Here is a 57671-nt window from a genome sequence, read left to right as displayed (position 1 = left end):
GGCGGCAGCATGACAAAGGAACAGGAACTCGGCGTTATCAAAAGCGGAGGTATACATTACAAGCAAGCCGATATTCACGAAGTGTCGGTAAATTTGATAGGTAACGTCGCCATTCTGTTAAACAAGATTACACTGTTGGCGGTCGTCGGCGGGAACGAAGTAACCAATCCATTTATGGTAACGGAAGTGTATCTGAAAGAAGGGGTAACATGGAAATTAGGCTCTATGTCATTCACCCGATTACTAACGCCTTCCGACCGATAATGAATTTTATAGCATAACAAAAATACCTCATGAAAAGTTTAACATCCATTTTAGCTGTAGCCATGGCATCAATAGCAACAGAGACGGTAAACGCACAATACCATCAAAAAGCCGAACAAAACCCCTATACCTTGGTGTATGACGGAGCAATAACAGCAAATGAAAAAGGAAAAGTAAATATACATCCTGTAACGTACAAACTGAACAATATTGACATTGCCGCTAATGTGTATACACCAGCAGATTACGACGCTTCAAAACACTATCCGGCGGTAGTGGTAGCCCATCCAAATGGTGGTGTCAAAGAACAGACGGCAGGATTATATGGACAGAAGCTCGCCGAAGCTGGATACATCACCCTGGTGGCAGATGCAAGCTATCAGGGCGGAAGTGGCGGCGAGCCACGCCACACCGATAAGCCCCAATACCGAACGGAGGATATTCAAGGTATGGCTGATTTTATCGCACAATACGCAGGGGTGGATGCACAGCGTTTAGGAGTTTTGGGGATTTGCGGCGGTGGAGGCTATACGTTAAAAGCAGCACAAAGCAACAAGCGTTTTAAGGCGGTGGCAACGTTAAGTATGTTCAATTCAGGGCAAGTAAGACGGAATGGCTTCCAAAACACCCAACTGAACACTATTCAAGAACGCTTGCAACAAGCAGCAGAAGCACGTGCACAAGAAGCCGCAGGAGCCAACGTAGCCTATGCCGGGGTGGCGAGCGTAACGGATGAAGAAATTGCAAAAACGTCCATGGATCTCTATCGGGAGGGATATGTATACTACTATAGATCACATGCCCACCCAAATTCAACCTTCCTGTATACGATGAGCAGCTTGATGGATCTAATGACGTGGGATGCAACAGATCAAATTGAACTGATTGACCAACCACTACTTATGATGGCCGGTAGTAAAGCCGATACCAAATATATGACGGATGAGGCGTTTGGCAAAGCGATCCATGCAAAAGATAAAGAACTGTTTGTGCTTGATGGAGCTACACATATCGAAACTTATTGGAAACCCGAATATGTAAAACAGGCCGTCGATAAATTGGTGGAATTCTATCAAACGAACCTATAAGATCTAGCGCAATGAAACATCATCTTAAAAATTTGCTACCTATTGCAGTCGTCCTAGTTGCAGCATGTACCAATAATCAGAAAACGGTGGAAGCAACAAAAAATGATCAACCCGTTTTTCCGAAAGGCGAGCGGGTATCAAATGCCAATTTTACAGGAACGGTGTGGGTTAATTATCTGGCAGAAACAGATACCGTGCATCATGTCAATATCGGTTCTGTTACGTTCGAGCCCGGAGCACGCACGAATTGGCATTACCACAAGGGCGGTCAGATACTTTTAGTTACCGAGGGAAAAGGGTTGTATCAGGAAAAGGGCAAGGCCGTACAGGTAATTAACCATGGCGAAGTCATAAAATGCCCACCCGATGTAGCGCACTGGCACGGCGCCACACCGGATGAAGCTATGACACATATCGCCATCGGTACGAATACAAATATTGGCGGTGCCGTTTGGTTGCAACCTGTTACGGAAGAAGAGTATAAATACCCCGACGAAACGAAATAGTAGCTGCAATCGCATAACGCTCCTGAAGAACGAGGTAACATAAGCATGCCGTCCAGGCTATGGTGGCTATTCGGCTGGACGCGTTTAAGTTTGTACTTAACCGGCGACGATGACCTGTGTCGCCAAATTATATAAAACAGTAGCGTCAATAGCCAAAAGCAGCCACGTGAAGCGGTTGCTAGGTTGGCTTATCAGCTGTTCTTCGAAGAAATTGCTGATTTGCTCGTACAGCTTTTCCGCAGCCAAAGTCGGGTTACCGAGCATGACGTCTTCTTTTACGTCGATAATAAATTTGCTAATGGGTATGCGGCTGAACAATTGTGTGATACCCGATTGAAAGAATACCGGTACGTGCTGGTAATACCTGTAGACCGTTTGCGTCCAATTGACAACGTTCTGAAGCTGCTCCTGTTTGATATCCTTTCGGCCACTAAAAATTTCGGTTGCCCGTTTGATAATATCTTGACTAATCAGAACGCGTTGCGGCTGCGTTGCTTCATACACTTTCCAAAAGACAAGCGCAATCATATATCGATAAGTAAGAAAGCAAGCTATTGCGGTGAAACAAATGCTCATGAAGAGCACAAGTAGAACCGCATACAAATTTGTCCATGAAAAGTCGAAGCTAAAAAAACGGACGAACGTAAAAATGACTAGGACGGTGTTTGTAACCCCATAAGCAAAAAGCACAAAAAAAATGATCTTGACGCCACTAACACCAATATCCCTACTTAGCTTTAGCATAGTTCTTAAAGAAGGATATTTGGGTCTTTTCGAATCGATACGTTCCATTTTACGCTGATAGTTTCTACGGTTTTACTGATCGATAACAGTATTCGACCGCCTGCTTTTGAAGCTTTTCGTGGCAGGGCTATTTGTCACCTTAATATTACTATTACCTTTTTAATAGTTCAAAAATAAAGAAATAATTATACGTTGAAAAGAAAGCATAGCGTGAAAATGAAATTGCTAATTATTTAAAATACGCCTATACGCGGAGAAGTTTAGGCGCAAAATTGAAAGACCATTACATCTTCTTCATATTGCTGTCTCTTTACGGTATAGAAAAACTAGGCATAGATTACCGCATAATTTTTTATATTGTAGTATAAAAAAGAATCTATGCTGTACCCCGCTGGTTAAATCTCTGAATGGATGAAGCCAGCACAAAATCCAAGAAAATGATAAAATCAAGTATGTTGAGTTTTGTATTCACCCTAATTGCCTGTAGCACTTTTGCGGAAGGTGCATTAAAACTTGCTGTCGCCGGATTAAGTCACGGACACGTCGACTGGATTTTCAATAGAAAAAATAAGGACGATGTACAGCTAGTCGGCATTTATGAGACGAATACCGCGTTGATCGATCGCTATGCCAAGCAATACGGCATCAGTAAAAATATGTTTTTTACGGACTTGGGAAAAATGTTAGATGAGGTTAAGCCCGATGCAGTATCCGCTTTCGGCGCCGTCAGCGAGCATGTTTTGGTCGTTCGTGCGTGTGCGCCAAGGAATATCCACGTCATGGTGGAGAAACCGTTGGCGAGTACGCTGGAGGATGCCGTAGAAATAGAGCAACTTGCAGAAAAACATCATGTCCATGTGCTAACCAACTTTGAGACCTCGTGGTACGAAAGCAACCAACAGGTGAAAAGTTTGCTTGATGCTAACAAGTTGGGTGATATTCGGAAGGTCATGGTGAATGATGGACATGAAGGTCCAAAAGAGATTGGCGTGAGCAAGGAGTTTTTCGAGATACTGACCGATCCAGCGAAAAACGGTGCTGGCGCGCTGGTTGATTTTGGCTGTTATGGCGCCAACCTTATGACCTGGTTGATGAAAGGCGAAAAGCCGCTTTCGGTAACCGCCGTAAGCCATCAAAATAAGCCAGATATTTATAAAAACGTCGATGACGAGGCATCTATCATATTGCAATATTCGGGCGTGCAGTGCATTATTCAAGCATCGTGGAACTGGCCTTTTTCTCGAAAAGATATGGAGCTGTATGGAACGAAAGGCTATGCGATAGCTGCTGAAGCGACAACGCTGCGGTATCGTTTGCAGAACCAACAAAGCGAGAAAACCGAAAAACTCGCCAAGCGGAAGGCTCCCTTTGATGACCCATTCTCGGTACTGTCTGCCGTCGTGAAAGGAAAGTTGATACTGGATGAATTTGATTGCTATGGCTTACCAGCCAACGTCATCACGGTGGCGATCCTAGATGCCGCCCGAAAATCTGCTGCGGATCATAAAACAATTTATTTAAGCCAATAAGCAAGGTCCACAAACAACGTTTCGACCAAAGATGCACCAGTCGGGTAACACGGTTCCAAAACCCAAAAGCTGAACGCGATTTCTGAAAATAGCGCGCTTAACATGATATTGATTACAAAATAAAAAACACGGAGCTGCCTTCGGCCTCGCGAACGTTACCTCTTATCGGGGTAACGTTCACTTTTTGCGTTTTAGACAGCCTCGTGTTTTTTAGAAAAAATAACCGCCTCCGTGTATTACCAAGTGCGATCCTTCATGATTTCATCCAGTTGTTTTTCCGTCAATTTAACATCTGCAGGGTTTTCGTGCAGCCATTTTAAGAAGGATGATTTGATTTCAGTGGTCCATTGATTATCAATTTGGCCCGTATTGTACTTCCCATTCTTGATCATTTCGAAACCAAACTTATCGCGCAGTAAAATAAATTCTGCTCGGGTAACTACATGCTCCACCAAGTGTGCCGGGATAAACAACACGCCTTCCCTTTGCGCCAGTACTAGGTCGCCAGGCAGCACAATAGCGCCGCCGATGCGGGTAGGGCCATTGAGCCCCATCAACGTAGACTCTTCGAGATAGGACGGGTGATAATCACGGACAAAGGCGTTAAATCCTTTTATTTCCATAAGTCCCTCCAGATCCCGTACAGAAGCATCAAAAACAACGCCATTGCCCGTTTTGTTGAAAATAGCATTACCCAGTGTCTGCCCGATCAAAGTGCCTCCAGCGATCTTGCCAAAGCCGTCTGCTACGTATACATCGCCTTTGGTTAGCACTTCGATAGGCCAGGTATTGCTGTTGCCCTGCCTACCATTTTCGTGCCCACGCGTTACGATATGTTGGTCTACGTCGGGACGGCTCGGCATGAATGTCGCCGTTACCGCGCGACCAACAATGGGATGGTCAGCATGCAGCGGCTTCCAGCCACCAACAAACTGATTGTTATACCCTTTGTTCTTCAGGATTGTCCAAGCATCGTCAAGTCCAATGGCACGCGCACGATTTATCCAATCATCAGCGATTTTGGGCCGTCCATCTTCAAAGCGATCACCAGTCCAAGACGATGTTAAAAAGGTCAACTCTGCTTTGGGTAATACCTGCGCTTGAACGGCATGGTGCCTTAGTTGCCCACCTAGGCATAGCGTCAGGCACAACAGTGTTCTGGAGAACCTAAACATAGGCTATACAGTCCATCTCCACCAAAGAATCGCCCGGTACCCCGCCGTATGTCGCGACAGTCGTCCTGACGGGAGGTTTTTTGCCAAACCGGCCGCGGTAAGCTTCGTTCATTTTGTCGTAGTCTGCCAGGTCGGCCAAGTAAACATTTACTTTCAGTACCTTCTCCATAGAAGAGCCGGCACTTTTCAGTTCTTTTTCCAACTCATCCAGCACGTGCTTCGTGTGCGCGGCCACATCACCTTTGAAATGCGCGCCTTTACCGGCCACAAATACCAAGTTGCCTTGTTTGGTGTGTCCAGAGAATAGCGGAATTTCCTGATCGGTGCTGATGTTGCCAACCTGTTTTTCCGAAGAGTGGATAGCGGTTTCCGCTTTCGCTAGAAAGCCCATGCCAAAGATGCCTGTCGCTGATGCCGCGATTTTTTTAAGTAAGGAACGACGTCCATTTGTTGTAGTTTTCATATGTATTTAATTTAAATTGTTATACTTTTTTGATTGGTTTCATCGGTTTTTAGGCGGCCTTGCCGCGCAATAAGGAGTGTCAGCACCGTTGCAGCCACTAGGCTCAACGACATGAAAAGATAAGCGCTGCCAAATCCTTGTGTATAGGCATTCAAGATCCCCACCAGATAGGCACCACCAAAAGATCCCAGCGCCCCCATGCTGTTGATCAGGCCGATGGCTCCACCAGAAACATTGCGGGGCAAGACCTCGGTCACTAGCGCGAAGAAGGGGCCGTATGGCGTGTACATGGCGGCACCTGCAATGGACAGTAAAATGTAGGACATCCAAAAATTGGACGAACCCACGACGTAGGATAAGAAAAAGGCCAGCGCAGCAATCAGTAAAAATGGCCATATAAAGCTTTTGCGGCTGCTCGCTTTATCGGCATAGAAAGAGGCAATCAGCATGCCCGCGATGGCAAACACGTAGGGCACAGCCGCCAGCCAGCCCGTTGTGACTATATTCATGTTTGGCGCCGATTTAATAATGCTTGGAAGCCACATAACAAAGCCATACACACCCACATTCCAAAGGAGGTATTGCGCACAAAGTAAAATAACGCTGCGCGAACGGAAGGCCTGCGCGTAGTTGGTCACAGGTTTTATCGCTTTTTGTTCCTCTTGCAGAGCAACCTCTAGATCGCTTTTCTCATCGGCATTTAACCAGTTGGCATCATTCGGTTTTTCATCGACTAATTTCCACCAACAGAAAGCCCAAATAACGCCCGGCAGTCCCTGAATAATGAACATCCAGCGCCAACCCAACGAATCGATCAAATAACCGGATGCCACCGACATCCAGAGTACGGTAGCGGGATTGCCCAAGATCAGAAAAGTGTTGGCCCGCGAGCGCTCGCGCTGGGTAAACCAGTTGCTTAGCAGGATCAACATAGCTGGCATGACTGCACTTTCAACCACGCCCAGCAAAAACCGGATGGCGATAAGGCTGTAGGCGTCGTTAACCATACCTGTGGCCGCCGCCAGCCCACCCCATAAGATAAGGGACCAAAAAATCAATTTTTTTGCCCGCTGTTTCGCAGCGTAATAGGCGCCTGGAATTTGAAAAAAGAAATAGCCCAGGAAAAATAGCGAGCTCAATAGCGAGGATAGCGCCGGCGTAATGCCGATGTCTTCGGCCATGCCGCCGGCGGCGGCAAAGCCAAAATTTGCCCGATCCAAATAAGCTAAACTGTATGTGACAAATGCCACCGGCAATAGCCGATACCAACGTTTTGCGGAGAGTTTGGTGGTCGTGCTCATCCGCTTAACGTTTTACGGCTTGCCGTGCCAGTAAGCGCACCTCCCCATCTTGCTTATACCATACCAGCAGCACATGCAAGTTTACATCCGCTGGCGCCTTGCCTTGGTCTGCGCTGCGCCCTGTTAGTACATGGCGAACGATAGCGGCACGGTCGCTTAGTTCGATAGCTATCTCTGAAAAGTTCAACTGTTCGAATTTAAACCTCCCCGAGCTGAGCGAGGCAATGAAGCTATCGCGGTTCTCCATCATCCCCGAGGAGTGCCCGTAAGATAAGGAAGGTGCAGCTAGCTCAAGAAGCGACTCCCGCTTTGGCGAAAGCAGATTTTGTCGCAATGCTTCCATAGCCGCTGTCACCTCTTGCTGGGTTATACCTTCGCTCGTTGTTGTCGATGTGTCGACCCGCTCTGCACAGCCCTGCTGCACAAACAGGGTGAGCAGGAGAAGATAAATGTTCTTTTTCATACGTAAATACTGTTTATAATGACCATGGAATGTGTCGATGTATCGTTTCAGGTTGCTTTTGACAACTATAGACATCCATTTGGGTTAGCGTGTATTGCGGCATACTAATGTTCGCGCAAGGTTTTTCGTTTGATGTTTTCTTCCCGTAAGTAGTTTCGAAAATCTACGTTTAGCGGATTAGCTAGCCCATTGTAATCATAGACAATGCTGCCGCCCCTGACCGTCACTTGGCACTCCAGCCGCTTTTTTGAAGCCAAGCGATGCCCAATGTAGTCGAACAGTCCGAAATTACCCTCCCGAATACCGAGCACGGCGATGTCTGCTACCGCACCCACCGACAAATTGCCCAGCTCCTCACGTTTGATAAGCTGTGCGGGCTTCCAGGTCGATGCCTCAATCACCGCCTGCAAACCCATGCCCATCGCCAGAAACTTGTCCATCACGGTCAGCATGTCCTTCATGGATCCATTCATGCTTCCGATATGGATATCGGTGCTGATCGCATCCGGGTAAAAACCCTCGCGTATGGCCGGTATGGCCTGAGAAAAGGCAAAGCTGATGCCGCCATAGCCCACGTCGAACTTTATTCCGCGCTTGCGCGCTTCATAGACAAAAGGTTTCACTTTTTCGGTCTGCATATCGACCAGGTATTCACGAGCGCCCAACTGCGCAAAGGCATGCGTAAAAATATCGCCGGGTTGTAGTTTCTCCATAAACAGCTCCCGGATGGGCAGGGGAGGCGTGCTGCCGCCGAAGTCGATCATCGTGGGCAGTCCACCGGCCAGCTTGCCTGCTTGCACGGCCCGTTCTACGGGCGTCCAATCATAGCCCTCGTAGTGCGCGACCTTGAAGCCAACAATGTGTTCGGCATATTGCCGAGCCGTTAATGCCGACATCTTGGCGTCCATATCTTCGGTATTCTGCTCATAGGGGCCACCGCGCATCCCTTGTCCCACAATATTTAAAAAGGCCAAAACCCGCGTTTTGGAGAGGTCTATTGTCTGCTTTTTAAAATCAGGGAATGATGTCCAGCCCGAGCTTCCAGCGTCCACCACGGTGGTAATCCCGTTGCGAAAGGTAAAACCGTCTGGTGGAAAGGCGCTTGGGCCATTCATGTAGTTTTGATCCAGTTTTGTCCCCCAGAAATGATGCGTGTGGATGTCGATGAGTCCGGGTACAACATAAAGTCCACGGGCGTCAACGACCTGCAGCGCTTGAGCCGTGTCAATATTCTTGGCGAGCAGGGCAATGTTGCCCTGGCTGACCGCTACATCCATGACTTCATCGAGCTTATTTTTCGGATCGATCACGTGCCCGCCTTTAATAACCAAATCATATTCCTGCGCGCATAGCGTACCTGTCGAAGCAAGTAGGTAGAGCACACAAATCAGGGATACTATCTTTATTGAATGATGCATAATAATTTTTTTAGGGTTTACGCTTTCGCCTGTTGGAGTTCTTCAACCAGTCTTCCGGCCACAATATCTTCTTCTCCGGGTTTCATCATCCATACGGTGAGCGATACCATATTGCTCTTGACTTCGCCCAGTTCAATAGACGGCGTTCCTTTTCGCAGTCGTTCGGCAAGTGCTTCGCCCGACAGTTTAAAAGCGTCTCCTTTCCAAGAGATCTCCAGATTCGGCGTTACATTCCCCAGTTTCGGTATGAATACACGTGTTTGTATGCCAGGAAGCTTCTCGATACGCTTTGCAATTTTAGCGGTACGCGCCTCCCAATCCTTCCAGGTAGCATCGTGATCCTGATTTACAAATTTTTCGAGCGCGACATACATGCCCAGCACTTCCTCTTTGTTCACTTTCATACCGCGACCAATGTTGAATCCGCGAGGAGGCATACTTAAGCGCGCGGCATCAATAATGTTTTTTCTCCCCATTAAGATCCCCGCGCTCTGCGGTCCGCGCATAGCTTTTCCGCCCGAAATGCAGACAAGGTCAAAGCCCATATCGTTGAAGCGCCAAAGGTTGGACACCGGTGGTACATCCGCTGCGATATCGATCATCGTCGGTATATTGTGCGCTTTCCCTATCTTAACGAATTCCTCGTGCCCAATTTGCCCTTTATCAGCCTCAATATTGAGGAAGAACAAAAGTGCCGTTTTTTCAGTTATGGCATTTTTAAGTTCCTCGGCGCTTTCCACCATAATCATCTTACAGCCCGTATTGGTCAGGGCTTTGTTGTAGACGATATCGTGCGATTTTTGGCAGATCACTTCAGATTTCATGCCGGTGCCTTCCAAGTTCGGAAGCTGGCGAACCTTATATTCATCCATTCCGGTCAAGACGCCGGCTAGACCAAGGGTAAGTGCCGAAAAAGCCCCCGAGGTGACCACTGCCGCTTCAGCGTGGACGATCTTCGCAATGCGCTCCCCAACTTTGTCTTGCACCTCGTCTAGCATGCAAAATGCTTGTGCACCATCTTGTATGGCGTCCAAGACTTCTTGGTGCATCAAGGAACCCGTCATGGCTGTAATGGTACCACGTGCATTGATAAAGGTGCGGATGCCAAGTTCTTCAAATAAATTACGGGATGCTCCCGATGTAATCGCTGTAATACTTTTTTTATCTATAGCGTGCGCTAGTTGTTTTGGACCAAACACGCCACCCAAGATGGAGGCGGCCGATACTAACTTTAAAACTTCTCTTCGTTGCATGTCTTTGTTTCTTATGTAGGTGTAGCCGTTCAAAAGAAGCCCATGACGGCGCATGCTACGCTGCTGCCGCCGGGCTTATAAATAGGTGTGGTTCGCGTTTTATTCCGCATCCCACCACACCCTGGTGGTTAGGTTGTCGCCTGTGAATTCGGAAAAACCTTGGCGTTGTAAGGCCTCCATATAATTTTCACGGTTGGTGAGGTTTTCGTTCAGCGGAATGTAGAAACGCCGGAACATCTTGCCGCCCGTCACATTGCCGGGATAATTTACCGGCATCAATGTCGGATAATTGGTGCGACGCCAGTTCGCAAAAACTTCATAATCGTCACCGAAAAGGCTTACCCATTTCTGTGTGTTGATCTGCCCAAATTGTTGTTCGAAAGATCCTGTCGCAAGGAAAGGGTTCTGGGTGAGGTAGTTGCTGATCTGCTGGTCAGAAATTCGCCCGCTGTGCGGCGCCACATCCGGCCATAAGGCCCATTGCTTCATGGCCATACGCACACCTTGATTGTAGGCTTCGGCAGCGCTGCTGCCCGTGTACCAGCCGCGGATCGCTGCTTCTGCCAAAAGCAAATAGGCTTCCGCCGGACCCAAAATAATAATAGGCGAGGAGGTGTTTAAATAAAGCTGAGAGGGCTCCGAGTAGCTGTCAAAATCACTAGGAAAGGTATTTAGGCTGCCATTGATCATGCCGCGCTGTGTGCCGATGCTGTTATCTGCCCGATAGCTGCCGTCGGCATTTCTAACCCACACGACGGAAAGAACAGGTAAACGCGGATCTGCCGTGTTTTTGAGGTGGTTGATAAAGGTAGCGGCATATTTTCCACCTTCGACATTGTCGCCGCCCGGCGAATTGTAATCGCCATTCACCAAGCTATTGATCTTGTAATTTAGACTGCCAGGCGTCGCTGCATACGATAAATAAGCGATATCGCCTTCCTCGCTCATCGGACCGCCCGCGATAGCCCGTTGTACCCAAGTTTGAGCCGTACCTTGATCCACCTTGGTCAGGCGCATGCCCAAGCGAAGCATCAGGGTGTAAGCAAATTTCTTCCATTTGACGATGTCGCCCGCAAAAAAAAGATCCGCATTTCCAAAACTTGGGCTATTGGCAGTAAGTGCAACAGCAGCCTCATCCAGTTCCTTTAAAAGGTCCTTGTAGATCGCTTCCTGTGTGTCGTATTTGGGGCTTAATGTACCTTGCTCGCCCAGTCGCGCTTCAAAGTACGGGATGTCGCCGGCCACATCGGTCAGTTGATGAAAGAAATAGACCTTTAAAATACGTACCAACGCTAGTTTGTTTGTATTGTCTATTCCCTCTTCAGCCTGACTTTCCAAGGCTTTTTGTATTTGATAGAGTCGGTTGAGTTTTCCGATCCACAAATTGTTCTCCGTGGTGCCGGTATAATAGAAGAAGGGTGCTTCGGTACCGTTAAAGCTGTAGTATTTGTCGCCCACACCGGCAACCTCTTTATAGGTCGAGAAATATTGGACCCCCTGCGCAATGACGGTGTAGCTGTGCTGCGGAAGATCCAGCAAGGCACCGGTAAACATGTATTCGGGTATAACCTCGTCAATGCGGTTGACATCCCGGTTCATTTCAGTCAATGACTCTGGGTTGCAGCTGCTATACAGGAGAACAGCAAATACACCGTAGAAAAGATTTTTGATAGGTTTTATATGCATAGTTTTCATCGTGGTAGCTTTAGAATGTAACACTTAAATTGAATCCGAAATTTCTGGTTCGCGGTTCACCGGTACCGGCGGTACCGGTTGCATTGCCCACCGTTTGCTGCATTTCGGGGTCAAGTCCTGCCGCGCGAACTGCTTTGTCCCGGTAAAGGATGGCAAGGTTACGACCCACGATGCCGATGTTTGCAGATTCAATGCCCTTAATGCCGAGCCTTTTGGCTGGGATGCGGTAGTTGAAGACCAGCTCGCGTAGTTTGACGAAGTCGGTGCTGAACGTCTGCAATTCCGAATACATAGCACCGCGGTTGTTGTAGTAGGTGTCCAATTGTTCTTGGGGCCAGGTTTTACTGAACGGATTTCCGTTTCTATCCACCCCTTCCAGCGTGAGACCGTTCGGATTATCACGGCCGGGTAGTGTGCTTTCCGTTAAACCGAAACGCATAGCGTATGTCCACATGTTGTTGAAAGCCACCGCGCCGAATTTTGCATCAAAAAGAAAGCTGAGGGAAAAATCGCCATATTGAAATTGGTTATTCAACCCCATGGTATGCGGCGGGTTAGCAATACCAAGATCGGCCTCTACGCGTTCTTCGTAGCCACTTGTGGCGTTGTACACCTGTCTGCCCTGCTCGTCTTTCAACAGTTTCCATCCGCGGACAGTACCGTAGGGCAGGCCGACAGCATTCAGTATGCGTACCGCGCCCGAGATACCCGTGCCCACTTCAACAAAATCCAGTCCCGGTGCAAGTTCTATGATTTTACTCTGGTTATAGGCGTAGTTATAGGTAATGTTCCAACGGAATTTGTCTCTCCGGATAGGGGTGCCCGTGATCATCAGTTCCACGCCTTTATTGCTAATCTTACCGGCATTGATAAAGCCGGATAGAAAGCCGCTCGTTTGCGATATATTCGGTTTTAGGATATCGTTTGTGGTGATGCGGCTGTAGTAGGTGGCATCTATCCCTAAGCGGTTGTTGAAGAAATTCATTTCGAAACCGCCTTCGGACGTGGTTACCGTAAGGGGTTTGAGGTTAACGTCTATGAGCTCGCTGCTACCGTCTTGTACAGTCGTGCCGCGAAAACCACCTGTACGGATTTGGTACATGCGGATCACATCGCCAGGCCCCACATTGCTGCTGCCCACCTGCGCCCAGTTCGCCCGGAGCTTCAGGAAATTCATCTTCCAGGGTAGCGTAACCAGATCCGAAAGAATGAAGCTACCACCAACCGAAGGATAGAAGATCGCATTGTTCTGCCTATTCAACGTAGAAAACCAATCCTGACGACCCGTTACGGTTAAATTTAGGAAGGATTTATAGTTAAAATCTGCTTGCCCAAAAGCGGAATTGGTCCCCCAACGCGTATCGATTCGGCTGGGATTGTCTAAGATAGAAAGGTTCGTATAACTGATAAAATTGGGTACGATAAACTCTCTTCCGTTTATCGCACTAAACGTGTAGGCATTCCGATCGGCCTGACCACCCAACAATGCTGTGAAGCCAAAATCTTCAGAGAAATCCGATGTGTAATTGATTATTCCCAAATAGTTTGTTTTGACGTTTTGCTCTTGGTTGGAATTGAACAAGCCGCGCGGTGTGAATGCGGTACCTATAGGACTGTAGTCCATGTAATCGATGGATTCCCAATCACGAGCGATGGTTCCACGTACATACAGATTTTTCATGAGGTCAACCTGAGCCGAAAACTGCCCTATGAAACGATCCCTATCATCGCTATTGCCCGTGTTGTTTACAACAAACCACGGATTGGGTGCTGCAGGCACAGGGTTCCACTGGATTTCATTACCTTCGGCGTTGGCACCCGGCCGAAGCGAATTGATATCAACCGTGTTACCGATCAAGTAAACGGCCCAAGACGGATTGCGCTCGGCATAACCCACCCCCGCAATATTGTTGCGGTCTTCTCGGTTATACTGGATGGTCGATTCCAGTTTCAAAAAATCGTTTTTCCCCAACTTAGACTGCAGGCTCAGGTTACCCGTTTTTCTTTTAAAAGTGGAGTTGGGTGTTTGCGCTTGCGAACGAAGATCCGAGAGCGATACACGGTAGTTTATGGTTTCCGATCCGCCGCTGAAAGCTAAGGAGTTGGTTAGGTCTACACTCGGTCTGTAAAAGCTGTTGATATTGTCGCGTACAGAGACGGCAGAATAAGGGCGAGTGACGCCATCAAACTGCACGACAGGCGAGCCATCGATCGGCGCGCCATAAGAGAGACGCCCGGCGCTCAGTGCCTGCGCTTGCGTAGTGGGCTTCACACCATCGTTTCCAGATCCGTACTGATACTGGTAGTTTGGATAGGCACTTGGTGTACCGATCATAGCATTGGAGCGAAATTCTACACCAATACCTTGACGGGCGGCACCTTTTTTCGTTGTGATCAAGATGACACCATTTGCTGCCTGGCTACCGTATAAGGCTGCGGCGGCTCCACTCTTGAGCACAGTCATCGATTCAATATCGTCCGGGTTGATGCTCGATATCCCGTCGCCACGGTCTATATTCAAGCCGGTTGTATTGGTGCCACCGCCTTTATTGTTATTGTTCATGGGGATACCGTTGATCACATACAGTGGTTGTTGGTTGCTGTTTAGGGATCCATTTCCCCGGATTACGACACGACTGGATCCGCCCGGTCCGGAGGCAACCTGTGTGGCGTCCACACCGGCGATCTTACCGGTCAGTGCGTTGGCAACATTGGTTTCACGGGCCTCATTCAACGCCGATCCACTGATCTCCGCGCTCGAGTATGCCAGTGTCTTGCGCTTACGCTGTATGCCCATCGCCGCCACCACCACCTCTTCCAGCATACTGGAAGAATCGCTAAGCACAATATCATACCACGTTTGCTCACCAACAGCGACCGGCATAGCCTTGTAACCTACATAGGATACCGACAGCGTGGAATTGATGGGCGCGTTGATGGTGAATTTTCCGGTAGCATCCGTAAGGGTGCTTTCCGTTTTTCCTCCCTGTACCGTGATAGATGCCCCGCCTAAGGTGTTGCCATCCGGTGTCTTTACCACACCCGATATTTTTCGGATCGTGCTGTCCTGCTGCATAGTGCCCTTGGCCGTTACAGCACGCCGCTGCACCAACACCATATCATTTTTGATGGTATAGGTGACGGGCTGTTTTTCGAACACAGCTTGTAGTATCGTGTTGATAGGTGAGTTTACAAAAGTCAATGTCACCGGCTTTGTCCCTTTTAAGTCGGCCGATACATACAGAAAATCATATCCTGTTTGTTTGCGCAGGCTGGTGAAGACTTTCTCCAACGACTCGTTTTTCACTTGGATAGTAGCCTTTTGCGCAAATACTGCTGCATGCACGTGCACGACAGAGATGAGCATGGCAATGCATAGTTTCACGGTTATGATCAGATTAGTTAGGTAAAAAGATCCTTGGCTGCCCCTTTTTCGGGCAGTAAAATAATTGTATATTTGCATGAATAGGTTAGTTAAAAATTGTTACCGCAATTGTTTGACCTAATAGCAGCTTTGTGCTGTGTAATGAACCGGGCGTGTTGGAGCACTTCCGGTTTTTACATTTAGGATGATATATTATGACATAATCGTAATCCTCCTTCCTTCTCGCTTCATATAAAATCCACCCAGTGCGCTCAAGTAATCGATTAGCTCATCCAGGCTGCGTTTTCTAGAAAATGTACCGCCAAATTCTTTATCGGTGATCTCGCCTTGATAGTCCACCTCAATATCGTACCAGCGCGATACTTCGTTCATAATTTCGCGGATATTTTGTTTGTCAAAAACGAAATATCCGTCTTTGCTCCCTAGCACATGAGCAACATCGACATGCCGCACGCGAGCGCTCGTACCGGTTTTGGCCATCCATTGCTGATTAGGAGATAGTTTCGCTACGCTAGGGCCGGCATGCACATCTACTTTACCCTCCACCAATGTCGTGCTCAGTTGCTCTTCGTCAAGATAATTGCGCACATTGAATTGGGTGCCCGTAGCGCGTACTTCCATGCCTTTTCCAGCCACAATGAACGGATGGACCTTGTCGGAAGCCACTTCGAAGAAGGCTTCCCCCGATAGATAAAGCATCCGTTCTTTTTTCACGCGGCTGGTAGGAAACCGTAAAACCGTTTTCGTATTGACCCAAACTTTCGAACCATCTGCCAAATAAAGATTTAAATCTTTGCCTGCCGGTACGCTAACCGTATGGTAGCTCAGCTCGTCGGTTTCCATACCATCCGTACGATAATGTAAGTTATTTGCTCCGCGCTTCACCACATACGCGTTGCCAATATGCAGTTCTACATTTTCCGGGAGGTCATCAATGGAGTAATCTCGGTCGATGGTAGCGATTTTAAATGCGGTTGGGTTCTCCGCAGCCGTAGTTACTTCCCGTGTTTGCACCGTTACCACACCGTTTGCCCGTTGTATTTCGCTGCGACGAGGTAGCGCCACGAAAATTAAAACCAGTGCCGCCACGGCGCTCAAAGGAAGTATGTATTTTTTGTAACGGCGAAGACGAACCAAGATAGGCAAGCCTTGATCCGCATCTTGGGGATAAGGCGAGATGCTGTCCACGACATGGATTTTCGCTAAAAGCTGTTGCTTTACGCTGTCGGCATTGCCGATTTCTACCTGCACTTTTTCATCATGCCCACGCTTCAGTAGCCATAAATCTATCCGTTGGCGTTCTTGGCTAGTGCAAGTTCCGTTCACATACTTTTCTAGTAAGTCATCTATATCAGGGCGGTGCATCGGCAAATAGTGTGTTAGTATGCCAGTAAGTGTTCGTTTCGCGAGGGAAGTAGTAGTGCGAAAGTGAATAAAAATGTAACTATCTGTAAATCAGATAAAAAAAAATTAAAGAGCGTCCATCAACGTGAGCGCTTTACAAATACTTACCGCGCTAACAGACTTTGTTAAATACACGGCGTCGATTTTTTGTTTAAGCTGTTTTATAGACGAGCTCACTTGTTTCTTTACGGTATTCTCGGATATAGACAGTTGTTCCGCGATCTGGCGGTATGACAAATATTCGTTTCTGCTTAACAAAAAGATCTCGCGCATACGGGGAGGAAGATTCTGAATCTCTTCGTTGATCAAAACGGCTAATTCGCGTGCATTTACTTCTTGCGCTAGCTTATCGTCGTGATGTGGGAAATATTGGCTCAGTTCGTCTTTTAAGTTCCGAAGTTTGATGTTGTTTTTTATGCTTTTGACAGCCTTGTGGTGAATTATGGTATAAACATACGCTTTGATAGACTGTACATCGGTTAATCTCTCGCGCTGTTCCCATATTGCGGCGAACGTATCCTGCAAAATATCCGTACTTTCTTCCTGATCATGAAGGATGCGGTATACGTATGCATAAAATTCTTCCCAATAGGTGTCAAAAAATAGGGAGAAAGCACGTTGCTTGCCGCATATTATTCCTTCGAGTAGTTCTCTTTCATTCATGCCGATCGAACTTGCTGGTTAGTTAGTTTAGTGGCTGCCTGAGCAGCTGGTTTTTTGTGTTGACCCATGTAAATCTAAAAAAATAAAACGAAAATGTAAATCCTTGAGCTTTTTTTAAACTTTCGAGGAATGGAAACAGCTAAATTGTTTTATGAATAGGGGATTCGTATATCATTTTGAATAGTCGGCACTTTTTTAAGCAAATAATCTCAGGATTGAAGCCTCTGTTTATGTGGAGGGGCGCTTCCTCTCAATGCACGGAATGCAGGTAGCTGCTAAGGGTTTTTGGTTTGCGGTATTACCGGTGGAAATAGATGTTGCTGATAGATGCAGAACAAGTTGAAACGGGGTATCCTACGAATGATGGCAAAAATAGTCATGTAAATTTCCACTATTTGAAGAATAAATCCTGTAACTTAATCGTCCAAGCGAAAGATAACTATAGCAAATTGATGTCGAGAAAAATTTCCAGTCTTATTTATGTTTTGTTGTGCGCAACGTGTTCATTCAGTCAGATTAAACCAACGTTATCCGTATCCGGCTGTGGTTTCGAGGGGTGTGTTAGCATTTTCGATTACAACAACAATAAATGGTTGGTAAATGAAGAGGTCGAATCGTTTAAACAGATGGTTCCCGCCTCGACGTTTAAAATTATCCATCTATTAATTGCGTTAGAGACAGGTACTATAGCTGATGAACATACCGTAATAAAATGGCCGGGATCCATTGATACTGCCCTTTATGGCTATCGACCTTCGACATATAGAGATATGACCGTCAAGGAAGCTTTTGAGGTTTCCGCTGGCTGGGTATTTATGGAATTAGCGAAGAAGATTGGGCGGGAAGAATATGTCGAATATTTAGAAGCTTGTAACTACGGCAATCTCAAGGTTTCAAACGAACCCGATTTTTGGAATTTTGGGCCATTGGCAATTTCGACGCGTAATCAGGTCGAATTTCTAGTAAAGATTTACGAAGGGAATGTTCCCTTTTCTAAGAGGAATCTTGAGATCTTAAAAAGGGTAATGGTCATGGAAAAAAATTACGATTATACACTACGTGCAAAAACGGGTTGGGGCTGGAAGGACGGTAAAGATGTGGGGTGGTGGGTTGGCTATGTGGAGAAGCACAATCATGTGTATTTTTTTGCCACTAGACTCGCTAAGGATAGGAACGATAAAGATCCAAGTTTCTCGCAGTGTAGGATTGCTGTTACCCTTGAGGCTCTCAGAAATATTGGTGCCTTCTAAACTTGCGAAACACCATATAATGCTCGCTTGAGCCTGAAATTTCGTTCCAGCCTACCTATGTTGCCCAGTAACTTTAAAATGTAAGGTTTTGCTGCCCCAATCAAGCCGTCAATGTTTTTAAATACATCTTGATAGTATTTCGTGGGAGAGCGATACTTTTCGATAAAATAGCAAATGGTACACGGCACGTTTTTTAGCGCTCTTATTCCTGTTGCATGAACCTCAAAAAGTCCCGGTTAGCAGCAGGCTCAAACTTTCAAATAAATGTATTTTGTTTGCAAAATTTTAAAATTAAAGTAAACCTTATTTGGGAAATGGTGTCATGCCGTTTTTAAAAGAAAACGAATGCGAGTGTATTAAAATTAATATTTTGTTGATGTATACTTTGTTTATTAACTTAAGATTTTTATATACATTTGTTAAGTTGTCAAAATCACAAAGATGTTAGTATACCAAATACAAGGTAACCTAAGAGAAAACGAGGAGATTCAGCAGATGGCATTGGGGGTTGTGTCTGCTTTTAACTGGCTATACAATCATTATCATCAAAATGTCTATCGTAATATTTTTAAATTGGTAAAATCCGAGGAACTGGCCACGGAATTGCTGCAAGATGTCTTCCTCTCGCTGTGGCAAAACCGCCATAAATTTGCCGGTAAAGACACGGTAGGCGGATGGCTGTTCATGGTGAGCTACAATAAATCGTTGAATGTGTTACGCGGTAAGCTCAAAGAATCGGTTCACTACGTGGCAGAATACCCTACAGAGCCAATCGAATGCGGTGAGGATAGTATACAACAGTTTGACTTGTACGACAAGCAGTTATCGGTTTTAAAAGAGGCGGTTGACATTTTGCCTGCCCGTAAAAAACAGGTTTTTATACTGTGTCGGTACGAAGGCCGTACAAAAGAAGATGTGGCAGCAATGTTGGGCATCAGTAAGCAGTCGGTGTCCGATTACCTCAAGCAATCCAATAAAGCAATTCGGGACTATGTGCGGCATAACTACCCATCTTGTATCAGTCAATTGGTGCTGCTATTTGCTATCCTCAAAAGCTAAAAGTTAACGCGATGGTTTATTTTTAATTTTTTTAACCCGAAAACATCCCCTTTTTTCGTTTCTGGTGTATTTACCAGTAATGAAAGAGCAACTTAAAAAGCGTATAGCCGATTTTTGGGACGGTCGTTTAGATACGGTGCAGCAGAAGCGCCTATTGTCTGATCTGGAAAATGATGATGGCGATTTGCGCACGCAATTGAAACATGAATTTCAGAAAGGCGACGAGGATAAGGCCGATCGTCTAGCCGACGCTGATGCGCAATCTATACTGGAAGTGTTGCATCGCAAAATGGGTCTTGTAACTGCGCTTCCTGTTAAACGTCGATTGAAGACGTACTGGATGATCGCGGTAGTCATGCTCGCTGTCGTTGGCTTCGGTCTTTCCATTATGCGCTGGCGAAGCAGTGCTCCTGTAGCACATGATATCAACGGCAATTTTCTTGTAGCAGAAGACACCGTACGCTTAATAAACCGCAACGCAACCTCGAGGAAAACACAGTTGCCTGATGGTTCGACAGTGATTCTTTCCCCCGGCAGCGAGCTGGTCTTTATTAAGAGTACGGTCAAAAATGACCGCGTTTTTCACCTCCGTGGGCAAGGGCAGTTTCAGGTCGCGCATGACCCTTTGCACCCATTTGTGGTTTGGGCCAATGGTTTCACCACGACCGCGGTCGGTACAGCGTTTGCCATCAATGCGCACGCCTCCGAAAAAATTGAAGTAGAGCTCCTATCTGGAAAAATAATCGTAAAATCTACAGCCCGTTCAGCCATGCAAATTGCTGACCAATACCTCATGCCCGGGGATAAGTTGCGCATAGATCCACAGGTGCAATCCCTAACCTTGAATGGCACGTCTGCGACAATTTCAGGATCTGCTACGCACACGAAGGTGATGAAGGTGCAAAAGCACGATCTACCTTTCGTTTTTGTCGAAACACCACTAACCGAAGTCTTTGCCGATATCGCATCGCGAAAACACGTGCAGATCGTGATTGATTCGCTCGATCTTAAAGGCCTGTCTTTTACAGGAGAATTTAGTAATACTGAGCCCACATTAACCATGATCCAGATTGTTTGCCAAATGAACAACTTGGATTATATAGAGCAGGAAAATCAAATTATTATCAAACATGAAGAACATATAGATACAGTCTCGCCAATAGAAGAAAAATCAGATACACCTAATTAAATTCAATGAGAAAGAGAAGCATTTTTAGTAATGTTCGGTTAGCCTTGAGTGGGCTAGCTCTTTTCGTCGCGGTCAATGTTCATGCACAAACTAGTGGACAGCTCCGAGGCACGATTATGGACAGCAAGGGGACATCTATCCCGGGGGCAACGATACAACTGATCGATGCCAATGGTAAGACGGTGACGCAAGTTTCAACCGATCAAAAAGGCATGTTCGTCTTAGCGGGGTTGGACGCTGCCGGTCAATACCGCATTAAAGTCAGTATGGTGGGCTATGTACCCTATGAGACGGCGGCCACAGCGATAAAGTCGGGTGAAAGTAATTCGATGTTAATCCGTCTAGAAGAACAAAGTTCGGCTTTGGATGAAGTTGTTGTGGTGGGCTATGGAGAGCAAAAGCGCGGTGATTTGACTACCGCGGTTAGCTCCTTGCCTAATGTGTCCGATCAGGTCAATAGGCCGGTATCAAATCTTGAAGGTATGATGCAGGGCAACGTGGCCGGCGTGACGGTCATTTCTTCCGGAGGGAACCCTGGCGCTGGTCCGCGAGTGATGATTCGCGGCATGGGAACGCTAAATGGGGAATCACCGCTGTATGTGGTGGATGGAATGCCAAACTACGGCGGCCCTATCAACCCGAACGATATTGAAACGGTAGACATCCTGAAGGATGCAGCTGCAGCAGCCATCTATGGCGCGCAGGCCTCGTCTGGCGTTATCGTCATCACAACAAAGAGCGGGAAATCCGGTGCGCCAAAATTAAATGCCGATGTATACCGTGGCTGGCAAACGGCGAGCAATTTACCGTCTGCCTTGAACGCGGAACAGTATGCGCAGGCCTATAACACGGCGGCAAGAACCGACGGAGTACCCTTGAGTGCAGGACATGATGCGGCTCAAAATCCTTGGGGACAGGTAACACGCACCAACTGGATGGATGAAATTTTCCAAACCGGAACTATCCTCAATGCAAATGTGCAGTTGTCAGGGGGAGGTGAAAAATCCCGATATAGCTCGTCTTTCGGTTACCACGATAGCAAAGGTTCGTTGCTTAATACCGATTACAAAAGATTTACCTATCGCTTGAAATCGGATTTTGACTTTTTCGACCGTGTAACCGTTGGTCAAAATTTTTATGTAACGCACACCACAGCGCGTGGTGCGAACACGAGCGACAGCTATAGCGGCACGATCATTAATGCCATTTACATGAATCCCGCTGCTCCAGTCTATGACCAGAATGGCAATTTTCACGGTACGGTACCTCCCGAACTTGCAGGCTTTTCCGGGACATATGGCGATACCTACAATCCTGTAGCCTTGTTGCTAAGACCTACGGTAAGAAATCCTTCGTTAAGCTTAAACGGTAACGTTTTCGCTAATGTCAATATTTTCGACGGCTTGACGTTTAAGTCTAACTTTGCTCTTAGTTTGGTACGTTCATCCAGCAAGCGCTTTGAACCTAGAGTTCCGGAAATTGGTCGCGCGAACCTTAACAATTACCTTTACCATGAGGAATCTCAAGGAGATCGCTGGATTTGGGATCAGCAGTTGAACTACACGAAAAGTTTTGGCGAGCATAATCTTGATGTAGTTGCGGTTTATTCGGCTCAAAAAATGCGTGATGAAGGATATTCAGTGCGAGGGGTGGGATTCGAGCGCGAAGATCCGTGGTATCAATATATCGGAAATGCAGCATCCGTCCCGACTCTGCCCGGCAGTAGCGTATCAGAAGAATCGCTGACTTCTGCTATCGCACGAGTAAACTATAATTATGCAAACCGCTATTATATTGGCGCCAGTATCCGCAAGGATCGCTCATCGCGTTTACCGGTAGAAAATCGCTCCGATGTCTTCCCTTCCATTTCCGGTGCCTGGAAGATCTCATCTGAACCTTTCTTTGACAAAACTGTCGTCAACGACTTGAAACTGCGGGCTTCTTGGGGGCAAATTGGCAATATGCAGTCCATTCCTAGGTATGCCTACAATATTCCACTATCCACAGGGACATCTACGCCGCTTGGTTCAGATTTCGGGCTGGTCAGGCATTTTTCGGTCAACAAACAATACAACCCTAATATTATTTGGGAAAGATCGCAATCTTTTGATATTGGTGTGGATATGACTGTTTTAAATAAACTCACCTTAGCAGCGGATTACTATGAAAAGAAGACTATTGGTATGGTGTTTACCAATGATCCTGATCCGCATGTTGGTTTTGAAAGTGGGCCAACGACCAATATTGGCGATATCATGAACAAGGGCGTGGAAGCCACCATAAGATATAATGATACCTTTGGTGATTGGCGTATTGCAGCACAGGCCAATATCGGTGTCAATGACAATAAAGTCTTGCACCTCGACGACTATTCGAATGCCTTCATTCAGCATGGCGATAACGTGCGCAATGCATTGGTGCCTTATCGTACTGCACCCGGGCAGCGCCTCTATTCTTACTACTTAATTCCCAGTGATGGGATCTTTCAATCGCAGGAAGAAGTAGCTGCGCACGGCGTTCAGCCACGAGCCCGCCCTGGCGATTTGCGTTTTGTGGATACCAATGGCGACGGTAGAATTTCGGATGAGGATCGGGTGTACATGGGTAGTGCCATTCCGAGATTTACTTACGGCTTTTCCTTGAATGTAGATTACAAGAACTTTGATCTGAGTGTGCTAACCTACGGGGTGTCTGGTGTGAAGATCTTCAATGGCTATAAATTTACCGCGTATAATGCGGGTTCCAATGGTTATAACTTAGACAGCCGCGTATTAAACGCATGGACACCACAGAACACCAATACGGATATTCCCTTGCTGTCTAGACAAGATCCCAATAATAACTTTGGAACAGCCTCCGATTGGTACTTGGAAAACGGCGATTATTTCCGTATCAAGAATGTAACCCTAGGATACAATCTGCGCAATCTTTTTGGAAAATTACAAACGAGGGTGTATTTCTCGGCAGAAAATCCATTTACTTTCACTTCGTACTCGGGTATAGACCCTGAGGTAGGCAGTACGGGGTTGGATATGGCCAACTATCCACTGCCAAAAACCTACACGTTAGGGCTTAACCTTAATTTTTAACTGTAAACACTATAGAAATGTATTTAAAAGTAACTAAATATATCGCATTCGTTCTGCTCGCTGCAGGATTGTGTGCACAATCATGCAGTAAAAGTTTTACAGACTTAACACCGCAAGGTTCTATAACCGATGCTAACTATTGGAAAACCGAGTCTGATGCCATTTTTGCGGCAAACGGCCTCTACCAGCATTTTAGTTATGACAATATGTTTGGCCGCGGTCTCTTTTGGTTTATCAACGCCTCAGACGATATGGTAACTGGGCGCACGGATGCGGGTTCCGCAGCCGTACGTAACTTTACCGCTACCGGCAACGAAAACCGTATCAATAGCATGTATAGAATCTTTTATCAAATCATCCAGCGCGCCAATACGATCATACATAAGGTGCCGGCAATGCAGATTAATGAAAGCATCAAGCGGCGCGTGCTTGGGGAAGCATATTTTATGCGGGGATATGCCTACTTCTATTTGGCGCAGTATTACGGCGATCAACGCGCTGGTGTGCCAATCGTCACGGAAGAAAATATGCTGGAAACATCGTTTGTTAGACCACCGCACGTACGGGAAAATTTTCTGCAGATCGAAAAAGATCTTCTGGCAGCAGCCGACTTGTTGCCCTTGTTAACGACTTACGATGCTAATGATCTCGGACGTGCCAATAAGGATGCCGCTTACGCATATTTAGCGAAAACAAATATACAGTGGGCACGCTACGACAATGCTCGCTGGGCAGAGGTCGTTAAGTACTGCGATATGGTGACGAATTCTGGGTCGGGTCGTAAGCTTATCGATACGGATAGGCCCGAAGAAGATTTTGCCAGTGTCTTCTATATTGCGAACAACTATTCTTCGGAATATATATTCTCTGTCGTCTCCAATAAAGTGAATGGCTGTATTCTTCCGGCGGTTGTTTTTGAAAACACCGGTTACGGTCTTTACAATGGCTGGGGATATTTCCATCCCTCTTTAGAACTCTATAACTCCTTTGAAGCGGGCGATGCGCGAAAAAAGGCAACAATACTGGAATTCAACGATAGCTACACCCTATTTGGCGAGGAACGCAGGTATTATTCGGCCAATTCGCAGACTGGCTTTCAGTTTAAGAAGTATATGGAGCCTTTTCGCTACCCAATCGCGCAGCATCTAAATCCAATTGGGGATTATCCCACCTCGGATCTGAACGTTCCTTTGGTGCGTTATGCGGATATACTCCTGATGAAAGCCGAGGCAAGCATCATGTTGGGCCAAAGTGGCGATATGGAAATCAACTTGGTGCGCAATAGAGCGGGCTTACCCGCGCTTCAGGGCGCCACGCTCGCCGATTTAAAACGAGAAAGAAGATCGGAGTTTGCGGCAGAGTATACCGATAGGCATTCCGATTTAGTGCGTTGGGGTGATGCACAGGCAGCCTACGCACGTCCTGCAACAGGTAGACAGCATGCCAACAAAACGGATCCGACTTCTTCTTATACCATAGTAGAGGTTTGGAGTGGGCGCAGATTTGATCCCTCCGTTCACCATGTTTGGCCGATCCCGCCACCGGATCTAAGCAATTCTGGAATAGCGCAAAATAACGGCTGGTAACAAATTTTCTGAAAAGAAAGCGTATAAGCTGTTTCCCTAATCTGTACTTGGGGAAGCAGCTTATTTTTTTACAGCGAACGGTAAGGTGTTAAAGATTTTAGTGTTCAAGAAACAGCGGTAAAGCTCTATATGCTGTGCATGGATCTTGTTTAGACAAAAATTAGACCGGGTTGCCCAACGTGGATGATCTGTAGATCAATTTTGCGTCGAGTGTAACCGATTGACATGGAGCCACTGCGTTATTGATTTTTTCCATAACCAATGTTGCTGCCGTTTCGCCCATTTCCACCAGCGGCTGTTGCACATTGGATAGTGGCGGGTGAACGATTGTGGCCATTTCTGTTCCGGAAAAACTTGCAATCGCAATCTGCTCGGGAATCCGGTATCCTTGTTCCAATAAATAGTTCATCGCGCCAATGGCTAAGGTATCGGTAAATGCGAAAATACTATCGAAAGCAATGTTTTTTTCGATAAGCTCCTTGGCTGCATCGCGTCCGTGCTGAAACAGCATCCCTTGCGGCTCCACAAGAAGCTGCGGATCAAACAACTGATGCTTGGTCAAAATCCGACGGTAGCCACTAGCGCGTTCCTCTGCATTACGTATGCTGGAAGGGCCTTTTAAATGTACGATCCTTTTTCTTCCGATACTGATGAGGTGCTCTACCATAAGCGAGGCTTTGATGTTGTCGTTGACCAACACTTTTGAAACATCCAACGTGCGCGGTGGGATACGGTCGAAAAAAACCATAGGGATGCCCTTTTCCATTACCTGTTGATAGGTTGCTTGATTAAATGTTTCATGACACAGGTTGATGATGATGCCGTCTACATTAAATTCCTCCAAAAGCAACAGGTTCTTTCGTTCAATTTCAGGATTTTCGTCAGATTGCATAATGATAACCCTATAGCCCAATGGGTACAATACGTTTTGCACACCGCGTAAAACCGTGGAAGAGAATGGTGTCGTCATTTCGGGTACAACAAAGCCAATGTTTTTTGACTTACCATACTTTAAACTCAGTGCCATGGGGTTGGGGCGATAACCCAGCTTTTGAGCACCTTCAAGCACGATACGCTTGGTTTCTGGATGGATATGTTTATCGTCTACAAACGCTCGTGATATCGTAGAGGTTGATAGTGCCAGGTATTTGGACAAATCTTTAATAGTTACGCGCTTCATAACCTTTCTCTCTGTTTAATTATTTTCTCAAAGGTAAGTATAAGAAAGTTACTTTGGGATCGTTCCCTTAACTTTGGGATCGATCCCATATGTATAATATTGATTTTCAATTTTTAATAAACATGCTATTCGGTAGTTTTGGTTAACCAGTAAGATTTTATTATAAACCGGTAAATTGTTATACGATGGGAAATCAACATAATTTTGATGGCGAGCGCATGAATTGCGGAATTTTGCATATCGGTGTAGGAAACTTTCACCGTGCACACCAAGCTTTTTTTATTAATCAGCTGTTAAGGGATGAAGACCAAGCGAATTGGGGTATCTGTGGGGTTTGTTTATTAGCTTCAGACAAAAATACCTTTCAAAACTTGACAGCGCAAAATTTACGTTATACCCTTACGGTATGCGGAAGGGACGGGCGGGATGAACTGCATGAAATTGAGGCTATAAAAGAATTGCTGTGGGCGGTTGAACAGCCTGATGCTGTTCTGGATAAGATTGCGGATCCTGCTATTAAAATCATTACCCTGACCATCACGGAGGGTGGGTATAACCTCGATAAATCGACGCAAAGCTTCATCTGGGATAATGAAACGGTAGAACATGACCTAAAACGTCCTTCAGCGCCAAAAACGATTTTTGGTTTTATTGCAGAGGGATTGCGGCGCCGTCGTGAAAAGCAGGTCGGTGGCCTCACTATTTTATCCTGCGATAATTTACAGCACAATGGTGATGCCGCGAAACAGGCTTTCACCACATTCATTGCCGAGCAGGACGAGGATCTATTCCATTGGGTTCGCGACCATGTCAGTTTCCCGAACAGTATGGTCGACCGTATCACGCCGACAACCACTGCGCAAGATGTAGAGCGATTGAACAAGAAAAGTGGCATAGCCGATAAAGCGCCCGTGTATTGCGAAGATTTTATACAATGGGTAATCGAAGATAATTTTATTGCAGGAAGGCCGGCACTGGAAAGAGTAGGGGTAGAGTTTACCGATAATGTCGAGCCTTTTGAAAACATGAAACTAAGTTTATTGAATGCTTCTCACACACTGTTGTCGTATCCGTCTATGCTCAAAGGTTACCGTAAGGTTGACCAAGCGATGCAGGATGAGGATATACGGGCATTCATAAAAACATTTATGGATTTGGATATCACGCCGCATGTGCCAGCGCCAAAGGGAACGGATTTGGAAGAATACAAACAAACATTAGTCGAGCGTTTCGGAAACAAATCGGTAAGCGACCAAGTGAGCCGTTTATGTGGCGATGGGCTTTCTAAATTTCCAGTCTATATCGTTCCGAATCTTAAAAAGATGATCGCAGCAGGCCAAGATCTCAGCCGTGTCGCTATACTCATTGCAGCTTATCGACATTACCTAGCCTATCTAAAGGATGATACGGGATCAAGCTATGAAATTAATGAACCATGGCTAACACAACAGGACTTAGATCTTATAAAGGATGAAAATCCACTTGCCTTTTTGGCAATACCTCCATTCAAACATCTGAATTTAGCAGATGAAAAAGGGTTTGCCGAACACTATGTCAATTATGTAAAACGCATAAAAAATGAAGGGATGGGGACTGTGCTAGCGAATCAATCTTTATCTCATTAATCCATTTAAATCATTCAAATAAATCTAAAGGTTATGACATCCAATACACGTAATAGCATATTGCCATTTGCTACAGTAACTTTTATATATTTTATTGTAGGGTTTCTGACAACTGTAAACGAACAGTTGCAGGCGCCATTAAAAATCACATTTCTTGCTGATGCGGGTCAGTTAAAAAATACATTCACCACGTTGATCACCTTCTTTTTCTTCTTAGGTTACCTGTTAAATGGCACAGTAGCCAGTAAGTGGGTGAACCGTTTGGGCTACAAAAGTACCATCTTGCGGGGACTGTTCTTTATGATATCGGGTTTGGTGATGTATTTTATTTCCTCTTGGATCGGATCACAACACACGCATCTCGTACTGCAGCTGGGCGATACGATTGTACCTTATGGCTTTATTATCTTTGTGATGGGATCGTATTTAATGGGGACCTCGGCAGCCGTTATTCAGGTGGTTGTGAACCCTTATGTGGCGTCTTATGAATTGCCTGGAACGCAACCCGTGCAACGTCTCAATATCACGACGGCAATTAATTCTATCGGTACAACATCTGCACCTTTCTTTGTAACGGCAGTGATGTTTGGCGGGGTTTCCATCGCAGGTATTGAAATTAAGCAATTACTATTGCCCATCGCTGGGCTTGTGCTCTGCGTATTGCTGGTGACACTTGTTACCAAAAACCTCAACATTCCTGATATTGCGCATACGCGTGCTGTCGACGGTGAAAAATTGGAACGTAGCATATGGTCTTTCCGGCACTTCGTGCTTGGTGTACTGGCTATTTTCTTTTATGTGGGCACAGAAGTTGCCATTGGCGCCAATATAAATCTGCACGCTTTTGAGCTGATGGAATCGGGGCATCCGCTTACTTTCTTCGGAAAAACAGATATCATTATTGGTGGCATGGATCTCGGTATACATGCTTTACTGTCCACCTTATATTGGGGCGGTTTCCTGGTTGGACGCGCGATATCCAGTTTCTTCAATAAGATATCCGCCAAAACACAGTTGATAACCACAACTATTTTAGCAACGGTGCTCGCTATCATCGCCATGGTTACCCAGAATTTATGGTTTCTAGTAGCTATTGGTCTGTTGCACTCTTCGATGTAGAGCTGTATCTACTCGCTATCGATAAAAGGCTTAAAGAAATACACCTCCAAAGCGTCCGGCGTGTTTATTTCTGCCGTTTTCGGTGGTGCCGTGTTCACCCTTATCCAAGGCGGCTTGGCCGATCTGCTAGGCTCTTGGCGTTGGACTTGGATGTTGACCGTGGTCTGTGAATTGTTAATGCTGGCCTACGCTTTATTTGGATCGCGCATTCGCGCCAAAGATATACTTGACTAAAGCAGGTTATTGATTCGAGCGCCCTTCGGCAACGATATACTAACAAATTTTATTATCAAACTCTATTGCAATGAGACAAGCTAAATTATTGGCCATGCTATGCCTATGGCTTGTGGGGTCAGGGATGCTTTTTGGGCAGGAATTACACTCATCCTTACAGCTTCGGAATAACCACCTGTGGCGAGGTATTGAAGTGGCATCTGGGCTCGTTTACACCGGGGATATAAAGTTGGCCTACAAAAATGTTTACGGTGGGTTTTGGGCTGCCGGCAATACCAGTGGCTCCTATAAGGAATTTAATAATTTTGTAGGCTACAAGCATAAACGCTTCGCCGTTGAGCTATGGGATATCTACAATTTTTCCCCCGATGCCACCTATAATAACACCGAGTTTTTTAATTACCGAAACAACGAAACCGGGCGATTCTTTGATTTTCGAACATTTTATACGTTAAGTGAAACTGTACCGTTAATAATAAGCTGGAATACGGTGCTGTTTGGACGAGACAGAGATCTCCAAAATTCCAAAAATAAATTTTCTACATTCGTATCTGGGGAGTATCCGATTGTAAAAAATGAGCAGATTGAAGTGCGAGGACGCTTAGGGTATAGCTTTGCATTAAATAACGGCGAAGGGGAGCAAGCGAACTTTTTTTCAAGGAATGCGGGCTTTAATGAGATTAGTTTGATGCTAAGCAGAAACCTGAAAGTGGGAGATATTGTGTTGCCATTAGGTCTATGGGGGATGTGGAATCCGGTAGATAACCGGGCCTTTCTTCAGTTTTCGGTACAGGCCTATTCTTTCTAACCAAAAATTCGGAAGGCTTTAGCAGAGGCTTAGCAGGATAAATAGATCGAAATAATAATCACGTAAAAAGTATATCAAAATAGTATGATGCAGGAAAATAAGATTAAAGTAGCATGTTTCGGAGAGTTGTTGTGGGATATTTTTCCTGGCGACAAACGGAGAATTGGCGGGGCGCCGTTTAATGTCGCTTACCATCTATTTAAAATGGGCATCGATGCCACGATGATCAGTGCGATTGGAAGCGATGATTTGGGGCTGGAAGTGCTGAATCAGCTTAAGGCCTGGAACATGTCAACCGAAGGGCTGCAAATTCATGAAAGCTATCCCACAAGCACGGTCGTTGCCCACATGGATGAAAATAACGATGCTCATTATGATATTGTGGAAAATGTCGCCTGGGATTTTATTGAAAAAACCATTGCAAACCAAACCATTGTTCACGAGGTAGATGCGTTAGTGTTTGGTACGCTATCCACCCGCAATGAGGTGTCTCGGTACACCTTATTTGATTTCTTGGAACGAAGTAACTATAACGTGTTTGACATCAATCTACGGGAACCATTTTACCAGGTAAACACGATCAAGGATTTGTTGTATAAGACAGATCTGGCGAAGTTTAACAAGGCAGAACTGCGTATGATGCTCGATTTTATGGGCAAGTCCTACAGCAGCGAAAAAGACAGTATCAACTATCTACAAGACACTTTTGATTTGCGGGAAGTCATTATTTCTAAGGGAAGTAAAGGCGCCTTGTATGCTCGGGAAGATAATTTCTATTTGTATCCTACGGTTCCCGTTGCGATAAAAGATACGGTTGGCAGTGGTGATTCCTTTTTGGCTGGTTTCTTGTCAAAGCGGTTAGAAAAGGACGCCACAGCTGAGCAGACTATGCGGCGGGCGGTTACCCTGGGCGCATTTGTCACGGCCAAAGAAGGCGCCTGCCCGGAATATTCACTCAACGAGTTTGTGGATTTTCATGATCAGCATGCTGTGGCCCCACTAGATTTTACCGATAACTAATGTTTGCAAGTACGGTGTATAAACAATAAAATTGATCATGATGAAAATTGATTTGCGTAGTGATACCGTAACGTTGCCCACAGCGGGCATGCGTGCGGCGATGGAAATGGCTGAACTGGGCGATGATGTCTATGGTGAAGACGTCACAGTTAATAAGTTGGAGGCAAAAGTAGCCGATATGTTTGGCCGGGAGGCCGCTTTGTTTTGTCCTACTGGAACCATGACCAACCAATTGGCGATACGGGTGCATGTACAGCCCGGAGATGAGGTGATTTGTGACAAGCTAGCCCATATCTACCTGTATGAAGGTGGCGGAATTGCGTTGAACGCTTTTGCTTCGGTGAGGCCGTTGGATGGCGACCTCGGGAGGCTTACCGCGGAAATGGTCGAGCGATCGATCAACAATCCACATGATATACACCAGCCGATCACAAAACTTGTATGCCTCGAGAATACGGTTAATAAGGGCGGGGGCAGCATGTATGATTTTGACGAAATAAAGCGGATCAAACAAGTTTGCAAAAAGAATGGACTTATCTTACACCTAGACGGAGCGCGACTCTTTAACGCCTTGGTCGAGACGGAGCAAACACCGCAAGACTATGGGAAAGATTTTGATAGCATCTCCATTTGTCTGTCAAAAGGGTTGGGCTGCCCGGTAGGGTCGGTGTTGATCGGTTCCCAAGAGTTGGTAAGCAAGGCACGGCGTTTTCGTAAAGTGATGGGCGGAGGATGGAGGCAAGCCGGTGCACTAGCTGCTGCAGGGATTTATGCCTTGACCATCATGTCGACCGCCTAAAGGATGACCATCGAAGAGCAAAAGACCTAGCCGATATATTGACGCAAAACTCCCATGTAAAGGGCTGTTATCCGGTGTCAACAAATATCGTAATGGCCGAACTGGACGGCAAGATGAATGCTGCAACCTTCGTGTCTAAATTAAAAGATGTGGGCATATACGCTGTGGCATTCGATACCTATTTAGTTCGCTTTGTCACACACTTGGACATCACCGATCAACATTTGGATGTGCTAAAAAGCAAATTGAGATTTTAGTAGTCCGAGAATGAAGACCATGTCAGGAGAAGAGTTTCGATTAAATATTTATTTTAAATAATGATCATTGGAAATATTGCGGCTACATTAGCGCTTCTGGAGGTAATAAATGTAAGTAGATTGAGCGTCGAATATGTTTATGTGTTTTGAATATTTCATTTAGATAGAATAAATACTCTTTTTATGCTATTTAATGTAATTATTTTGTTATATTTAAATCGCTTTATGATGATTGATTAATGAAGGAGGGTTTGCTAATGGCGAACATCTGTTGTGGGATAAATATTTGCTGATATTGGCCATTTTGGGCTGCTAGAAAGGTTTGGGAGCGTACGTTTGTCGCGTAGTAATTTGTATATGCTTTCGAGAGTAATGTTTCAAGCGGATGATAGTTGGGATTTAGGTTTGGTAATTTGTTTTTACTGGTTTACAGGTTTTGTAGCGACTATGATAAGCTGACATAGGTAGCAAGCCGGCACATGTCTTCAGTCTATGCTGATGAAAATTAATTTTCTCGTGAAAATACGTGACGCCATCTATTGTCGTGGCTGAAACACGGGAATGCGTTTTAAGAAATTAAAAGTCAAGACTATGAGCTATTTAATCATGCAAAAAACTGCAAAATTTAGAAACCTCGTTTTAGGTCTATCGGCCTTATTGTTTTTATCCTGCAAGCAAGAGGTACTCGACGTGGCACCCGCGGAAGAGGCGCTTATCACATCCAACCAAGATCAGCTACCGGTGGCTTCTGCGGAGAAATCTACCGGGATTAAGATCGTCAGTTGTATGGAAGTAAATGACACGAACCCCCTTAACAACTTGAGCTTGACCTTAAAAAATAGCGGCAAGCCGTTAGTTGACATGGTCATTTTATTTTCTTCCAATATTAATTACGATCAGCAAACTGGGAAAGTGCGTGTTACACACAATGATAACGTTACGCACCTGTTGGAAAATAAGGATAAATATTTAAAGCCGCTGAAGGATAGGGGCATGAAGGTCATCCTTAGTATTCTTGGCAATCACGATCGTGCAGGTGTGGCCAATCTGGATGAGCAAACAGCGCGTGACTTTGCCAGTGAAATTCGGAATGTTTGCGCAACATATGATCTGGATGGGGTTTTCTTCGATGACGAGTACTCTAGGTACGAAAATCCACCGCCCCCGGGTTTTGTCACACCTTCCTATCGGGCTGCAGCACGCTTATGTTACGAGACAAAAATGGCGATGCCCGAAAAGCTTGTCATGGTGTATGTTTATAGTTTGACCGGAGACTTCGGAGGTGCAAATGCAATACCACAGGCGCAAGCCGGCGCGTACATCGATTATGCACTGCATGATTACTTAGCATCGTTTGATTTAAGCACTAGATACCCAGGCCTGCCTCGGTCAGGTTGGGGGATGTCATCTGGTGAATATGCCCTGAACAGATATCCAACCACGGCAGCGCTACAAAATCTTAGGTCTGGCGGATATGGCGCACACCTGATATTTGCCTTTGATCCAAATCGGGCAAACTTCTCCAGCCGCCAAATGCCCGCCTTGCAAAATATAGCTTCTATTTTATTTGATGACGAGTTGGTTTTTGACACCACGCATCGATATACAAAAGACTGGTAACCGGTAAATTGTTTTTCTTTTGAGTAAGTGGTCATTTCGATTGTGTAAATGGCCGCTTCTCTAAAAGAAGTAATGAGTAATAGGGTTATACGTGTGCATCAATGCCCTATCTAAACCTAGTATCGGCAGCTCTAGACTACATTTCTGGATGAAAATATGCCGTTAATTTTTCATTATTTTTTGAGAAATAATACCTTTCCGCTTGACGAATATCTTTTGTTTTACTATTATTGATAACTGCTCATCAAACGACCGTCTTTATTAAACATCATCTCGCATGGAAGAAAAACAAAAGTTTAAAATCTGTCTGACGATGGCGGGAGCCGTCTCTGCTGGCGCTTTCACTGCCGGTGTTATGGACTACCTTTTGGAAACCTTGGATCTGTGGGAAAAGGCAAAACAGAAAAACATAGCACGTGGGGTTACACATGCAGATTATGACCATTCCATCCCGATGCACGAGGTAGAAATTGACGTGATCAGTGGGGCGTCAGCCGGTGGGATAACGGGCGCGCTGACGATGCTCAATTTGGTTGACAAAGATTATCGGCCTGTCAATAAGGATAACCCGCAGGGCAAAATGAACCGATTTTATCAAAGTTGGGTTGAAATGGCAGATGACGATCAGTCGGATACTTTCGAGAAGATGCTGGCGAAAGACGACCTTAAGAAGCTTAAAAAGGGGGAAAAGCCTGAAGCGCTTTTGAATGCAGATCCTATTGATGCCATAGCAAACAATATGTTGCAACTTAATCAGCTGCAAGAATACCCATCCTATATTTCACCAGATCTCGATCTCGTATTAACCACCACAAACTTACGCGGCATCAATTTTCAGCTGGATTTTGGAGGCTACGGAAAAACCGGCCCTATGATCACAAGCCACGCGGGTTTTTTTCGATACAAATTAGCGCATAAAGATTTGCCCGAAGGGATTCCTCCCGGGAATGAGCTGTACTATGTCCTCAATCTCCGTAATCCAAGAGATATGAATTACCTAAAGGAAGCTACGCTCAGTACAGCGGCGTTTCCAATAGGTTTGAAATCGCGTGAAGTAGCCATATCGCAAGAATTTATAAGCCGTTATCCAAACTATCTTTTCGGGCAGCAAAAAGGCATCCGACCGCTGATTAAAGAAAGCTCGGTATATAAATTCAATTCAATCGACGGTGGTCTGATCAACAATGAACCCTTTGCAGTAGGTCTAAAAGTGCTTAGGGAGAAAAACCCAGCCAATTTAAGCGATCGATACGCCGTCGTGATGATTGATCCTTTCCCCAATAGTGATCACGATGTGGAAGACGAAAACCCGCGCCCGGATATTATTACGGTAGCGAAAGGGATGTTTAAGGCGCTGCGCAATCAGGCGATGTTCAACCAAGATGGGATATTGGATGCCATCGAAGGGCGCGACCACACCAAGTTTCTGATTCAACCCGTTCGTAAACTTAAAGTGGGCAAGGTGATGACTCCCGTGAAAAAGCAGCTAGCCTCAGCCCCCTTCAGTGGCTTTGGAGGCTTTATGGATAAATCGTTCCGATTACACGATTATCATTTGGGAAGGTTGAATTGTCAAGCGTTTTTACGATACTATTTTGCGCTGCCAGAAGGCGAAGTGGCAAGCAGGCTGGGGCGCGAACCGCACGATTTGGCCAAGGTGAGATTCGCATTTAATGAAAAGCAATTTGATGTGCAAAGCCGAAATCTCTTTCCAATCATACCTGACCTGCGGGTGATTAAAGCACGAACCAACGAGATGGATCACGAAAAGTTCGGAGCAGACGCCCAGTTAGATTTTATGGACTTTCCGGTAATTGCCGAAGCCGATTTTAACAAGCGCTACAAACAAAAGATTAAGCAACGATTGGAAGCGGTTTTAAATGCCACCATTGGAAATTTCTGGTTTAAGGCACTCAATCGTTTATTTATCCGTAAGTCGGTCTCGAACATCATTATCGATGCTATTTTGAAGGATTTTCGCGAGAGCGGACAAATCCGTTAATGCAGCTCTTTAGCGTCGTTTCTGCCCGATGCACAACTAAAAACAAATACTATCGTCGGCTGTTCATAGCGTATGGCAGCGCTGGAGAAATACAATCAAAAACGAAACTTTGAAAAAACAAAGGAGCCGAAGGGTGCCCTCTCCGGCAAAGGGAAGAAGCTGCGCTTTGTCGTGCAGCGGCACCATGCCTCCCGCTTGCATTACGACTTTCGTCTGGAAATGGAGGGTGTGCTTAAGAGCTGGGCCGTGCCCAAAGGCCCTTCGCTAGATCCTAAAGACAAGCGTTTGGCCGTTATGGTGGAAGACCATCCCCTAAGCTATCGCACGTTTGAAGGCGAGATTCCAAAGGGTAACTACGGCTTTGGGACCGTTTCTATATTCGACGAAGGGTACTACACCGCGCTAGAAAGAGGCGAGGGGGAGCAAGAACTCTTGGAGGCACTTGAAAAGGGAAGTATTAAGATTGTGCTGCAGGGTAAAAAGTTAAAAGGCGAGTTCGCGCTTGTGCGTATAAAAAATCCACAAGAGGATAATGCTTGGCTCCTTATTAAACATCAGGATAAATATGCGATGGCCGATGGATACAATGCGGAAGACGAAATACCGGCAGCGATCAAAGAGCAGGGTAAGTTATTCCGAAAATCGCAACATGGAGGTTCGGGACGCGGCGGAAAGAGGTCTGCCGATAAGCCTGCTGCCACGGATAAAAAAAGCGCAGAAACGAATGATAAGGAAGCCCGCGGAGCGATATTCGAACCGATGCTTGCTGTACTTTCCGAAAATGTTAATGAGGACGAGGAATGGATCTTCGAGCAAAAATTGGATGGCTTCCGGACTATTGCCCAAGTAACGGACAAGACCGTGAAGCTAACCTCCCGCAACGGCATCAATTTTAATAGCAAATTCCCGTCCATAGTCCAGGCGCTCCAACAGCTAGGAAAATCAGTCATCCTAGACGGCGAAGTCGTAGCGGAGGATCCAAAAGGCCAGTCCAATTTCCAGCTCCTGCAACATGGCGAACCGCTACCTGCGAAATTTAAATTGCGGTACTATATTTTCGATATACTCATGTTAGATGGGAATGATCTTCGGGATTTTCCCTTGTCAGACCGTAAGGATTTATTGCGCCGGTTATTTTCGAAGCTTTCGTTGGCCAACGTGTTGATGGTGCCCGAATTAAAAGAAGATCTGGAACACGCCATGCAGCGTGCCCATAAGAAGAATTGGGAAGGTGTTATTGCCAAACAGGCCGATAGTCGCTACGTATCTGGCAAGCGATCAGCCTTATGGCGGAAACTCAAGCTGCAACAATCGCAAGAGGCTATTATCGTAGGTTTTACCAAGCCAAGCGGAAGCCGAGTAGGTTTTGGCGCATTGGTTCTCGCGGTGCAAGGTGAGCAAGGTTTGGTCTATATTGGTAATGTAGGTACCGGCTTCCCCGACGATGTGTTACGCGAGATGAAACATGAGCTGGATAACGATATTGTTGAGAAAAAGCCATTTTCAAAGGATGTTGCGGTGGCTAACGAGAAAAGTGTGGCCTGGGTAAAACCTAAACTGATCGCTGAAATAGTATATAGTGAATGGACCGCTGACGGCCATCTCCGCCACCCTGTGTTCAAGGCACTTCGCGACGACAAGGCCTTGGCAGACATCAAGCGCGTTATTCCGATAAAAGATATCCAGAATGAAAGAGAGCTTACCTTTGGACGCAAAAAGTTGAAGCTTTCCAATCAAAAAAAAATATATTGGCCAGCGGAGCAGATAACGAAAGGTGACCTGCTGGATTACTACGAGCAAATGGGCGATTTCATCTTGCCTTATTTGAAGGATAAGCCTATCTCTATGAATCGCTTTCCCAATGGCGTAGAGGCATCCAGCTTTTTTCAAAAAGATGTCGATAAGGGTACAGGACCGAGCTGGCTAAAAACCGTGGAGCTGGAATCGGAATCTACAGGAAACGTTGTCAATTACCTACTTTGTAACGACCTGCCCACGTTGCTTTGGATTGCCAATATGGGGTCTATAGAAATTAATCCCTGGCTTGCCAGTTATCGAAAAAAGACGAACCCGACGTTCGCAGTACTGGATCTCGATCCAAACGGAGCAGATTTTGCCGAGGTCGTCGCTGTAGCGAATACAGCCCACGATATTTTGGAAGAAGCGGGCGTGAAAAATTTTGTAAAAACTTCAGGTTCCACGGGTCTACATATTTACATTCATGTTGCCGGGCAGTATGATTTTGACGTGGCACGAGATTTCGTGCAGATGGTTGCCGAACTTGTGCATGAGCAGCATCCACAGACCACAAGCCTAGAACGGTCGCCCACGAAGCGAAAGAATAAAATATACCTGGATTATATGCAGAATAAACGCGCGCAAACGGTGGTAGCGCCATACTCCGTAAGGCCTAAACCCGGCGCAACGGTCTCTACTCCGTTGGAATGGTCGGAGGTCAACGATGAATTGACCATTCAGCAATTCACCATGCAGACCGTGCTCGAGCGAATGGCTTCAAAGCCTGATCCCTGGAAAGACATTTTTCAAGAGAAGGCAAACCTTAAAAAAGCGATTGCCTCTTTTTAACAGGATAGCGCACGCACATCCCGCGACTTCGTTGTATGACCTGTCGTGCTAGCGCTAGCCTAAACTCGCTTTTAGTTTGGCCAAGAGCTCTGATGCCTTGGTATTTTCTTTGTCCACATTGATCTTGCGAATCGTTGCGCGTTTTCCCTGCGCTTTCTTCTTGATAATTTTCAAAAGTTCTTTGCTATATTCATTGCGATAGCCGGATATGTCAAAGTCCGAGCTGTTTTGTTTAATCAGTTTTACAGCCATATCCATCTCTCCTTTTGAAATACGGCTGTTGGGCACATTCAAATCTCCGGTATCACGAATTTCTTCTTCAAATCGTAATTTGTTGAGCAGCAACATACCGTCGCGCGGACGGACGATTGCCAGGTTTTCTGTGGTGCGCATGACAAATGTGCTCAGACCCACATGCCCGGTTTTTTCCAGCGATTTATACAGCAGCGAATATGCCTTTTCGCCACCTTTTTGCGGTTCCAGATAGTACGGCGTATCAAAATAGATACTGTCGATATCTCTTTCTTTGACAAAAGTCTGTAGATTGATCATCTTGTTTTTCTCGGGCAGGGCATCCTCAAAATCCGCCTCCTCCAACACGACATACTTATCTTTCAAAAAGTAACCCTTCACAATGTTGTCCCAGGGCACTTCCTTACCCGATTTGTCATTTACCCGTTTAAAACGGATGTTGGACAGGTCCTTTCTGTCTAACATATCTAGATCCAGCTGGCTAGTCTGGATCGCGCTAAATATCTTAATCGGTATATTCACCAGGCCGAAGCCAATTGCCCCTGTCCAAATTGCGCGCATAGTAAAACGTTTTTGTTGTTAGAACGACGCAGATTGCTAAATGTTTTTCAATAAATACGGCTAATCAATCGATTGCGGTACGTAATTTGTCCTATATTTAGCCTTTGTAAAAAAATTAAACGCAATTATTTATGTGTGGAATTGTTGGCTACGTAGGTAGCAACTTAGCCTATCCGATCCTTATTGACGGATTAAAAAAATTAGAATATCGTGGCTATGACAGCGCCGGCGTAGCGCTTCATACAGGAAACGCCCTGGAGGTGTATAAAAAAGAGGGCAAGGTCGCTGCGCTGGAAGACTTTGTTTATGGAAAAAATATTCAGGCGACCGTGGGAATTGGCCACACGCGCTGGGCCACGCACGGGGTGCCTTCAGACAGAAATGCACACCCACACTATTCCAACTCGGGTAATATTGCCATGATCCATAACGGCATTATTGAAAACTATGCGCAGCTCAAAAGCGAACTGCAGCAGAAAGGGTATACCTTCGCCAGTGATACGGATTCGGAAGTGTTGTTGAACTTTATCGAAGATATCAAGATTAATAATGATTGCTCGCTCGAAGAAGCCGTTCGTGTAGCGTTGAAGCGCGTCGTTGGGGCCTATGTCATTTTATTGATTGATAAAGATCTGCCGGACACAATAATCGCTGCAAGGAAAGGTAGCCCGTTGGTCATTGGTATTGGGAACAATGCCCATTACCTAGGCTCTGATGCCTCGCCCATGCTCGCTTATACCAAAGAAGTGGTGTATATCAACGATTATGAACTGGCGATCGTAAGACCCGATGAATTGATCTTGAAAAACTTAGGTAATGAGCGAATTACCCCTTTTGTGCAAAAGTTGGATATCGAACTGGCTGCGATAGAAAAAGGCGGTTATGACCATTTTATGCTTAAAGAAATATTTGAACAGCCACAAACCATTTTCGATTCGCTCCGCGGGCGTCTGGATGCGGAGCATCAGCACATCACATTGAGCGGAGTGGACAAGATCAAGGAGAAGCTTATCCATGCAAACCGCGTCATTATCGTTGCTTGTGGTACAAGCTGGCATGCCGGGCTGCTTGCCGAGTATGTCATCGAAGAGCTTTGCCGCATAAACGTTGAAGTAGAGTACGCCTCGGAGTTCCGGTATAGAAACCCGATCATCACGGACAAGGACGTGATCATTGCCGTATCTCAAAGTGGAGAAACGGCGGATACATTGGTCGCCATTGAAAATGCAAAAAAACAAGGAGCAACGATTTTTGGATTGGTCAATGTGGTTGGATCGTCTATCGCTAGGATGTCTGATGCAGGAGCCTATACGCATGCGGGACCAGAAATTGGAGTCGCCAGCACAAAAGCGTTTACGGCGCAGTTGGCTTTATTGTACCTCATCGCATTGAAAGTGGCGTACGAGAAACAGACGATCGATCAGACCTTGTTTAACAAATTGTTGGGGGATTTGGCCAAGGTTCCACAATATGTTCAGGATATATTGGAAGAGCAAGATGCTGCCATTCAAGAAATCGCCCGTAAATATGCGGATGCGAATGACTTTTTGTATTTAGGCAGAGGATTCAATTTTCCTATCGCCTTGGAAGGAGCTTTGAAGTTAAAAGAGGTATCGTACATACATGCCGAAGGATATCCTGCGGCTGAAATGAAGCACGGGCCTATCGCACTGGTTGATGAAAATCTTCCTGTCGTTTTTGTGGCTACCAAAGATAGCTATCACGAGAAAATAGTGAGCAATATACAAGAAATCAAAGCGCGAAAAGGACAAGTAATTGCTGTTGTTTCGCAAGGGGACAACGTGGTAGCCGGCTTGGCCGATGATGTAATGGTTGTACCGCAGATACATGAAATCATTGCACCTATCTTGTCCGTAGTACCGCTCCAATTGTTATCATATTACATCGGAATTAACCGCGGGCTGGATGTCGATAAACCGCGAAACCTCGCCAAATCGGTAACCGTTGAATAGCGCATATGTCGAAAATTTTAAAAAAGAAACTCACTGATTTAGGGTATGGTTTCGTGCCAGAAGCCTACCTGCAAAACGGCGACGAATACGTTTACCGAAACCAACAGTTTCAATCGACAGCTACGTTTAGACCGCTGCGTGAGGATGAGATAAAAGTCCTGCTGCGCAATGATAATTTTGCCAGCAACTGGAAGGATATCTGGGTTACCGATCGATTTTTACCAGAACAGATACAAAACAGCAAGTTTTATGGTATGGTACGCATCGGTGATATGGATGATGTGTATCTCGATTTCCGGGACCTGCGCCTACCGTGTGGTATTTACAATTCGACCATCATCAGCTGCGACTTCGGCACTACGGTCGCGGTGCACAACGTTCGGTATATGTCACATTTTATTATCGGTAACGATGTGATGCTGGCCAATATCAGTGAAATGGAAACCAGCAGCTCGGCGAAGTTTGGAAACGGTATACTGAAACGGGGCGATGTAGAAGAACGAAGAATACGGTTAGAGCTGTGTAATGAAAATGGGGGAAGGTCTGTATTGCCCTTTGATGGGATGCAGGCTGGCGACGTGTTTCTGTGGTCACGCTACCGCGATGATCATAAACTACAACGCCGTTTTCAGGAGATGGCAGAAGCACAATTTTGTGTCGAGCATGGCTACTACAGCGAGATTGGCGAACGCTCCGTCATCAAAAATACCCATACCATAAAAGATGTCAAGATTGGTGGGCATGCCTATATCAAAGGGGTTAACAAACTGAAAAACCTAACGATTAACTCGTCTTCGGAATCCTATACACAGATCGGAGAGGGCTGCGAACTCGTCAACGGCGTTATCGGTTATGGTTGTCGTATTTTTTATGGTGTCAAAGCTGTCCGGTTCATTCTGTCATCCAATTCGCAATTAAAATATGGCGCTCGTTTAATCAACTCTTTTCTTGGCGATAACTCAACGATTTCGTGTTGTGAAGTATTGAATTCATTGATTTTCCCTGCGCACGAACAGCACCATAACAATTCTTTCCTTTGTGCAGCAGTTGTCAAAGGCCAAAGCAATATGGCCGCTGGCGCAACGGTGGGATCCAACCATAATTCGCGCGCCGCCGACGGTGAGATCGTCGCCGGAAGAGGTTTTTGGCCAGGCTTATGTGTCAGTCTAAAGCACAATTCGCGCTTCGCTTCGTATACCTTGATTGTCAAAGGAGATTTTTTGCATGAGTTGGATATTAAATTCCCGTTCTGCTTAGTGAGTAATGAAGTCGATACCAATCGGTTGGTCATTTTGCCCGGCTACTGGTTTTTGTATAATATGTATGCGCTGATGCGTAATACCTCGAAATTCGCAGCTCGAGATAAACGCAAATTCAAAAACCAATATATTGAGTACGACGTCTTGGCACCGGACACAATCAATGAAATGTTTGATGCTTTGCGCGAGATCGAGACTGCGGTAGGAAAGACATGCGCAGCGGAAGGAACGTCGAAAGAAGACTGGACAGCTTTAGGTCGCCGCATGCTCAACGCCAACGATCCGCTTGCCGGAAACTCCGTATTACTCGATAACGTGGAATTCTCCAAGCGAAAAGTTGTGTTGGCAAAACCCCGCGAATCGTACCATGTCTATAAGCGCATGATTCGCTATTACGCATCATTAGAAATTATCGCTGCACTGGAAACGAGCGATTCCATCGCTTCTTTCTGGACACTTATAAAAGGCATTGACCAAGACAGAAAGAGATTTGAGAACATCGGAGGGCAACTCATTCCTGCCGCGAAGTTGAACCAGCTTTTAGATGATGTGCGTGCTGGCGGGCTTTCTTCCTGGCATGATGTGCATGACCATTATCACGCTTGGAGTAGGGATTACCTAAGCGATCGTTTTGAACACGCGGTGTCATCATTGGCCGAGGTGCATGAAAGCGAGTTGTCGGATTGGGATGATCTGTTCCTCCGCGATCTATTGACGGACGCGCTCGAAACCAAAAGATGGATATGTTCCGAAATTGAACACGCACGTGCAAAAGATTATCAAAACCCGTTTAAGCAGATGATTTACAATTCTTATGAAGAAATGGAGGAAGTTGTGGGTAAATTGGCAGACAACGACTTCATCAATAAGGAGAAAAGTGCGCTAGCAACATTTGAAGCTACTGTCGATAAGCTTATCAATAAGCTCTAGGAACAATTCCTAGAGCTTTATTTTAGATACTTTGTAAGGTTTTTTTACAGCGGCATGTGCCGCTTTTTTTGCTATGGTAGCCTGTAGATCGGTTATTGACGCTGGCTTGTAGCTGTTGTTGCGCACATCCTCGTGGAAAAGCTTTTCAAACCAGGTGCAGGCGGCAGTGAAGCGGCCATAGCCCAGCTCTAAGTGATAGCCGTCGCGCGTATAATGGTCACCGATGGAGCTGCTACGCGCGTTTTGAATCGCGGTGCCCGCTGGAACAATTTCTCTGAAATACCCAAGTTTTTTCACCTTTTTCGAGGTGTTTGCAATCGCACGATACATCAGCCGCTGATCGCTATTGTAGTTTTTAAAGCCATCATGCTGCGCATCGTTCTGGTACGCCCAGGTTTGATGATAAACAAAATTTGGCCGAGGGCCAACCTTATTGCGGACATAAGCGACCAACTCGGGCAAACTCGCTACTATGTTTTCATATTTTCCGGATAGGGGGCTCGCTTGTTGGAAACTGATGTAGTCCCACTGTTCGTCGTGAAGCGCCTCGGCTATACTAACATCGGCTGTTGTCTTCTTTGTGCCATCTAGGGAGATCTTGCGATAGCTATAACTTTTCGCATCGTTACGCACATGTTGCACATGCAAGGAAAGCGGCGCACCGCCAATGTACAAGTTCCCAATAATGATGTTCTTGTCGGCAGCGGCGGCCAGCTCATGAAGATAATTCTCAATACCATCTTCAGAAAAGCTATTGCCTATGGCTAAAATGCGCAAAACTGTATCTCGTACCGTAGCCTGCTGCGCATGGCCGAAGAGATGAAAAAACAGTGTTATAAAGACAATAAATAAGGATTTTCTAGTCATATGAATGTTTTCTTATCGGTGTAAAGCTAGCAGGCCAAGCCAACGGATACGAAGCATGTTAAGCCTTCATTGAAACAGTTTTAGCGTTAATCGCCGGAAAAACTACTTCGCTACGAAGGTAAGGAAACCCTGCGGCTTATAGCACGTTGACCTTAAACATTTTGCAATTTAATGTCTCGAATGTGCCTTAACAATGGTATTTTTGAGGTCTAATGGCGTATAAGTTTGTAGATAATTACCGGGAAAAAGGCGCGCGAAAGCAGCTTGTGAACAACTTGGAAAAACGGGGGATAGCGGATAAGCGTGTCTTACAGGCCATCGGTAAAGTGCCTCGCCATTTTTTCTTTGATGAAACATTTTGGAATCAGGCATACCGTGACATCGCCTTTCCCATAGGCGATGGGCAAACGATATCGCAGCCCTATACCGTAGCCTATCAATCAGAATTACTCCATGTTAGCAAAGGCGACAAGGTGTTAGAAATCGGAACAGGATCGGGCTATCAAACCTGTATTTTGTTGGAACTGGGGGCGCAGGTTTTCACCATTGAGCGTCAAGAAAGTCTTTACCAGCGAACCATTCAGGTATTACCTTACATGGGGTATCAACCCCACTTTTTTCTGGGCGATGGTTCGAAAGGTATTCCAGAGCATGCCCCTTACGATAAAATTATTGTGACTGCGGGAGCGCCATTTGTTCCGGAGCTGATGTTGAAGCAACTCCGGTATGGAGGACTTCTGGTCATACCCGTGGGCGACGAGAAATCGCAGAAGATGGTCACGATCCTGCGTGTTGGCGAGAATGATTTTGAACGAATTGAACTTGATACCTTTCGCTTTGTGCCATTGGTGGGCGATCAAGCGTGGTGAGGACGATAATTAATTTACATATAAAAGCTCGGTACTGCCGAGCTTTTCCTATTTTTATCGCATGATATATCAGCAATACCAGGAGCATATTCAAAAGACTGGTGAAGAGATTCAACAAGTAAACAAACACATCAATCAAAATAGCTTTGCCCGCCTATTTGTTATCCTCGGCGGTGGAGCACTGCTGTTTTATAGTTTTCAACTGAACAGTATTCTCTTGGTACTGTTGTTAACAATCGGGATTATCTTGCTCTTTGCTTTTCTCATTGGTAGGCAAGCCAAGCTGGAGCGGAAGCGGGACGATATGATGTCTTTTTTGAAGATTAATGAAAACGAAATCCAGCTAAAAAATACCCGGCAGGGCGTATACGATAATGGCCAGACATTTGAAAACAATGAGCATCCGTACACGGCTGACCTGGATATCTTCGGCCCGTTTTCTTTGTTCGCTATGCTCAATAGAGCAGCAACAGCACTCGGTAAGTCAACGTTGGCCACTTGGCTGACGGCCGCTGGCAGCAAACCAGCTATTGAAGAACGTCAGCAGGCTGTGGCCGAATTGGAAGCAGACTTGGACTGGAGTCAACATTTTCAATCCAGGCTTGTTTTTAATCTGACGCAAAAAACCGAGGTTAAATCATTTCTGGCTCGATACTTTGAAGATTCGGGGCTGTCCTTTGGTACACCGCTTTTAAAGATTTATGTCACCATCGTCCCCTTTATCATGGTGGTGCTTGTTGCGCTCTCGGTATTTGTGTATCCCTTGTGGCCTTACGTGGGTGGCCTCGCACTCATCCATTTGCTGTGGACACTGGGTATGGCGGGCAAAGTAAGCCTGTTTTCCAGTAAAATTGATAAGGTCGGACATGTTTTAGCCGCCTATGCCGATGGGCTTGCACTCGTTGAAGGAAAACAATTCCAGACAGCACTTACAAAGCGCTTACAAAATCAGTTGCGCATGAATGATACGCAGCTTTCCACCGCTTTTAAACAACTATCGCGTCTTATCAATAATTTGGATGCCCGCAATAACATGCTGGTTGGAAGTCTGCTGAATATGTTTTTCCTGTGGGATTTTAAGTATGTCATGAAAATCGTCCATTGGAAAAGTCAATACGAAGCCAATATTTTGGTCGCTTTTGATGTGATTGCGGAATTTGAAGCGTTGAATTCGTTGGCGGTTTTGAAGCGAAACCATCCGGAATGGACGCTTCCACAGATTCTAGATAATCAGCCGGACGCGTCCTTGAGCACAACAGGTATAGCGCATCCATTAATTCCGGTGAACACATCTGTGCTGAATAATTACACAAATCAAGGGCATCACATTGCCTTGATTACGGGATCCAACATGGCCGGGAAAAGTACGTTTCTGCGCACGGTAGGAATTAATGCGGTATTGGCTTATGCCGGAGCGGTCTGTTGTGCTAGCTCCTTTCGCTTGCCTATTTACCATCTAATTTCTTACATGCGGATCAAAGATTCGCTTAACGAAAGCACCTCTACCTTTAAAGCAGAACTAAATCGAATGCGTTTTATCCTCCAAACTGTCGAAACAGATAAGCAGAGCTTTTTTCTTATTGACGAGATGTTGCGCGGTACAAATTCCGTGGATAAATATTTAGGATCCCGCGCCATCATTCAGAAGTTGATGCAGATGGAAGGGCGTGGGATGGTCGCAACGCACGATTTACAATTGGCTAGCCTCGAAGAGGAGCATCCTGGAAAAGTGCAAAATTATCACTTTGACATTCAGGTAGTAGGAGGAGAGATGCTATTCGATTACAAACTGAAAAACGGGCGATGTACAATTTTTAATGCATCGATGCTGTTGAAAGGCATCGGAATCGATGTCGAAAAAACAAAAGAAATTACCTAAAACCGATAAAGAATGACACTAGAGGAACGGATACAGCTTGCTGAAACACGTGTGTGCACGACTGTTTTCCCATTTTTGACCAACCATCACGATACCCTTTTCGGAGGAAAAGCTATGGCCATCATGGATGAAGTATCTTTTATGGCCGGAACGCGGTTTTGTCGCAAGCGCCTAGTCACTGTCTCAACGGATCGCATTGACTTCGAAAAAGCGATACCATCGGGCAGTATCATCGAAGCCGTGGCGAAGGTGGCGAGTGTAGGCCGCACCAGCCTTAAGGTAAAAGTGGAGATCTACCTGGAAAAGATGTATGAAGAAGGACGGGAATTAGCCATTCAAGGGATGTTCACTTTCGTCGCTTTAGATGATGATAAGAAGCCCATCCCCGTACTAGAAGGTTTGGATATCGAAGCATAGCATAAAGAGGGGAGTTAACCCCTCTTTATTGTTTCTTTTGCGCGAGCATATTGATCGGCCCAAGCTAGGTTTACATCCAGCTCTTGCGCCGCATGATAGGCCAAATGTGGATCGTCCAGAAAGGCGCGTGCTACCAGTATCAAATCAGCGTGTTGCTTTTGCAAGATCTCTTCGGCCTGAGCCCCGGAAGTGATGATGCCCACCGCAGCCGTAGTGAGACCAGTACCCTCTTTGATCGTTTGCGCGAACCCTACTTGGTAATTGGGGCCCACATCAATTTGCTGATGGCGCACTGCACCACCGGATGAGACGTCGATAACCTCTACACCTTTTTCTTTTAATATGTTGGTAAGGGCGACACTCTGTGCTACATCCCAGCCGCCATCAGCCCAATCGCTAGCCGAAATCCTGACCCATAGCGATTGGTCGGTAGTCACTTCTGCAACCACCTCGACGATCTCCAGCAAGAAGCGAATCCTGTTTTCAAAACTTCCGCCATATGCATCTGTTCGTTGGTTAACCAATGGCGATAAAAATTGGTGGATAAGATAGCCGTGCGCAGCATGAATCTCAATAATGTCATAGCCGGCTTTTACGGCACGCTCTGCTGCTTCACGAAAGCGTACGACAAGGTCGCGAATCTCGGTTATCGTGAGTGCTATCGGTGTGTGGTCTTTCTCGTGAAATGGAATTGCCGATGGCGCGACCGTTTGCCAGCCATATTCGCTGTCTGGCGCAAATTGTGCGCGACCCTGCCAAGGTTTATTGTCACTGCCCTTGCGTCCGGCATGCGCCAGTTGTATACCCGGAATGCTGCCTTGGGCCTTGATAAAGGCTGTGATCTGCCGATATTTTTCGATGTGGTCATCTTTCCAGATGCCCAGATCCCAAAAGGAAATCCGACCCTCCGGAACAACAGCCGTGGCCTCTTGTATCACGGCACCGGCCTTACCGATCGCAAACTGGCCCAGGTGCACCAAGTGCCAATCGTTAGCAAAACCATCGTGCCCGGAATATTGGCACATGGGAGATACCACAAGTCTGTTGGGGAGGGTAATCCGTGGAAGAGAAAATTCGTTAAATAGTATTGCCATATAATTGTTTTTCGTAAATAGTCTTTATTCGCTTCGCGATACAGGTTCGAGATCAGCAAGTTCGTCCTCGCTGAATAAGCGGTAATGCACCTTAAAGGTTTTCCCTAAAGGTGTCTCCAAAGAAAAGCCCCCTGGGCCAAAGCCATCGAGTACATCCAATGTAAAATGAGCGTGCTTCCAGTATTCAAAAAGGTCACGATCCACCCAAAACGGGAAGCCTTCCGCATAGCCGATCAGCGCATCGTTCATGCGTGGATAGTATCCTCCCATTTCAAAGCACTGCGGCTGTGTACCTTCACAGCATCCGCCGGCTTGGTAAAACATTAAATCGCCATGTTTCTCGACCAATTCTTTTATAAGTTCTTTGGCCTTATCTGTTACATCTAATCTACGTATTGCCATAGCTGTCTTTCATTAATACAAATGGGATTACTCTCATAACCCCATTTGCACCGTTTATGTTTATGTTCTTTAGAAAAATCCGAGTTTCTCTTTGTTGTATGAGATCAACATATTTTTTGTTTGACGATAATGATCCAACATCATCTTGTGATTTTCTCTACCAATACCGGACTGCTTGTAGCCACCGAATGGTGCTCCAGCCGGGTAGGAGTGGTATTGATTCACCCACACTCGTCCTGCTTGAATGGCACGCGGCACCTGATACAGCTGATGTGCATCTCTTGTCCACACCCCGGCGCCAAGTCCATAGATCGTGTCATTAGCGATTTTTATTGCCTCTTGCTCATCTTTAAACGTCGTGACGGCAAGCACCGGTCCAAATATTTCTTCTTGAAAGATGCGCATTTTATTGTTTCCTTTAAATAGGGTAGGCTTGATATAATACCCCTCTTCAAAACCCTCGCCGATAATGTTCTCATCGCCCCCTGTCAAAACTTCAGCACCCTCTTCCTTTCCTAATTTGATGTAAGACATAATCTTATCTTTTTGAATTTTGGAGGCTTGTGCACCCATCATGGTATTTGGGTCTAATGGGTCACCGACTTGGATTTGGTTAACACGGTCTATTACTTTTGCAATAAAACGATCGTAGATGTCTTCTTGAATCAGCAGCCGCGATGGGCAGGTACAAATTTCACCTTGGTTGAGCGCGAAAAGAACAGCACCCTCGATAGCTTTATCCAAAAAGGCATCGTCATGGTCCATAACGGAGCTGAAAAATATGTTGGGAGATTTACCGCCCAGTTCCAAAGTCACGGGAATAATATTTTCCGTAGCATATTGCATGACCATCCTACCGGTAGCTGTAGAGCCCGTAAAGGCGGCCTTCGCAACTTTTGGATTGGTCACCAGCGTTCTGCCCAGCTCGGATCCGAAACCATTCACAATATTAACAACGCCCTCCGGTATAAGATCGCCGATAATTTCCATCAACACCATAATGGATGTGGGGGTACTTTCCGCAGGTTTTAGCACTACGCAGTTTCCAGCAGCTAGCGCTGGCGCTAATTTCCATACGGCCATTAATATCGGGAAGTTCCACGGGATAATCTGTGCAACCACCCCCAACGGCTCGTTGACGATGATAGAAACGGTATCTTTGTCTAACTCATTTATGGAACCCTCTTCAGCACGAATGACACTGGCAAAATACCTGAAGTGATCAATAGCCAGTGGAATGTCTGCATTTAGGGTCTCGCGTACTGCTTTGCCATTGTCTATCGTTTCCACAGCAGCGATGTATTCCAAATTTTCCTCGATGCGGTCTGCAATTTTGTTGAGCATGATGCTGCGTTCCGTTGCGGATGTCTCCCGGAAACTCGCAAACGCTTTATTTGCTGTGTCAACCGCCAGTTCGATATCTTCTTTCGTAGAATGGGCTACTTGCGTAAATACTTTCCCATCTAAGGGCGAGATATTGTCAAAATATTTTCCCAATGCGGGCGCTACAAATTTCCCGCCGATGTAATTGTCATAACGCTCTTTGAACGTTGGTTTTTTAATTGCACTCATGATACTTAATTTTTAAAGTGGTTTTGTTAGCAAAACAAATATATCCTTCCCCATGTTGTAACAGTAGCATTATCTGCTCAAATAATAGCATTATACAGACAGTATGGATTTGCAGATGGTCTTGAAATCGCTAAATTTGATTGTAAACCGTAAACAGTGAAAGGTCGTAACATGTCTAAAAACCATTCGTTAAAAATGCTTCCCTTGTCCCGTAGCGAGGAGTTAACAACCTTGGTAGAAAACCGTCGAGCCTACACATTGCCGCATTATGAACTTAATGTGTTCGAAACATACGAAGCGAGTGCGCTGGTGCCACTGGAATTCGATGACTTGGTGATCATCAATATGATCGAAGGAAAGAAGGTAATGCATCTGCAGGAAAAGGTATCATTTGATTACTTTCCTGGCGAAACCCTTTTGCTTCCTGCGTACACCAAAATGCAGATTGACTTTCCCGATGCTCGACTGGAGGCGCCTACACAATGCACCGCCATCACCGTTGATGGCGCGAAAATTAAGGAGGTCGTCAACTACCTCAATGAGTTTTATCCAAAGGATGGTAAAGCTAGCAACTGGCGCTTCCAACTGGATAAATTCCATTTTTCAAATAGCGAGGAGCTGGCGCGATTGACGAACAAACTTTTTCAGGTAAGCCTAAGTGGTGATTTGCATAAAGAGGCTATTGCCGACCTTGTCTTGAAGGAGCTTATGATTCGTATTATGCAGATGCAGGGTCTACTCGTTTTGGAGGAAACTACGGTTGGTCAGGATGATTCCGCTTTCTACGGGGTGAAGCAGTATATTCTCGAAAACCTCACCGAGAAGCTTTCCGTTGATAAAATATCGGCGAAGGTTGGGATGAGTAAAAGTGCGCTGTCTAGGTTTTTCAGAAACGAATTGGGCGTAAGCCCTATGGAATTTGTTATCCGCATGCGCATTCAATACGCAAAGAAATTGTTAAAGGAAGTTAATAGTGTGAAAGAAGCCTGTTTTGGTGCTGGATTCTCTGATGTCAACTATTTTATCCGGCTTTTCAAACAACGGGAAGGGGTAACGCCGGGGCAATACATGCAGCCATAATTGCAGCATAGCATTAATATTTCATCACCCGATCAAGCTCCCGTTTGCTTTCTCTTTCCTTGATCGTTTCGCGCTTGTCAAAATCTTTCTTTCCTTGTGCTAAAGCAATCTCCACTTTTGCAAATCCGCGTTCACTAATGAAAATTCGCAGCGGAACAATGGTGAAACCCTTTTCTTCCCCTTTCTCCTTCAGCTTCTTTAGCTCGCGTTTGGTCAGTAATAATTGCCGGTCTCTCTTTGCCTCGTGGTTATAAAATGAACCAAATGAATATTCTGCAATATGCATATTGCGGATATACAAGCCATCGTCAAGGAAACTGCAAAAGCTATCGTTGATATTGGCTTTGGCCTCCCGAATAGATTTGATTTCAGTACCCAGCAAGCGAATACCCGCAGTATACCTATCCAATAAATGATACTCAAAAGAAGCGCGTTTGTTTTTAATATTAATATTTCCTGATATGCCCATTTTATCCTTGCAAACAGCAAAAATAGTGAAATTAAGCTTCGGTCGAAATTTTAATTGCAAACTGTTGTTAATCTCTTAACAATAATTTAATTTTATGATATTCATATGGTTTTTAGATGTGGTTAAGTCAATCGAGTTTCGTATGTTTGCAGCGGTTTTTTTTAGGCTGAATGTATACAATATTTATTTTTAATCGCTAATCCAGATAATCTTATGGACAGTTGGCATCATTAAAAATTTTAAATTGTATATTTTTGTTTATAATTATATTTTTGACGATTAATACGTGAAAGTCAAAAGTTAAGTCAGCTTTCATTAATGAAATTATATCACAATAAATAGAATACCTACAGCATGAGCAAGGGAAAGTTAAGTGAAAGAACATCGAAGTTCCTACAAAGTGAACTGGAGCCCATCAAGTCTAATAATCTATATGCTTATTTTAGACCCATTCAGTCTAAACAGGATACCGAGGTTATCATAGATGGGAAACGCGTGTTGATGTTCGGCTCAAACTCGTATTTAGGACTAACAACAGATGTTCGAATCATCGAAGCTGCACAACAAGCCCTCGCGAAGTATGGCACAGGTTGCGCCGGCTCTCGGTTTTTGAATGGTACGCTTGATATTCATGTTGAACTCGAAGAGCGACTAGCTAGCTATGTAGGTAAAGAAGCTGCGATCCTTTTTAGTACGGGTTTTCAATCGAATTTAGGTCCGCTATCCTGTCTGACAGGTCGCAATGACTATATCCTTTTGGATGAGCGTAATCACGCATCCATAATAGACGGAAGCCGATTGTCCTTTTCCAAAGTGATCAAGTATGCACACAATGATATGGAAGATTTGCGTGCAAAAATAGCAAGATTACCAGAAGATAGCTTGAAGTTGATAGCAACGGATGGGATATTCAGTATGGAAGGTGATATCGTAAATCTTCCGGCGATGGTGGCTATTGCGGAAGAATATGATGCTGCAATTTTATGTGATGATGCACACAGCTTAGGTGTCATCGGAGATAGAGGTGCAGGTACGTCCTCACACTTCGGTCTTACGGATAATGTAGACTTAATCATGGGGACATTTAGTAAGTCTCTTGCCTCTTTAGGCGGTTTCGTCGCAGCAGATGCACAAACCATAGAGTATTTAAAACACCGTGCGCGTTCGCTTATGTTCAGCGCGAGTATGACACCGGCTTCTGTAGCTTCTACGTTAAAAGCATTAGAAATTATCCAGACAGAGCCGGAGCATATCGAACGTTTGTGGGCGAACACCAACTACGCTAAAAAGTTGTTGTTGGACAATGGATTCGATTTGGGGTCTACAGAAAGTCCGATTCTTCCAATTTTTGTACGCAATAACGATAAGACATATTATGTTACGAAGATGCTTCAAGATAGCGGTGTTTTCGTAAACCCGGTGGTAGCACCTGCAGTTCCAGCCGAGGAATCGTTGATCAGGTTCTCCTTGATGGCAACACATACATTCGATCAGATTGATGAAGCTGTGGACAAAATGGCCAAAGTTTTCAAAACGGTGGAAGTCGAATCTTTTATGAATGAGTAACATGGTCACGATTGTTCCTGTTGAAACCAAAAAGCAACTTGCTGCTTTTATTGATCTGCCGCATGATCTCTATGCACATGATCCGAATTATGTGCCAGAGCTGTTTCTTGGGCAGCAGGATCTACTGACGCCTACCAAGCACCCTTTTTATAAGCACTCATCTGCGCAAGCATTTCTGGCCTATAAGCAAGATCGTCTTGTAGGACGTATATTGGCCATTTGGAATGCAAATCATAATGCGTTCAACAACGTCTCCGAAGGCCAGTTTGGCTTTTTTGAAAGTGTAAACGACCAAGAGGTCGCTGATAAACTTTTGAATACGGCGACAGCTTGGGTAAAAGAAAGAGGTGGAAACAACATTGTTGGGCCAATTAATTTGACAACAAATGATACTTGCGGCCTGCTTGTTGATGGTTTTGATCGGCCGCCGATGGCCATGATGCCCTACAACCCGCCCTATTACATCGACCTCATAAAAAACGCAGGATTCAACAATAAGGTGGATTTACGCGCTTATTTGGTAACGACGGAAACAGCTAGCCGGCGTTCGGTCATGCTGTTGGATCGGTTGGAAGAGCGCTTGAGGCGGTCTGGCATTACACTACGGCAAATCAATCTAAAAGATTTCGATAACGAAGCAAAAAAGATAAAAGCAATTTACAACAAAGCTTGGGACAAAAACTTAGGTTTCGTTCCGATGACGGACGAAGAGTTTCATCATACCGCGAAAGACCTGAAAATGATTGTCGATCCAAAGTATTGTATCGTGGCGGAGAAAAATGGAGAATTGGTTGGTTTTTCGCTAGGCGTGCCCAATGTCAATGAAGTCTTAATTAAAATTAAACGCGGAAGATTATTGCCTTTTGGTATTTTTAAACTGCTTTTTGGTTTGAAAAAGATTAAGACCGTTCGCGTGTTAATGTTGGGTGTGCTGGAGAATTATCGGAAGCTCGGTATTGAAGCTTGTTTGTACGGACGAATTATAAAGAACGCTATTCCATCTGGCATAGTTGCCGCGGAATGTTCGTGGATGCTAGATCATAATTATATGATGAACCATGCGATAGAACAGATTAACGCTGATCTTTATAAGCGTTATCGTCTGTACGATAAAGCCGTATGAAAATGAAACTTTTAGTAACAGGAGCAAGTGGTTTTGTTGGCTCTCACCTCGTAGAGCTCGCTAGCAAAGAGGGGTATGAAGTGCACGCTGCTGTTAGAAAATCAAGTGATATCTCTTCTATAAAACCCTACGTATATAAATTTCATGACATCGATTTAGCGCCTGACAAACTAAGCAGCTTTTTTGAAACCGAACGCTACGACTACGTTATTCATGCAGCCGCGATGACAAAAGCAAAATCGGAATCGCACATCATGGCTGCCAACGTCGCGCTTACAGAACGCTTGCTGGGTGCCGCATTCGGATGTAGCGTCCCTCCACAGCGCTTTGTGTTTGTGAGCAGCTTGGCCGCGATAGGTCCCGTTGGCTATAATGACGAGGATATAACTGACGATGCCGATTACAGACCTGTGACGCTTTATGGCCGCAGTAAGCGAGCCGCCGAAGAAATGATCAAACAGAAGTTTACGGATAAGCCAATCTCGATCATCAGACCTACCGCTGTATACGGCCCTCGGGAAAAAGACTTGTTTATCCTTTTTGATACGATGAATAAAGGACTTGACGCTTACATTGGTCGTGCACCTCAGAAACTATCATTCGTATATGTGAAAGACCTTATTCAGGTTTTGTTGAATGCGTGTACGGCTCCACAGCCTGTTTCAGCATCTTTCAACATCACCGATGGTCATGTCTATTCTCGCTACGCGATGGCTGAAATTTTCAAACAAACGTTTACCAAAAAGCTGGTTCGACTGCATGTGCCATACGCACTTGTAAAACGTGCTGCCCAATTGTCTGCATGGATATTTCGAAATTCAACAAAAACCCCGGTGATCTATCCCGAAAGGCTAGGCGAGCTTACCGCACAAAATTGGAGCTGTGATATCTCCAAAGCAAAGCATATTTTACATTATCAACCAAAATACGATTTGGCCGAAGGACTGCGAGAAAGTTTACTTTGGTACAAAGATAATAAGTGGTTTTAAACAAAGTCCCCATCCCCATGAGTCAAGAGATTAATAAAAAACTTTTTGAAGATCGAAAAAGAACAAATGTACTGAGTGTCCCCGAGCAGAAATTTATTTCCTACCTCGTGCCTCGTATTCCAAAATGGGTGTCTTCAGATGGTTTGACGGCGATAGGTTTTGTAGGTTCCGTAATGATTTTAGGAAGCTTCCTTTTGGCAGAATATGTGGCAAGACCGCTATTGCTATTGGGAATTGTTGGGTTTTTCGTGCAATGGTATGGCGATTCATTAGACGGACGCATTGCATTCTATAGAAATAAATCACGCAAGTGGTACGGTTTCGCTTTAGATATCGTGATGGATTGGATCAGTACCGTGATGATCGGTTTGGGGTACGTTTTTTATGCCCCTGATGATTTTAAATACTCAGGCTTCGCATTGGTCTCCCTATACGGTTGGGCCATGATTATCTCGCAGCTCCGGTACCGTATTACCGATAAATATACCATTGATGCAGGCCTTATGGGGCCTACAGAGATTCGGGTTGTCCTCTGTGCGGTACTACTGGCAGAAGTGGTTTTTCCAGGCAGCATTAACTACCTCGTTATAGGTATTTGTGCTATACTCTTTGTCATCAATTGCGTGGATACCAAAAATTTACTTCACCTCGGTGACTTGAAAGATTGGGAGGAAAAAGCGAAGAAGAACGAAAAAACACCTGCCCATGAATCCGAAGTATAACTATCCGAAACGTGATTTTATACTTTCTTTCGGTAAAGCACAAGTGTCAGCCTTCTTAGGTGGTCTTGCTGATTTTGCCATTTATACTTTTTGCTTGCAGGTTTTAGGTTTTTCCGCCCACGGCTCTAATATCGTTAGCGGCTCGTTAGGCGCTGTCGTCAATTTTCTTCTCAACAGATATTGGGCTTTTGAAAGCAAAACAGTGCCTTTAGGCAACCAGTTATGGAAATTTATCCTGGTCGTAGTAGGCAGTATTACACTCAAATCTTCCGGCATCTATCTTTTGGTCGATCATTTTTACCTGAACCCTTTTTATTCTAAGCTTATCTTGGAATTGGTGGTGTCGCTGGGCTTTAATTTTACCATGCAGAAGTATTGGGTTTTTAGAAAATAGTTCCCATCATGGCATAAGCTAATAAAGGCTCCATTTTTTATGCCATGCTGAAAAGACGGGAGTATGCTTTCTTTTGTTTCTAATCAAGCGGAGATTGCGGCGATTGTTGTTCGACTGTTGCCGCTCAAGCGTCCTTTATGAGTGTGTGGCGCTGGAGAAAAGTTAAAGCTGCCTGATGATGGCGCGTTTTTCACATTGATTTTATGCTTGCCATTATTTTCTGTCCCACAAAAAAATCCGAAAAGACGACAATAATTGGTTAGGTCTTTTCGTTATTCTTATCCGAGCAAAGGTAAAGCTTTTGGTTTTTGAAAAATATCCCACAGATCCCCAGTGTCTTGCGGTGTTTTGGTAGGAAATAAGCGGGGATTGTTTGCGGGGATCGTGCCAAAGTTCTATCTTTGCACCACTCCGCAAGGGAGGGACGATTGAAAAGCGAACACGTGGAGATGGAAAAGCCTGTATACAAGGGGCGTTCC

At 45.4% G+C, this 57671-nt stretch carries 49 protein-coding genes (1 of these 49 running past the window's edge); 30 read left to right on the top strand and 19 right to left on the bottom strand.

The genetic code is table 11. From position 1 onward, the window contains the following. The 3 genes in view from B0I21_RS17550 to B0I21_RS17540 are tightly spaced (at most 29 nt apart) and all read left to right on the top strand, a layout consistent with a single transcriptional unit that may run on beyond the window. Positions 1 to 264, top strand: partial view of a nuclear transport factor 2 family protein gene (locus B0I21_RS17550; RefSeq protein ID WP_133641794.1) — the 3' portion only. It extends 183 nt beyond the left edge of the window; only the last 264 of its 447 coding nucleotides appear in the window; its start codon lies off the left edge, out of view; its stop codon occupies positions 262 to 264. A 29-nt stretch (positions 265 to 293) separates the two neighbouring features. After that, on the top strand, positions 294 to 1352 hold the full coding sequence (locus B0I21_RS17545) for an alpha/beta hydrolase (RefSeq protein ID WP_133641793.1): 1059 nt from the start codon (positions 294 to 296) through the stop codon (positions 1350 to 1352). An 11-nt stretch (positions 1353 to 1363) separates the two neighbouring features. Next, positions 1364 to 1858 carry a (R)-mandelonitrile lyase gene (locus tag B0I21_RS17540; RefSeq protein ID WP_133641792.1) on the top strand — a complete coding sequence of 165 codons (495 nt, stop codon included), beginning with the start codon at positions 1364 to 1366 and terminating at the stop codon, positions 1856 to 1858. A 96-nt stretch (positions 1859 to 1954) separates the two neighbouring features. Here B0I21_RS17540 and B0I21_RS17535 read toward each other — a convergent pair whose 3' ends face one another. Beyond that, positions 1955 to 2386 (bottom strand): hypothetical protein, encoded by a 432-nt coding sequence (locus tag B0I21_RS17535; protein WP_133641791.1) that lies wholly within the window; start codon positions 2384 to 2386, stop codon positions 1955 to 1957. Positions 2387 to 3039: 653 nt separating this feature from the next. On the opposite strand from B0I21_RS17535, the gene B0I21_RS17530 reads away from it, so the two are divergent. Further along, positions 3040 to 4131: a Gfo/Idh/MocA family protein gene (locus tag B0I21_RS17530; RefSeq protein WP_133641790.1), complete on the top strand. Its 1092-nt coding sequence runs from the start codon at positions 3040 to 3042 to the stop codon at positions 4129 to 4131. 236 nt (positions 4132 to 4367) lie between these two features. Here B0I21_RS17530 and B0I21_RS17525 read toward each other — a convergent pair whose 3' ends face one another. The 10 genes from B0I21_RS17525 to B0I21_RS17480 form a co-directional block, all read right to left on the bottom strand. Beyond that, on the bottom strand, positions 4368 to 5306 hold the full coding sequence (locus tag B0I21_RS17525; RefSeq protein ID WP_133641789.1) for an RraA family protein: 939 nt from the start codon (positions 5304 to 5306) through the stop codon (positions 4368 to 4370). Further along, positions 5299 to 5769 (bottom strand): RidA family protein, encoded by a 471-nt coding sequence (locus tag B0I21_RS17520; protein ID WP_133641788.1) that lies wholly within the window; start codon positions 5767 to 5769, stop codon positions 5299 to 5301. The genes B0I21_RS17525 and B0I21_RS17520 overlap by 8 nt, the downstream gene beginning before the upstream one ends. 11 nt (positions 5770 to 5780) lie before the next feature. Further along, the gene (locus B0I21_RS17515; protein ID WP_133641787.1) at positions 5781 to 7070 is read right to left on the bottom strand and encodes an MFS transporter; all 1290 of its coding nucleotides are present in this window, start codon (positions 7068 to 7070) and stop codon (positions 5781 to 5783) included. A gap of 4 nt (positions 7071 to 7074) precedes the next feature. Then, positions 7075 to 7533, bottom strand: a complete 459-nt coding sequence (locus tag B0I21_RS17510) for a nuclear transport factor 2 family protein (protein ID WP_166637891.1) — start codon at positions 7531 to 7533, stop codon at positions 7075 to 7077. Between the two features lie 104 nt (positions 7534 to 7637). Further along, complete coding sequence (locus B0I21_RS17505; RefSeq protein ID WP_133641785.1) at positions 7638 to 8951, bottom strand: amidohydrolase/deacetylase family metallohydrolase; 1314 nt, start codon at positions 8949 to 8951, stop codon at positions 7638 to 7640. 17 nt (positions 8952 to 8968) lie between these two features. Further along, entirely contained in the window at positions 8969 to 10204 is a 1236-nt protein-coding gene (locus tag B0I21_RS17500; RefSeq protein WP_133641784.1) for an aminotransferase class V-fold PLP-dependent enzyme, read from the bottom strand. Between the two features lie 99 nt (positions 10205 to 10303). Beyond that, on the bottom strand, positions 10304 to 11899 hold the full coding sequence (locus B0I21_RS17495) for a SusD/RagB family nutrient-binding outer membrane lipoprotein (protein ID WP_243836221.1): 1596 nt from the start codon (positions 11897 to 11899) through the stop codon (positions 10304 to 10306). 10 nt (positions 11900 to 11909) lie between these two features. Further along, entirely contained in the window at positions 11910 to 15362 is a 3453-nt protein-coding gene (locus B0I21_RS17490) for a SusC/RagA family TonB-linked outer membrane protein (RefSeq protein WP_133641783.1), read from the bottom strand. A 114-nt stretch (positions 15363 to 15476) separates the two neighbouring features. Then, positions 15477 to 16610, bottom strand: a complete 1134-nt coding sequence (locus B0I21_RS17485) for a FecR family protein (RefSeq protein ID WP_166637890.1) — start codon at positions 16608 to 16610, stop codon at positions 15477 to 15479. 144 nt (positions 16611 to 16754) lie between these two features. After that, positions 16755 to 17351 (bottom strand): RNA polymerase sigma factor, encoded by a 597-nt coding sequence (locus B0I21_RS17480; protein WP_133641781.1) that lies wholly within the window; start codon positions 17349 to 17351, stop codon positions 16755 to 16757. A gap of 314 nt (positions 17352 to 17665) precedes the next feature. Between B0I21_RS17480 and B0I21_RS17475 the strand changes: the two genes are divergently transcribed. The 5 genes from B0I21_RS17475 to B0I21_RS17455 all read left to right on the top strand — a co-directional run bounded on the left by B0I21_RS17475 (position 17666) and on the right by B0I21_RS17455 (position 25524). Further along, a complete protein-coding gene (locus tag B0I21_RS17475) occupies positions 17666 to 18601 on the top strand; it encodes a class D beta-lactamase (RefSeq protein WP_208292385.1) in 936 nt (311 codons plus the stop codon). 441 nt (positions 18602 to 19042) lie between these two features. Further along, positions 19043 to 19660: an RNA polymerase sigma factor gene (locus tag B0I21_RS17470; RefSeq protein WP_133641780.1), complete on the top strand. Its 618-nt coding sequence runs from the start codon at positions 19043 to 19045 to the stop codon at positions 19658 to 19660. Positions 19661 to 19739: 79 nt separating this feature from the next. After that, on the top strand, positions 19740 to 20849 hold the full coding sequence (locus B0I21_RS17465) for a FecR family protein (RefSeq protein WP_133641779.1): 1110 nt from the start codon (positions 19740 to 19742) through the stop codon (positions 20847 to 20849). A 5-nt stretch (positions 20850 to 20854) separates the two neighbouring features. Continuing rightward, on the top strand, positions 20855 to 23938 hold the full coding sequence (locus B0I21_RS17460) for a SusC/RagA family TonB-linked outer membrane protein (protein WP_133641778.1): 3084 nt from the start codon (positions 20855 to 20857) through the stop codon (positions 23936 to 23938). Between the two features lie 17 nt (positions 23939 to 23955). Further along, the gene (locus B0I21_RS17455) at positions 23956 to 25524 is read left to right on the top strand and encodes a RagB/SusD family nutrient uptake outer membrane protein (protein ID WP_208292384.1); all 1569 of its coding nucleotides are present in this window, start codon (positions 23956 to 23958) and stop codon (positions 25522 to 25524) included. 160 nt (positions 25525 to 25684) lie between these two features. On the opposite strand, the gene B0I21_RS17450 is transcribed toward B0I21_RS17455, so the two are convergent. Beyond that, on the bottom strand, positions 25685 to 26704 hold the full coding sequence (locus B0I21_RS17450; protein WP_133641776.1) for a LacI family DNA-binding transcriptional regulator: 1020 nt from the start codon (positions 26702 to 26704) through the stop codon (positions 25685 to 25687). 185 nt (positions 26705 to 26889) lie between these two features. Here B0I21_RS17450 and B0I21_RS17445 point away from each other — a divergent pair, with 185 nt between their 5' ends. From B0I21_RS17445 to ligD, 10 genes are all read left to right on the top strand, one after another. Further along, the gene (locus B0I21_RS17445; RefSeq protein WP_133641775.1) at positions 26890 to 28329 is read left to right on the top strand and encodes a mannitol dehydrogenase family protein; all 1440 of its coding nucleotides are present in this window, start codon (positions 26890 to 26892) and stop codon (positions 28327 to 28329) included. A gap of 33 nt (positions 28330 to 28362) precedes the next feature. Then, positions 28363 to 29448 (top strand): MFS transporter, encoded by a 1086-nt coding sequence (locus B0I21_RS17440; protein ID WP_243836219.1) that lies wholly within the window; start codon positions 28363 to 28365, stop codon positions 29446 to 29448. A 60-nt stretch (positions 29449 to 29508) separates the two neighbouring features. Then, positions 29509 to 29682: a hypothetical protein gene (locus B0I21_RS20430; RefSeq protein WP_243836217.1), complete on the top strand. Its 174-nt coding sequence runs from the start codon at positions 29509 to 29511 to the stop codon at positions 29680 to 29682. Positions 29683 to 29752: 70 nt separating this feature from the next. Continuing rightward, positions 29753 to 30490, top strand: a complete 738-nt coding sequence (locus tag B0I21_RS17435; protein ID WP_133641774.1) for a hypothetical protein — start codon at positions 29753 to 29755, stop codon at positions 30488 to 30490. A gap of 84 nt (positions 30491 to 30574) precedes the next feature. Further along, positions 30575 to 31510 (top strand): carbohydrate kinase family protein, encoded by a 936-nt coding sequence (locus B0I21_RS17430; protein WP_243836215.1) that lies wholly within the window; start codon positions 30575 to 30577, stop codon positions 31508 to 31510. A gap of 37 nt (positions 31511 to 31547) precedes the next feature. After that, entirely contained in the window at positions 31548 to 32309 is a 762-nt protein-coding gene (locus tag B0I21_RS17425; RefSeq protein WP_317130195.1) for a threonine aldolase family protein, read from the top strand. A gap of 92 nt (positions 32310 to 32401) precedes the next feature. Further along, positions 32402 to 32566 (top strand): hypothetical protein, encoded by a 165-nt coding sequence (locus B0I21_RS20500; RefSeq protein ID WP_317130194.1) that lies wholly within the window; start codon positions 32402 to 32404, stop codon positions 32564 to 32566. A gap of 591 nt (positions 32567 to 33157) precedes the next feature. Continuing rightward, positions 33158 to 34186: a glycoside hydrolase family 18 protein gene (locus B0I21_RS17420; RefSeq protein WP_133641773.1), complete on the top strand. Its 1029-nt coding sequence runs from the start codon at positions 33158 to 33160 to the stop codon at positions 34184 to 34186. A 277-nt stretch (positions 34187 to 34463) separates the two neighbouring features. Next, complete coding sequence (locus B0I21_RS17415; RefSeq protein WP_133641772.1) at positions 34464 to 36188, top strand: patatin-like phospholipase domain-containing protein; 1725 nt, start codon at positions 34464 to 34466, stop codon at positions 36186 to 36188. Between the two features lie 72 nt (positions 36189 to 36260). Further along, positions 36261 to 38774, top strand: coding sequence for a DNA ligase D (ligD, locus tag B0I21_RS17410; RefSeq protein WP_133641771.1), 2514 nt, complete (start codon positions 36261 to 36263; stop codon positions 38772 to 38774). Between the two features lie 54 nt (positions 38775 to 38828). Here ligD and ku read toward each other — a convergent pair whose 3' ends face one another. Then, entirely contained in the window at positions 38829 to 39587 is a 759-nt protein-coding gene (gene ku / locus B0I21_RS17405; protein WP_133641770.1) for a non-homologous end joining protein Ku, read from the bottom strand. 131 nt (positions 39588 to 39718) lie between these two features. Between ku and glmS the strand changes: the two genes are divergently transcribed. Continuing rightward, complete coding sequence (gene glmS, locus B0I21_RS17400) at positions 39719 to 41560, top strand: glutamine--fructose-6-phosphate transaminase (isomerizing) (RefSeq protein WP_133641769.1); 1842 nt, start codon at positions 39719 to 39721, stop codon at positions 41558 to 41560. Between the two features lie 5 nt (positions 41561 to 41565). Beyond that, complete coding sequence (locus B0I21_RS17395) at positions 41566 to 43749, top strand: DUF4954 family protein (RefSeq protein ID WP_133641768.1); 2184 nt, start codon at positions 41566 to 41568, stop codon at positions 43747 to 43749. Between the two features lie 9 nt (positions 43750 to 43758). On the opposite strand, the gene B0I21_RS17390 is transcribed toward B0I21_RS17395, so the two are convergent. Continuing rightward, positions 43759 to 44616: a DUF4886 domain-containing protein gene (locus B0I21_RS17390; protein ID WP_133641767.1), complete on the bottom strand. Its 858-nt coding sequence runs from the start codon at positions 44614 to 44616 to the stop codon at positions 43759 to 43761. 212 nt (positions 44617 to 44828) lie between these two features. On the opposite strand from B0I21_RS17390, the gene B0I21_RS17385 reads away from it, so the two are divergent. The 3 genes from B0I21_RS17385 (at position 44829) to B0I21_RS17375 (ending at position 47781) form a co-directional block, all read left to right on the top strand. Beyond that, a complete protein-coding gene (locus B0I21_RS17385; RefSeq protein WP_133641766.1) occupies positions 44829 to 45485 on the top strand; it encodes a protein-L-isoaspartate(D-aspartate) O-methyltransferase in 657 nt (218 codons plus the stop codon). A gap of 61 nt (positions 45486 to 45546) precedes the next feature. Next, positions 45547 to 47364 carry a MutS-related protein gene (locus B0I21_RS17380; protein ID WP_133641765.1) on the top strand — a complete coding sequence of 606 codons (1818 nt, stop codon included), beginning with the start codon at positions 45547 to 45549 and terminating at the stop codon, positions 47362 to 47364. A 12-nt stretch (positions 47365 to 47376) separates the two neighbouring features. After that, entirely contained in the window at positions 47377 to 47781 is a 405-nt protein-coding gene (locus B0I21_RS17375) for an acyl-CoA thioesterase (RefSeq protein ID WP_133641764.1), read from the top strand. 14 nt (positions 47782 to 47795) lie between these two features. On the opposite strand, the gene B0I21_RS17370 is transcribed toward B0I21_RS17375, so the two are convergent. From B0I21_RS17370 to B0I21_RS17360, 3 genes are all read right to left on the bottom strand, one after another. Then, complete coding sequence (locus B0I21_RS17370) at positions 47796 to 48875, bottom strand: NADH:flavin oxidoreductase/NADH oxidase (protein ID WP_133641763.1); 1080 nt, start codon at positions 48873 to 48875, stop codon at positions 47796 to 47798. A gap of 24 nt (positions 48876 to 48899) precedes the next feature. Next, entirely contained in the window at positions 48900 to 49277 is a 378-nt protein-coding gene (locus B0I21_RS17365; protein ID WP_133641762.1) for a DUF779 domain-containing protein, read from the bottom strand. 69 nt (positions 49278 to 49346) lie between these two features. Beyond that, positions 49347 to 50849, bottom strand: coding sequence for an aldehyde dehydrogenase family protein (locus B0I21_RS17360; protein ID WP_133641761.1), 1503 nt, complete (start codon positions 50847 to 50849; stop codon positions 49347 to 49349). Positions 50850 to 51020: 171 nt separating this feature from the next. On the opposite strand from B0I21_RS17360, the gene B0I21_RS17355 reads away from it, so the two are divergent. Further along, positions 51021 to 51929, top strand: a complete 909-nt coding sequence (locus B0I21_RS17355; protein WP_243836213.1) for a helix-turn-helix domain-containing protein — start codon at positions 51021 to 51023, stop codon at positions 51927 to 51929. Positions 51930 to 51942: 13 nt separating this feature from the next. On the opposite strand, the gene smpB is transcribed toward B0I21_RS17355, so the two are convergent. After that, a complete protein-coding gene (smpB, locus tag B0I21_RS17350; protein ID WP_133641760.1) occupies positions 51943 to 52398 on the bottom strand; it encodes an SsrA-binding protein SmpB in 456 nt (151 codons plus the stop codon). Between the two features lie 354 nt (positions 52399 to 52752). Here smpB and spt point away from each other — a divergent pair, with 354 nt between their 5' ends. The 5 genes from spt to B0I21_RS17325 are packed head-to-tail and all read left to right on the top strand — an operon-like array spanning position 52753 to position 57192. Continuing rightward, positions 52753 to 53964, top strand: a complete 1212-nt coding sequence (gene spt / locus B0I21_RS17345; protein WP_133641759.1) for a serine palmitoyltransferase — start codon at positions 52753 to 52755, stop codon at positions 53962 to 53964. After that, positions 53957 to 55087 carry a hypothetical protein gene (locus B0I21_RS17340; RefSeq protein WP_317130193.1) on the top strand — a complete coding sequence of 377 codons (1131 nt, stop codon included), beginning with the start codon at positions 53957 to 53959 and terminating at the stop codon, positions 55085 to 55087. The genes spt and B0I21_RS17340 overlap by 8 nt, the downstream gene beginning before the upstream one ends. 2 nt (positions 55088 to 55089) lie before the next feature. After that, entirely contained in the window at positions 55090 to 56076 is a 987-nt protein-coding gene (locus tag B0I21_RS17335) for an NAD-dependent epimerase/dehydratase family protein (protein WP_243836211.1), read from the top strand. Positions 56077 to 56093: 17 nt separating this feature from the next. Continuing rightward, positions 56094 to 56798: a CDP-alcohol phosphatidyltransferase family protein gene (locus B0I21_RS17330; RefSeq protein WP_133641757.1), complete on the top strand. Its 705-nt coding sequence runs from the start codon at positions 56094 to 56096 to the stop codon at positions 56796 to 56798. Then, complete coding sequence (locus B0I21_RS17325) at positions 56782 to 57192, top strand: GtrA family protein (protein WP_133641756.1); 411 nt, start codon at positions 56782 to 56784, stop codon at positions 57190 to 57192. The genes B0I21_RS17330 and B0I21_RS17325 overlap by 17 nt, the downstream gene beginning before the upstream one ends. Before the next feature lie 259 nt (positions 57193 to 57451). Here B0I21_RS17325 and B0I21_RS20330 read toward each other — a convergent pair. Further along, positions 57452 to 57671 (bottom strand): hypothetical protein (locus tag B0I21_RS20330; RefSeq protein ID WP_208292382.1); only part of this gene is annotated, 220 nt, incomplete at its 5' end.

The sequence above is a fragment of the Sphingobacterium paludis genome (assembly GCF_004364125.1).
Taxonomy (GTDB): Bacteria; Bacteroidota; Bacteroidia; order Sphingobacteriales; family Sphingobacteriaceae; genus Sphingobacterium; species Sphingobacterium paludis.
Note: the sequence above shows the minus strand (reverse complement) of the source record. Positions and strands in the feature narration are given on the sequence as shown.

Excerpts from the sequence above, each read along its gene's own strand:
- B0I21_RS17495 (WP_243836221.1), bottom strand. The coding sequence starts at position 11,899 with ATGAAAACTATGCATATAAAACCTATCAAAAATCTTTTCTACGGTGTA.
- B0I21_RS17415 (WP_133641772.1), top strand. The coding sequence starts at position 34,464 with ATGGAAGAAAAACAAAAGTTTAAAATCTGTCTGACGATGGCGGGAGCC.
- B0I21_RS17520 (WP_133641788.1), bottom strand. The coding sequence starts at position 5,769 with ATGAAAACTACAACAAATGGACGTCGTTCCTTACTTAAAAAAATCGCG.
- B0I21_RS17360 (WP_133641761.1), bottom strand. The coding sequence starts at position 50,849 with ATGAGTGCAATTAAAAAACCAACGTTCAAAGAGCGTTATGACAATTAC.
- B0I21_RS17340 (WP_317130193.1), top strand. The coding sequence starts at position 53,957 with ATGAGTAACATGGTCACGATTGTTCCTGTTGAAACCAAAAAGCAACTT.
- B0I21_RS17460 (WP_133641778.1), top strand. The coding sequence starts at position 20,855 with ATGAGAAAGAGAAGCATTTTTAGTAATGTTCGGTTAGCCTTGAGTGGG.
- spt (WP_133641759.1), top strand. The coding sequence starts at position 52,753 with ATGAGCAAGGGAAAGTTAAGTGAAAGAACATCGAAGTTCCTACAAAGT.
- B0I21_RS17545 (WP_133641793.1), top strand. The coding sequence starts at position 294 with ATGAAAAGTTTAACATCCATTTTAGCTGTAGCCATGGCATCAATAGCA.
- B0I21_RS17440 (WP_243836219.1), top strand. The coding sequence starts at position 28,363 with ATGACATCCAATACACGTAATAGCATATTGCCATTTGCTACAGTAACT.
- B0I21_RS17470 (WP_133641780.1), top strand. The coding sequence starts at position 19,043 with ATGTTAGTATACCAAATACAAGGTAACCTAAGAGAAAACGAGGAGATT.
- B0I21_RS17425 (WP_317130195.1), top strand. The coding sequence starts at position 31,548 with ATGATGAAAATTGATTTGCGTAGTGATACCGTAACGTTGCCCACAGCG.
- B0I21_RS17380 (WP_133641765.1), top strand. The coding sequence starts at position 45,547 with ATGATATATCAGCAATACCAGGAGCATATTCAAAAGACTGGTGAAGAG.
- B0I21_RS17475 (WP_208292385.1), top strand. The coding sequence starts at position 17,666 with ATGTTGCTGATAGATGCAGAACAAGTTGAAACGGGGTATCCTACGAAT.
- ku (WP_133641770.1), bottom strand. The coding sequence starts at position 39,587 with ATGCGCGCAATTTGGACAGGGGCAATTGGCTTCGGCCTGGTGAATATA.
- B0I21_RS17455 (WP_208292384.1), top strand. The coding sequence starts at position 23,956 with ATGTATTTAAAAGTAACTAAATATATCGCATTCGTTCTGCTCGCTGCA.
- B0I21_RS17370 (WP_133641763.1), bottom strand. The coding sequence starts at position 48,875 with ATGGCAATACTATTTAACGAATTTTCTCTTCCACGGATTACCCTCCCC.
- smpB (WP_133641760.1), bottom strand. The coding sequence starts at position 52,398 with ATGGGCATATCAGGAAATATTAATATTAAAAACAAACGCGCTTCTTTT.
- ligD (WP_133641771.1), top strand. The coding sequence starts at position 36,261 with ATGGCAGCGCTGGAGAAATACAATCAAAAACGAAACTTTGAAAAAACA.
- B0I21_RS17505 (WP_133641785.1), bottom strand. The coding sequence starts at position 8,951 with ATGCATCATTCAATAAAGATAGTATCCCTGATTTGTGTGCTCTACCTA.
- B0I21_RS17430 (WP_243836215.1), top strand. The coding sequence starts at position 30,575 with ATGATGCAGGAAAATAAGATTAAAGTAGCATGTTTCGGAGAGTTGTTG.
- B0I21_RS17365 (WP_133641762.1), bottom strand. The coding sequence starts at position 49,277 with ATGGCAATACGTAGATTAGATGTAACAGATAAGGCCAAAGAACTTATA.
- B0I21_RS17325 (WP_133641756.1), top strand. The coding sequence starts at position 56,782 with ATGAATCCGAAGTATAACTATCCGAAACGTGATTTTATACTTTCTTTC.
- B0I21_RS17480 (WP_133641781.1), bottom strand. The coding sequence starts at position 17,351 with ATGAATGAAAGAGAACTACTCGAAGGAATAATATGCGGCAAGCAACGT.
- B0I21_RS17390 (WP_133641767.1), bottom strand. The coding sequence starts at position 44,616 with ATGACTAGAAAATCCTTATTTATTGTCTTTATAACACTGTTTTTTCAT.
- B0I21_RS17510 (WP_166637891.1), bottom strand. The coding sequence starts at position 7,533 with ATGAAAAAGAACATTTATCTTCTCCTGCTCACCCTGTTTGTGCAGCAG.
- B0I21_RS17330 (WP_133641757.1), top strand. The coding sequence starts at position 56,094 with ATGAGTCAAGAGATTAATAAAAAACTTTTTGAAGATCGAAAAAGAACA.
- B0I21_RS17540 (WP_133641792.1), top strand. The coding sequence starts at position 1,364 with ATGAAACATCATCTTAAAAATTTGCTACCTATTGCAGTCGTCCTAGTT.
- B0I21_RS17435 (WP_133641774.1), top strand. The coding sequence starts at position 29,753 with ATGAGACAAGCTAAATTATTGGCCATGCTATGCCTATGGCTTGTGGGG.
- B0I21_RS17450 (WP_133641776.1), bottom strand. The coding sequence starts at position 26,704 with ATGAAGCGCGTAACTATTAAAGATTTGTCCAAATACCTGGCACTATCA.
- B0I21_RS17500 (WP_133641784.1), bottom strand. The coding sequence starts at position 10,204 with ATGCAACGAAGAGAAGTTTTAAAGTTAGTATCGGCCGCCTCCATCTTG.
- B0I21_RS17535 (WP_133641791.1), bottom strand. The coding sequence starts at position 2,386 with ATGATTGCGCTTGTCTTTTGGAAAGTGTATGAAGCAACGCAGCCGCAA.
- B0I21_RS17335 (WP_243836211.1), top strand. The coding sequence starts at position 55,090 with ATGAAACTTTTAGTAACAGGAGCAAGTGGTTTTGTTGGCTCTCACCTC.
- B0I21_RS17395 (WP_133641768.1), top strand. The coding sequence starts at position 41,566 with ATGTCGAAAATTTTAAAAAAGAAACTCACTGATTTAGGGTATGGTTTC.
- B0I21_RS17490 (WP_133641783.1), bottom strand. The coding sequence starts at position 15,362 with ATGCAAATATACAATTATTTTACTGCCCGAAAAAGGGGCAGCCAAGGA.
- B0I21_RS17530 (WP_133641790.1), top strand. The coding sequence starts at position 3,040 with ATGATAAAATCAAGTATGTTGAGTTTTGTATTCACCCTAATTGCCTGT.
- B0I21_RS20500 (WP_317130194.1), top strand. The coding sequence starts at position 32,402 with ATGGCCGAACTGGACGGCAAGATGAATGCTGCAACCTTCGTGTCTAAA.
- B0I21_RS17515 (WP_133641787.1), bottom strand. The coding sequence starts at position 7,070 with ATGAGCACGACCACCAAACTCTCCGCAAAACGTTGGTATCGGCTATTG.
- B0I21_RS17375 (WP_133641764.1), top strand. The coding sequence starts at position 47,377 with ATGACACTAGAGGAACGGATACAGCTTGCTGAAACACGTGTGTGCACG.
- glmS (WP_133641769.1), top strand. The coding sequence starts at position 39,719 with ATGTGTGGAATTGTTGGCTACGTAGGTAGCAACTTAGCCTATCCGATC.
- B0I21_RS17385 (WP_133641766.1), top strand. The coding sequence starts at position 44,829 with ATGGCGTATAAGTTTGTAGATAATTACCGGGAAAAAGGCGCGCGAAAG.
- B0I21_RS17355 (WP_243836213.1), top strand. The coding sequence starts at position 51,021 with ATGTCTAAAAACCATTCGTTAAAAATGCTTCCCTTGTCCCGTAGCGAG.
- B0I21_RS17420 (WP_133641773.1), top strand. The coding sequence starts at position 33,158 with ATGAGCTATTTAATCATGCAAAAAACTGCAAAATTTAGAAACCTCGTT.
- B0I21_RS17525 (WP_133641789.1), bottom strand. The coding sequence starts at position 5,306 with ATGTTTAGGTTCTCCAGAACACTGTTGTGCCTGACGCTATGCCTAGGT.
- B0I21_RS17445 (WP_133641775.1), top strand. The coding sequence starts at position 26,890 with ATGGGAAATCAACATAATTTTGATGGCGAGCGCATGAATTGCGGAATT.
- B0I21_RS17465 (WP_133641779.1), top strand. The coding sequence starts at position 19,740 with ATGAAAGAGCAACTTAAAAAGCGTATAGCCGATTTTTGGGACGGTCGT.